The organism is Novipirellula herctigrandis (assembly GCA_007859835.1).
Taxonomy (GTDB): domain Bacteria; phylum Planctomycetota; class Planctomycetia; order Pirellulales; family Pirellulaceae; genus Novipirellula_A; species Novipirellula_A herctigrandis.
Genome location: SJPJ01000001.1, coordinates 6698065 through 6755735, shown reverse-complemented (window position 1 = coordinate 6755735; position 57671 = coordinate 6698065). Strand labels below are relative to the sequence as shown.

Genomic DNA, 57671 nt, shown 5'->3' with positions numbered 1-57671 from the left:
ATGGATCGCCGGATCCGCGATCGATTGCAGTATTTGAGGAACTAACACAAACTTATCCGCAATTCCGTTTTCTGTCGCATGAAAATCGGGGCCTGGGCGCGACGCGAAATCGAGGCATTGCCGAGGCGAAAGGGGAGTATGTCGTCCTGGTCGACTCGGACAACATCGCACGTCCTGAAATGGTCTCGCGAATGGTTCAGGCGATGCAGCGGAACCCGGACCTGAGTGCAGCGACCTGTTTCTTCACTGCGTTTGAGGAGACATCGGATATTGCCGAAGGGCGTTTTGGGTACGCCTATCGTCCTTGTGGCGGTCCGTTTGCGGTTTCAGGAATAAGAAACTTTTACGGGGATGCCAACGCGATCTACCGTACTGAAGCGATGCGACGCAGTGGCGGATTCGAACTCGATCGCGACACGAGCTATGAGGATTGGGAATACTTCGTAAAGTTGGCGTGCCAAGGGCATAAGCTAGGAGTGGTTCCGGAGTATTTGTTCTACTACCGACATCGCGCCGACAGTTTGATGCGAAGCACCGACATGTACCTGAACCAATACCGAGTCCTTCGGCAATACTTTCAAGCAACCAACTTACCTCATGCTGAGCGAATCAGCCTATGGTCGGTACTGATGGGACTGACCGAGGGTCGCCAACCTAAACCGAGGCGAAAAAAGAAGAGGGCAGCAAAACGGGTGATGGCTGAATTACATCGGGTGGCTCGCAAGTTGTCAGGTGGCAAGGTTCAAAGGAAACGTGCTGCTTAAGATCGTGCGGCTTTAGATAGTACTGGCTAGGATCGTTCGCGTTTCAGGATGGCGGTGAGGCTGCGGTTAGCCTCCTGCGCTACGATTGTTTGCGAATTCGGATTGGTCTGGCGGTCGAGCTTGAAGAATTGTTACCAGAGAGATTACAGGTCAAAACACTCCTATTGACGTGCAGGAACGAAAAGCTTGTCATTGTCTCGACGCAACGAACGATTTAGCAGACTTGCTAGCGAAGTAGCGGTTCACTCGCATTTGCGATCGCCCCATATCGCGGTGGTGCTATTGGGAACAGTGTTTTTAGCGATTTGCCAGTCGGGATGTGTTCGTCGACGGATGACCGTCCGGACGAGCCCGCCGGGGGCAACGATTTCGGTTGACAACCAAGTGATTGGCACGAGCCCAGCGGCGACCAGTTTTGTCTATTATGGGACGCGAGAGGTCAGGGTCGAAAAAGACGGTTTTCGTACCGAGACGATTCGTCGGCGTCTCAATCCGCCCTGGTACGAGTTTCCTGGCCTCGATTTTATCTCCGAGACGCTTTGGCCGGGGGAACTTCGTGACGAACGAATCATTGATGTCCAACTTGTTCCCAAAATGCTCGAACCGACACCCAATGTGCTCGAGCGCGCCGATGCGTTACGAAGCCAATCGCAAGCGGGAATCGTCACGGCACCTCGCTAACGCAAAACCGGCTTTGGATTGCCGCGTTTTGCTCCGTAAAAACCTGCTTTCAGGATCGCACTTTCGCGGAGCCAAAGGCGACATCAACGAGCGAGTGCTTTGCCAACCTTTCACATTAGGATCCGGCCGTAGCGGAAGTCGTCAAGACTTTCGGCGATTACGGGACCGGCCGATACTCTTGACGAGTTCCGCTACCCTAAAATCAAGAAGTGACGGAGCACTAGACCTGTGGCCGAAATCCAAAATATTCGGTGAGCAAGTTTGATGAATTGGCGTGATCGGCTTTCCGTCCTGGTGCTGCCCGCAATCATCGTGTTGCTATTTGCCACCGCGCTAATGGGTATCGATCGGTTGGCGTTTCGCGATGTGAGTCATTTCTACACGCCGCTGTACAACTACGTGGCGGAGCGGACGAGTCGCGATTGGTTCCCGATGTGGAATCCGCTTGATCAAACCGGCATTCCGTTGGTGGGTGAAACGACGACGGCAGTGTTTTACCCAATTCGCTATCTACTGTTTGCACTTCCGATTGCCAGTGACGTGGCGATGAGTCTGTACGTTGTCGTTCACTTCATTATTGCCGCGTTTTCAGCTCGGTACGCTGCACGGCGAGCTTGCATCGCTTTTTGCACTTCAAAAGTCGGGGATGTTGATTCCGCCAAACGCAATACGACACTGATAGAATCGCAACCTCAACGAGCGAAGGTGTCCGCCGTTGTGGCAACGATCGGGGGGATGACTTATGCATTATCGGGCAGCGTCCTGTTTCTGTATTCCAACCCCCCCTTCTTAGTCGGTGCTGCCTGGTTGCCGATTGTGCTTTCCACTTGGATTGATGGGAATTCGAAAGAAGGACGGAAGGCAAGGCTTCTCGACCGAATCCTGGTCAGCGGAACTGCGATGGCGATGATGATTTTGGGGGGTGATCCGCAAACCGCACTTCATGCTGTGATCGTTGGCATGGCAGTCGCAATGGTGAGGGGAGTTGCAGGTTGGAAAAAGGATGCGGGCGAAACCAAGCTATCGAGTCCGCCGGCCACTGAAACACGGCAACGCCGATTTCGCGACTCACTCGTTTCGATCATTCTTGGTTGTCTGCTTGCAGTCACGTTATCGCTGCCTCAGATTGCTGCGTCCGTATCGTGGAGCGGGCAGAGTGACCGAGTGATGCAGGACGACTCACACGATTGGCTCGCTCCGCCACCACGCGACTCCAAACGAGCGCGAGCGTTTCAGTTCTCCGTCGCTCCGTGGCATGCCATTGAATTGGTCACTCCCAACGCATCGGGATCAATGCTGCCGAACAACCATCGGTTTAGCTTGCTTATCCCGGGTGAAGGCCGAACATGGACACCGACGGTCTACATGAGTGCCTTGGTTGTGATCGCGTTGATCTGCCAACTTGCAAGCCAGACATTCTGGCGTCCGAGACCGAAATTGGACGTATGGATCGTGATCGCGATTACCGCGTGGTTTGTTGCCATGGGCCATTTCGGATTAGTATGGATTATTCAAAATGCAAGCGGAAAATTGCAGGGCGTCGACAGTGCCGTGGGCGGACTGTATTGGTGGCTGTATCAGTTCCTTCCTGGTTACGATTCTCTGCGTTATCCTGCAAAATGGTTGCCGATCGTCGCGTGTTCGCTATCGATCGTGATGGCCAAGTGGTTGGACCAAGTCGAACCAGAATCTTGGGTAACGATACGGCGAGTGATTGTCTTGCTGGTAACGACTGCAGCGGCACTTTTCGTGAGTGCCACTGTCGCTGCGATTTTCCCAGATTCCTTTGGACTTGACGAAACATCCACACCGGCGGATCGATTTTGGGGCCCGCTCAACATCCAATCGGCTCTGGTTGAAATCCAATATTCACTCGTCCATACGATCGTTGTATTGATTGGATTGGGCGGGATCTTTTTCGCATGGTCCAAAGGAAAATTGTCCAGGCCCGCTGCCACTCGATTATTGATCGTGATCGTTGCACTGGATTTGTCTATTTCGACTCTTGAATGTGGACTCATTGCGAAAGTACATCGTGAACAGGAACTTCAAATACTGACCACGATGAAAACGCTGCATCATGCACCGAAGGACGCGTCCTTTGCGATGCGGACACGATCTGGGAACGGATGGCCCGACCATTGGAAGACGAGCGAAAGCGACCAACGGCTTATCGAGACCGAAGCGAGCATGCGAGCGGCGTGGTTTGGCCGTTGGCATTTGCTGCACCGGCAAGCCGTCCTGAACAACATGACATCGATACAAAGCGAATCGATGGCGAGGTTTTGGGATGCAACGAGAGAGGTAACTGCATCAATGACTCCTTCGGAGCGAAGTCGTTTTTGGGATTCCATACGAGCTTGGCTGGCGATTACTTCCGTCGTTCAAGTCAGTGATGAATCCGAACTGATCACGGTCGACAAAGTTGACTATGCGATTGTGAAGGTCCGTCATTACGTTAGAGCGAGTCAAGCTTTGAAATCGATTGGTTTGGTACAAAGACAGGATGGACTGCAACAGGACGACGATTTCGAGCATCTTTTGCGATCCATTGCCTCGGGAACATCACGCCCCACGGTCGCCCAAGCAACGGTAGAGATTATTGAACGCGGGCCTGACTCGGAAACGCTATTGGCTAGCTGCGATGAGCCTTGCATGCTCGTTCGCAACGTCTACCAGGACGGCCACTGGAAGGCTCAACTAACGTCAACCGACGACGGCCAGGTTACCGTCGCGGCGGTCAAACCGGTCGAGTTCCTGAAGCAAGGTGTCGAGATTCCGGCAGGGGACTGGAAGATTGAATTTGATTATGCCCCATGGTGGCTCAAACCTTCGATGTTGGTTTGCTTGGGCGCATGGTTGAGTTGCCTGAAGATCGTTGTTTCTAAGCGGTGAATTTCGGCGATGGTTTCAAATCACAACGCCTTTTACAGGGCAAACGATGCGCCCACAGCACAACTCCTTCGCAAATCGAGATCCGACGGAACTTGCCAAATTTCAGGCTTTGGCTACAGTCCTTCTTTGTGACGGCAAACCGCTACTCTCGCGAAAAAGGCTGAAGCATCTCGAATGGACAATAAGCAATTCTTAGTAGTTGGTGGCAGTCACGGCATCGGGTTCGCTATCACCAAACGATTGCTCGATAGTGGTGCATCGGTAACGGTCGTCTCTCGCACTGTCGGACAACTCGGCGAGCTTGATGAGAGTTTGGCTTCGAGGATGAACTATATGGCTGCCGATGTCACGACCAACGAGATCGATTCGTTGGTGATTCCGGAACAGCTTGACGGGATGGTCTATTGCCCTGGCTCGATCAATTTGGTCCCGCTGCGGACGATGAAACCAGCGTTATTGCGGAGCGATTTTGAATTGAATGTGGTTGCCGCGGTACGAATGATGCAAAGAGCCACCGAGCCGCTAAAAGCATCGACGCCATCAAGCGTCGTGTTGTTTAGCACCGTGGCGGTTGGAACTGGACTAGCGATGCACACCTCGGTCGCGGCCGCGAAGGGTGCAGTCGAAGGTATCACCCGCACGTGGGCAGCGGAGTTTGCACCAAAAATCCGCATCAACTGTATCGCACCCGCTTTGACCGAAACACCGTTGAGTGAACGACTGCTGTCGAACGACGCGAAACGTAAGGCGATGGCTTCCGTTTATCCGCTCGGCCGATTCGGCGACGTTGACGATATCGCATCGATGGCTACGTTTCTTCTCGGGGACGAGAGCACCTGGATCACCGGCCAAGTATTCGGCATCGACGGCGGGATGTCTCGAGTGAAAACGTGATCAGAATTCGGTAACAGACAGAGTCACTTTAGGCTCTCGCAAACGCCGAGAAGCTGAAACGGGGCGTCGGCACAATTGAATGCCCCAAGGACACGCTTTCATGCCCGAAGGACACGCTCTCCACCGAATCGCCGACGACCACACGAAATGGTTCGCAGGAGAAACATTGGATATCGAATCGCCTCAAGGGCGTTTCGCAAAAGAAGCTGCAATTCTATCGGGGAGTCGATTGGTTGCAGCAGAGGCCTTTGGCAAGCATCTGTTCTATCATTGGTCGGTAGCCCGCAAGCAAGCACTAACAACGATGCATGTTCACCTTGGGCTCTACGGAAAATTCCATACAAAGCGTGTCCCGTTGGCCGAACCGAAAGGGGCCGTGCGAGTGCGTGTGGTGGGATCCAATCGAGGCTTTGATTTGAATGGGCCGAATTGTTGTGAATTGATTAACAAACCAAAGTTCAATGCCATCTGTGCACGCCTGGGGCCTGATCCATTACGTCGCGATGCCGATCCGTTGGTCGCATGGAACCGGATTCATCGTTCGCGGGCAGCGATTGGGACGTTGCTACTAAATCAATCGGTGATCGCGGGGATTGGCAACATCTTCCGAGCGGAAATCCTGTTCCAACTTGGCATCCATCCCGACCGACTTGGGAAAGAAATGAGCCAAGAGGATTTCGAGCGATTATGGAGTTTGACGGTCAAGTTAATGACGATCGGAAAGCAACATAACCGAATCATCACAGCCAAAAGCGAGGAAACGGGGAAAGAACGGAGCCGTTTGCGAGACAATGAGCGGTTACTAATCTACAAGAAACCGTATTGTTCTCGCTGTGCCGCGGAAGTCACTTTTTGGGACCAGGGAGCCCGAACGATCTACGCATGCGAGCGATGCCAAACATGAGAAATGGCAGAACGCATAGCTTTCGAGAGCATTTTTTTGCGAGACAGAGGCACCAAAGACGTGGAATCCCCATGTTAGCAATTCGTCTTTCGGCACTCTTATCAGCCTTCTGAAGAACGCCACAGTGGGCCGCACCAAGTGCCGCGTCGTCCCGGCATGCCCTGTTTTCAAAGGCAAAAACCACTATCGGGCCTGCGTCACTGAAGCTCCTTATTCCGGCCTACACGAAAAAAAACAGGCTGTTAGGCTATAGGGACTATTGATGCCCTTTTTAATTCTCGCACGCCTAGCCGACTTGCTTCATGAATCGTCCACTTGATTCTCATCCATTGGAACCGCTTTCGCGATTGATGCGAACGCTCGCCGAACGTGCTCAAACGCGTCCAGCGGACTCCTACACGACCAAGCTCCTTGATGGAGGACCAGAGAAAATCGGAAAGAAGATCCGCGAGGAGGCTGAGGAATTAATCGAAGCGGCTTCGGAAGAGGGCGACGCGGGCCGAGAACATTTTGTCTATGAAGCGGGCGACCTTGTCTACCACACGCTCGTTTTGCTGGCGTACAAAGGAGTCGACTTGAACGAAGTCGCCGATGAATTGGATCGTCGCGAAGGGACTTCGGGACTCGTCGAGAAAGCCAATCGAAAAAAATAACGGATCAGTAAAAACGCAATCATTTAGAAAGTAGAAACACCTTGGATACTCAAAATCACCTTCGAATCGGCTTGCCAAGTAAAGGCCGCTTGTGCGACGTGGCAACCGATTTATTGACTCAAGCGGGGCTGCAATTTCGTCGTCAATCACGCGGGCTATTTGCTCGTGTCAGCGGTTTACCAATTGACTTGATCTTCCTGCGAACCGATGACATCCCAACCCTGTGTGCCGAAGGAGCCATCGACATGGGGATCACCGGCAGCGACTTGGTCGAAGAAGCAGGTGCGGACATTCAATTGCGAATGAAGCTTGGCGTTGGACGTTGTCGATTGGCGGTGTGTGTGCCAGATGACTCGAGCGCGAAATCGGCAAGCGATTTAGATACGAAGCGAATCGCTACCAGCTTTCCTTCGATCACCGAACGATATCTTGCCGGCCATGATGCCGAGGCCCATTTGGTATCGCTTACGGGCAGCGTGGAAGTGATGATCCAACTCGGCGTTGCCGACGCAATCGTTGACTTGGTAGAAACCGGTAGCACCTTGGCCGCGAATCGGCTTCGAATCCTTGGCGAGATCGGTTCTTACGAAACGGTTTTGATTCAAAATGACCACTGCCGCGATCAAGTCACTGCCGACCGAGTCGTCCGCCGCCTCGAAGGTGTTGTGATCGCACGTGATTATTCGCTACTGGAATACAACATCCAGAGAACAAAGCTCTCGGAAGCCGAGAAAATCACACCCGGTTTCGATTCGCCGACCATCAACGCCCTTGAGGACCAAGCGTGGTGCAGCGTCCGCGTGATGGTAAAGCGAAAAGAAGTTATCGATGCCATGGAAAAGCTCGAAATCCTTGGTGCATCGGCCATCTTTGAAACGATGCTATCGAACTGCAGACTCTAAGATTCTCGAATGGTCTTGCCAGACAAATTCACAACACCTTTTCAAATTTTCATTTTGCCCCCCATGCCAAACACTAACGATTTACCTATTCAAATCGATGTTCACTCTGTCAATGAGATGCTCAAACGGGGCGAAGACTTCTTGTTACTTGACGTTCGCGAACCGAGTGAGTTCGCAATTGCAAAAATCGTGGGCAGCATGCTATTGCCGATGAGCGAATTGGCTGGGCGTGCCGCCGAACTCGATCCACACCAAGATCGATTGATCGTTGTCCATTGCCACCATGGCGGACGCAGTTTGCAAGTGACGCATGCACTGCAAGCTAGCGGATTCAAAAGAGTCCAAAACATGGATGGCGGCATTGACCAGTGGAGCCTACAAATCGATTCGTCGATATCGCGGTATTGAATATCGGCCGCCTATCGCGAGTCGTCTTTTGCGTTTAGCGGATTTGGCCAGCAGAAACCGCCCCTACCCACTTAGACGAGTTAATCCTCGACAAGCGAATGCCCGAACAGTTCGAGGATCCGAGTGTAAATCATGTAGAATACCGGGACCAGAACGAGCACCAAAAGCGTCGAAAGCATCAACCCGAACGCCAAGCTAGCAGCCATTGGTATCAGCAATTGAGCTTGAAACGATTTCTCCGTCAGCAGCGGCAAAAGCCCTGCGATCGTCGTCATACTAGTCAACATGATCGGCCGAAAACGACGCTCGCCCGCATCGATGAGCGCGTGCCGTGGGTTGAGTCCATCGCGAACACGAACATTAATAAAGTCGATCAATACGATCGAATCGTTCACAACGACTCCAGCCAAGGCGACTAATCCAAACATGCTGAATAGAGTCAGCGGCAATCCGAGTACTGCGTGTCCCCAAACCGCTCCGACCATCCCGAACGGGATGACCAACATGATCAGGATCGGCTGTGCGTAACTGCGGAATTGGAGCACCAGCAGAACGAACATACAGATCAACGCGATGCCGAAGCCGACTTTTAAACTGCCGACCGATTCGTTGCTCTGTTCACGTTGTCCTTCGAATCGAATCGCGATCGCAGGAAACTCTTCTTGCAGCTTCGGAATGAACTCGCTCTGCAATTTGCCGATAATCGATTCAGCGTTTGCCGTTGTCTCATCCAAGTCGGCCGAAATGGTGATGGACCGCATCTGATCGACTCGATTGATTTCAGAAAAGCCTCTTTTCAAATTCACATCCGCTAACTCCGTGATCGGCCGCTCGTTACCGTCATTGGTCCGCACGCGTATTTCGCGAAAATTCACTAAGCTGTTTCGCTCTTCTTCGGGATGCCGAACCATCAGCTTCACTTCATGCCGGCCTCGCTGCAATCGCATTACTTCGGCACCGAAGTAGGCGTTTCGGACCGTTTCGCCCAAATCGGTCGGCGTCACGCCGGTGGCCAAGGCACGGTCTTTGACGCGAAATTGGAATTCCCATTTTCCGGGAGTATTGTCGTCCGCGATGTCAAAAACTCCTTTGAACTTGCCCAGCCGATCTTTGACCGATTCGGTTGCCGCCAACAATTGATCCACGTCATCGCTCGGAGCTAACAGCTTGAACTCGATCGGCTTGCCGCCCGGGCCAACTCCAACAGTGCCATAAGTAACATTTTCAACACCCGCAAATTCGCCGGCTTCCTTTCGCCACATCGCCAACAACCGGTCGCTATGAATATCGCGAATTTCGGTATCAAACAACTCGACAAAGATTTGTCCCACGTTGCTACCGCCACCACGACTTCCACCCATCGGGCTGTCGGTGTTGGTGATTTTGCCAAGTTCGCGATACGTCAAACGGACGGGGCCTTTCCCTTCGGCAGCGGTTCCGGCGTAGACTTCACTCGTTTCCGCTTCGACCTGTTGACTGACGCGCCGGATCGCTTTTTCCATGATCCGAGTGGCATAGTCGGTTTCCGACGCCGGCGTTCCGTCCGGGAACGTGATCGAGGCATGCAGATAATTGTTATCCGATTTTGGAAACAAGACGCTCGTTACAACCCCACCGCGAATCATCCCGATCGTAACCAAGAACAATCCCGACGCGATGGCAAGCATAAAGGGAGGATGCCGCAACCCGAACTTCAATGTCGGCAAGTAAAGATTTTGGCAAACCCAATCCATGCCTCGACAAGCGTGGCCGCTGAGCCATTCGAGTAAAATCCCAAGTGGGCGAATCGGATAAGTGATAATCGACAAGAGGCGGAAGAACCCTTGATGGTGATGAGCCAAGTGACAAGGCAACACGAAACATCCCTCCCACAATGAAATGCACAACATCGCGATCACCGCGAACGGGATCACTGCCATGAATTTCCCCATCACCCCAGAAACAAAAAACATCGGAGCAAAGGCGATCACGGTTGTCGTAATCGATGCCGTCACACTCGGCAGCACTTCGGTAGCACCATCAATCGCCGCCTGTAACATCGGCTTTCCCATTTGTTGGTGCGAATAAATGTTTTCCCCGATCACAATCGCATCATCCACGACGATACCCAACGCGATCAGAAACGAAAAAAGGCTAAGCATATTGAGCGTCTGATCGCCCCAAGCCAACATCGCTCCGGCACCCAAGATTGAAATCGGAATGCCCATCGCCACCCAAAACGCCAAACGGGTTTCAAGGAACAACGCCAACACCAAAAAAACCAACGCCAAACCTTGGGCACCGTTTCGCATCAACAATGCCATCCGGTCACGCACATCGGTACTGGTGTCACCCCAAAGTTCAAACCGATATCCATCGGGCAATTCTTTTTGAGCGACGTACTTTCGAACCGCATCGACCAACGCCAGCAAATCTTCGGTCTTCGTTCGTTCCACATTCACCACCATCGCCGGTTGACCGTTGATTTCACCAACCGCCGTGACGTCAGCAAATTCGTCTCGAACTTCTCCCAAATCCGAAACCGTTAGGACGACCCCATTGGGCTGAGTTACCAGCGGTAACCGAGCAATTTCTTCGCCAATGCGTCCTTTGTTCTTCGCGCGAAGCAAAACTTCTTGCCCTTCGGATTTGAGTTGTCCGCCGGGCAATTCAACGTTTTGTGCACGCAGGATGCCAGCGACCCGCTGGAGAGACAATCCATAGCTACGAAGCGTCGTTTCGGGAATTTCGACGTCGATTTGGTAGTCGCGTGTCCCCATCATCGAGGCCGATGAAACCGCAGGAATTTGCAGCACGTCGTCGCGAACTTCTTCGGCGACTTCGCGAAGACGAAGCTCGCCTTCGCGGGAATGATCATTCGGCCCAACGATACCAATGCGAATGGCCGCTTCGCGGAACGTGATCTGCTGTACTTGCGGGTCTTCCGCCAACGCGGGAAAGCTTGGAATACGGTCGACTTCGCGGTCGATCTCGGCCATCACCTTTTGCACATCTTTGACGTCGCTGCGAAGTTCCGCCAAAACATATCCAGCACCTTCTTGGGCGATCGAGGTCACTTTCTTGATCCCGTCAATCGAACGAATCCCTTCTTCAATCTTTTGACAAATCGCCTCCTCGGTATCTTGAGGTGTCGCGCCCGGATAGGGGACGCTAACCATCACAATTTCAAGTTCAAATTGAGGAAACACCTCGCGGCGCATATTCCATAGCGACATCCCGCCGACCAACATCAGGGCCAACATCAGCACATTCATTCCAGGCGAGTTGGTAATCGCCCAAGCAATCAATCGCTTCATTGTGCCGACTCCTTGGCCAAAATGTTGCCTGTCGCTACGCCGTTGGTCTGCGATTGTGATTCCGCGAGCTCGGGCCGTTGGATCCGTGCCGGAATCAAGTCGCTATCGACACTTCCGACGGGCGAAACCACCACGAAAGCACCGCCCACCATTGATTGATCCTGCACCTCACAAACCCACCATTTTCGTTTACCAAAAACCACCGCCTCCTCCTCTGGTGCCGTCTCTTCTAATCCATCAATTCCATCAATCGATAATGAATCAACCGGAAAAATAGAAGTACGATTCACCACGCGACCTGCTTCCCATTGGCTTGGGTCAAAAGTCTCGGTGTCGGAAGCTTCAACGGGTTCTTTGACAGGTTCTTTGACAGGGGGAATGTCAAGATCGATATTCGTTTCGTCCGCCTGGGACTGCTGGGCATCTTCCGCTTTGCCGACATCTAGCACCGACGGATCGGGAATGAATTGCCAGGCACGATTTCCCGGCTTCAATCCCTCAGCGGGAATCACCACCAACGGAGTTTGCGGCTCAATTAGCAATTTCACGGTCACGAACATCCCACGAACCAAAGTCGTTGGTCCTGTCGGATCGGCTTTGAACACTCGCTTGTCGTTACTCTTAGAAGCGGCGATTTGGTGGAACTGTTGAGGATTGTCGACGACGATTCGCACAGGCACCGTTCGCGTGTTCGCATCCACACCGATGCCGTCATAACTCATTAAGCGAGCGTCCCACTGGTATGCGGTCTCGCCACGGCCTGAAATCTGAAACTCGACAATTGCAGGCGTCTCTGGCAAATCGTAGCCGCGCCGTTCCCCCGAATTTGACAATCCGGACTTCGAGCGATCTTTCTGGTCCAAAATCCAATAGAGTTGATCCATCCGCAAACTGGTGGCAACTTCAACCTTGGTCGTATCTTCAATCGTCACGATTGGATTGCCGCGGGCGACGAAGGAGTTCAGTTCGGCATCTTCGCTCACAATCACCCCGTCGATAGGTGAAACGATCTCGGTCCGCTTCAAATTCTGTTTTGCAAGTTCAAGCTGGGCTTGAGCGAGTCGCTCGGAAGCTTCCAATCGACTTCTTCGTTTGCGAAGCAAATCGAGTTGGTTTTCGCTCGTCACTCTCGACTGAGTCGCCTGCAACAAGGCCCGCTTTGCTTTGTCAATTTCTCCTTCGCTGGCATACCCACTGGGCATCGTTCGCAACCGTTCCACTTCGCGTTCCTGCAACACCTCGTCTTGTTTGACTACCTCTATCAATCGTTTTGTGTTGACCATTTCCTGGTCCACTTCGCCAAGCGCCTCGTATTCTTGTTCTTGCAGACGCGTCAATCGCTGGGCCTCCAACTCGTAATCGGTCGGGTCAATCTTCATCAGAAGCTCGCCTTTATTGACAATAGCACCTGCTTCGCAGTTGTCGGATTTGAACACAATCCGGCCTGCAACTTCCGTCGCAACTCTCACTTCGCGAAACGGGACCACCGTGCCATCAACTCTCAATTGCAGCTTTTGCTCAAACTCCGAAAGCGAACGAACTCGCTCCACTCGAACGGGCATCAGCGCCCGCATGCGGCCCGCCAAGGTCGCGTCTTCGGGCGGTCGCTGGGCTGGCTCGACCGAACCGAGCACAATAACGATCGCTATCGCACCAGCGACAATCCCAAGCGGAATCAAGATATTGAACAATAACCACTGTGACTTAGCCTCCGAACCATGCGCATGCTTACGACCATGCTTATGACCATGTGCAGGCTGGTTCTCGTGACGAGCCTCATGCGGCTCTGCCTTAACCGAAGGTTCCACGGGAAGCTCCGAGACCACTGGAGTCATTTTGTCTGTATCCATATAGAAATCTATTTTCAGTTTTCGTTGATTGACGGTTTGGCGTTTGAACCGAGAACAGTCAAATTCATATCGACCAATTCTGATTTATATTTGCGAAGCCCCGTTTGATCGGTTGTCGCCAACATCACGGCTGTCACATGTTGGCTGAGCGACTCAATATCGTAGTGCTCCTGACGTCGCTGCGCCGGGATCAGAATGCCAAGGACACTGCCGCTAACACGGTAGTACAAACATTGACCGACGGTGCTGAGGGCCAATTGTTCGACCTCGATCGTTGACGCATCCTGGTCCAATAAAGCGCCGATCACGGACTTCAAACGATCGAGCATTGGTTCGAAGTAATCACGAACCAATTCCGCCAAAACGGGCGTTGGGCTTTGCATCTCCCGCAACAGAAGATCCATTTCCCATCTATCGTTTCCAGTTTTAACGTCCGAAGAAAGCATGCGAGACAATAGCGTGCGAACGAGCCTGTACAATTCACGCCGAGGATCCGATTCGACTTGCTCGGGAACAGGAAACGCTGCCTCACGCTCCATGCGGATTTGGGCAATCACACCGCGATAGAGCCCCAGCTTGTCCCCAAAGTAATATCCCACCGAGGCAATATTGACGTCGGCCGCCGCGCATATCTCACGAACTGTCGCCCGAGTGAACCCATGGAGCGCGAAAATGGGCCCCGCTGCGTTCAGCAAGCGTGTTCGCGCGTCCATGTCTTTAGCAGTTGCCGAAGTTGGCAAATCTGAAGCAACCAAAAGTGACCTTTGACGAGAAGAGACAAGAACCAAACAGCTGTTTAAAACATTTGTTTAATCCCCAATAAAAGTCAAGGGTCCCTGACAAAACTTTTTTGTTAAGAAGAGCATTTGCCCTGAGATTTCAGAGCTTTTTATGCGTAGCAGAACTTTCACACCAAAGGCAGCAGTCTGCACCGAATCGGTGCAGGCAGGTGAAAATTCTTGGCTAACAACTTTGGCAACGTCCATACCAGCCGCTTCCGCCGCGTACGACATTCGCGGTAGACGAAATGGGACGATTGCCTACTTATTCCACCACCAACGTTCGCCTGCGGATGCGAGGGCGGTTTGCCGGGTATCGGCAACTTTGGCATCCACCGTCTGGTTTCTGACCACATCAAACGCATTCACGTCGACGCCGCCCGAAGCAGTAACCACCCAGCCGCTACGACCGCGAATGAAGCTGCACTGAGGATCAACCGATTGAGGAACCGCGTAGCTAGTTAGATTGACCACATCGGTTTGTTGCTGCAGGGTCGACATGTCGATCCCAGCCTTCACATCAAGTTGCTCTTGCGAGATCAACGTCGCGACCACGGTCATGTCCATGATGCTCTGCAGATCGCCGAAGACGGGCATTTGCTTCGCCAATTCGGTGTACTTATCGGTCATCGTTTCGGCCCATTTCGTTGCGATCTTGTCGCTACGTCCTGCGCCTTCAACGGTTCCGTCCGCAGCGATGACATCTTGCTCGGTAAGCGTTTTGACGCCTTGTCCGGTCAGTTTCCAAGCCAATGCGTCTTCGCTTTTGACCATGGCTTCGTAATTGCACGCCATCCACCAGCGTGGATTTTGGGTCGCCGAATGACGGCTGTTTTGAGACATTTCGAGGTAGCTTGGCAGTCCTCTGACGTTCGATGGGGTCAACGCCAAGGCAACACGTTTCATGTCATAGTCGGCTGCGACCAAGATACGAGCGTAGCGACAATCCTTGGGCACACCACTGAGCAAAATCATTTGCGGCCCAAACGCTTCTTTGAGCTGAGCTTCAAAGATCGCAGGGTTTTGGCCAGGACGAAGTTTGACGCGGCGAAGCATTTGTCGCAAATTCAGGCGACCTTCGGCGGTTGGCTCGATCGAGCAACTGATCCCTTCTCGGCGAGCATCTTCAACCGTTCGCAGGGCGACAATCAAGTCGGCCAATCGCATCGTCGATTTTCCGCTAACGGTACCAACGACGCTGCCATCTTGTTGCATTTCCCACGGTTCGGCAGGTCCGGCCAAAATGATGTCGTTGCGATCGGTATCGACAAAGACGTACTGAATGCGAGTCATGCCAGCCATGTAAACCAAATCGCTCGGGATGGGAGTTCCCGCATCGTGGCACTCTTGAAGTGCTTTCTGAATACCGACCAACGAGATCATTCGCATGTCCGTTGCTTCGGTCAGAGCACCGATCGGGTCCTGGTGAGCCGCTCGGGCTACATTGGCGAGTTCCCGTTGCTCGTCGATCGTGGCATTGCGAACGACCCCTTCCGGGTTGATCAAAACGCCACCGACCGCTTGGCCTCCGTTATTATTGAGTCCCGCGTGCAGAGACGTGCTCACACAGACAACTGCCAGCAGTGAAGTCAAGAACCGAAGAGTATGCGGCCGAGAGTTGTGAAGTTTGCCCGATTCCATCAAGAGGATCTCCGAGGTAACTCGCCAATTCCATCGTGGGATTGGTCGAGAGGGGGGAAGGTTTTCGCGTTTGTGTTTCGATACACTCAGTAAGTAGAATAACTACGGAAAAAACTTATCGCAACAGAAGCCTTGCCGGATCGTCGTGCTTAGGCCAAAACTGCGGTAAAGTTGTCCCTTTCAAACCCATCCGGTCCTTCTTTTCGGCTTATTCACCCGTTGGATACCCAAAAACCTACCGCTAACCACGATTCCGCAGCAAACCAAATTGACGGCGATGTGAGTGAGGCTGGTGAGCAATTGGGCAGCGGCGGGGCCTACCTCGTCTTACAGGCGGCGGGTCGTTGGAGCGACGTTTTTCGGCTTTCCCCCCCCTCGGAAGCCTTTATTGGCCGCGCCTCGTCGAATCAAATCGTCATCCGCAGTGACCAAGCCAGCCGCCAGCACGCCCGAATTCATTGGTCCCCGTCAGGTTGGATGATCGAAGATTTGGCCAGCCGAAACGGCACCTATGTCAACGGCTCGGCGATCAAACACCCCCGCTCGCTCGGCAATGGAGACAAGATCGAAGTCGCCGGCTTCGCGATCCATTTCACCCATAAAATTCAAAGCCGGCCTCTGGCGAGCCCAGCGACCGCTGGCCGCGACGCTGCTCAGGCGACTGAGGATCAAATCACTCTCGACCCCCTGACCACGGGGCAGGCAACGGGTGAACTCGACGCCGACGCCATCACCGATCGCCGCCGACACAGCGACTTGTTACACAGCGACTTGTTACACAGCGACTTGTTACACAGCGATGACGGGAAAGGGCGTCCCATTGAACAGCCAACGGGTACCCCACCAAGAACGGGTCCCCCACCAAGAACGGGTAGCCCACCTAGGCAGATAAACCATCGAGGTACGGGGCAGAGTGATTTGCGCACTGCGGATCTGCTTAAGGGTGACCTCTTAAACCTCGCCTTCACGTTAGCCCGGCTCGACGACCTCGACTCAGCCATTTCCGCCGTTTTTGACATCTTGGTCTCACACGTGAGTTTCGATACCGCGGGAATCTATGTTGGTGACAACCATGATCGCCAAACCGCAATGACTGAAATTCCGCTTGTGGCGACTCGGCAAAGTGGCGACCGAAGCTACCGTCGCCCCCCCGAAACGCTACTCGAACATTTGGCCCAAGACGGTGGGAACGCTCTTTTGGCACGGAACGTCCTCGGGGACAATCAACTAGCAACCGAGAACAGCCGCGGCCAAATCGATGTCGAGAGCATTATATTGGCGCCGATTCGCGATCACCGCGATCGAATCCTTGGGACAATCCATTTGACCACCGCTGGCGATATTCCTGCGTTTTGTGCGGATGATTTGCAAATCGTTGTTGCCGTGGCCGAAATCTTAGCAGAATCCGTCTCACGATTGGCCGACCACGACCGCCTCGCTCGTTCGCTAAGCAAAATCCGTCGCCGCGCCGAAGTGCTCCAACAACAACTCAGCGACAAAGTTCGCATCGTTGGGAAAAGCGAAGCGATCCATGACGTGATCGAAAAAATTTCTTTGGCCGCCCCTACCCACGCGACCGTATTGGTTCGCGGGGAATCAGGCGTCGGAAAAGAACTGGTCGCCGCAGCGATCCATCACACCAGTGGTCGAAAAGAGGGCCCCTTGGTTTGTTTGAATTGTGCTGCGCTGAGTGCGTCGCTTTTGGAAAGTGAACTGTTCGGTCACGAAAAGGGAGCGTTCACCGGTGCAACGGAGCGGAAACGCGGCAAATTCGAAATGGCGGACGGCGGCACATTGATGCTCGACGAAATCGGCGAAATGGATGCCGACCTTCAAGCGAAATTGCTTCGTGTCCTGGAAGGCCATCCGTTTGAACGAGTCGGCGGGCATGAGCCGATTCGTGTCGACGTGCGAGTGGTTGCCGCTACCAACCGTGACTTGCAGGCAATGGTCAGCGAAGGGAAATTCCGCCAAGATCTGTACTATCGATTGCATGTGGTCGAAATCCACGTCCCTCCGCTTCGAAAACGCCAACAAGATTGTCTGCTACTAGCCGATTTCTTTTTGAAGCGTTTCAACCTCGAAATGGGCCGGCGGATCGAGGGATTCACGACGGCGGCACAAAAACGGATGCTGGCATACCATTGGCCAGGAAACATACGTGAATTGAGAAACGTCGTGGAGCGGGCGGTAGTACTGAACCAGAAAAACACCATCGACGAAAACGACTTGGCACTCTCACCAGCCGAATCAGCCGAAGCGGCGCGCATGCGAACCAAGGACATTCCGGTCGAAATTTCACTCGCCGAATTAGAGCAACAACATATTGAACGTGTCCTACGACATACGAACGGAAACAAGAGTCGAGCGGCGTCCATTCTTGGGATTGAACGCAGCACTCTCGACCGAAAACTCAAAAAATTTGCAGCGGAAGCATAACTTTTAAGGATAAACATGATTCAACGAATACTTGTCACGGGCGGCGCGGGCTTTCTCGGGTCGCATCTGTGCGAACGGCTAGTCGAGCAAGGGCACGATGTAATTTGCCTCGACAACTTTTTCACCAGCCAGAAATCGAATGTCGTCCACCTGCTCTCGAAACCCAATTTTGAATTGATTCGCCACGATGTCACATTGCCGATCCATTTGGAGGTGGACCAGATCTACAACCTGGCTTGCCCCGCCGCTCCGGGCCACTACCAATACAACCCGATCAAGACGATCAAAACCAGTGTGATGGGATCAATTAACCTGCTCGGCATGGCCAAGCGATGCGGCGCAAAGGTCTTGCAGGCCAGTACAAGCGAAGTTTACGGCGACCCCGAAGTCCATCCTCAAACCGAGGATTATCGCGGCAGCGTGAATCCCATTGGCATTCGAGCATGCTACGACGAAGGCAAACGCGTCGCCGAAACGATCTTTATGGATTACCACCGAGCGAACAAAGTCGACATTCGGATTGTGCGAATTTTCAACACGTACGGCCCTCGGATGCATCCGTACGACGGCCGCGTCGTATCGAACTTTATCCGCCAAACGCTGGCGGGCGAGGACCTCACGATTTTCGGCGACGGCTCGCAAACCCGTTCGTTTTGCTACCGCGACGATTTAGTCAACGCGATCATCGCCATGATGAATAACGAAGATGGCTTCATTGGACCGGTAAACATTGGCAATCCCGATGAGTTCACCATCCGCCAACTTGCCGAAAAGGTGATCGAGTTGTGTGGCAAAAACAATAAACTCGTCACTCGGCCTCTGCCATCGGACGACCCAACACGGCGCAGGCCCGACATTACGCTCGCCAAAGAAAAACTTGGCTGGCAGCCGAAGGTTAAATTGGACGAAGGACTCCAGCACACGATCGATTGGTTCAAATCAATCGACCTGACCGACTATCGCCCGCCAACGCCGAACTACTTGTAGACGGCGCTAATCCAAAGTGCAGCCAAACAGGCGAAGTGACTTTTCTACCGCTACACTAGTCTTTCTTGATGCCGACCGTGCGTAGGTGCAACTCCGTAAGTTGGTCGGTGTCGACATCGCCCGGGGCTTCGGTCATCAGGTCGGCTGCTTTTTGCGTCTTGGGGAACGCGATCACTTCGCGAATGTTATCCAATCCCGCCAACAGCATGACCCAGCGGTCGACGCCAAGCGCGATTCCGCCGTGAGGTGGCGCACCGTAGCGAAGTGCGTTGAGCAAGAAACCAAAGCGGTCTTCGGCGGTCGCTTCGTCGATCCCCAATAACTCAAACACTTTCGATTGCGTGGTCGAATCGTGAATTCGGATAGTACCGCCCCCCGCTTCGCTGCCGTTGATGACAAGGTCATACGCCTGAGCACGACACGCTGCGGGGTCCTCGTCAAGCTTATTCAAATCACGAGCCAGCGGTGCGGTAAAAGGATGGTGCATTGCTGACCAATTGCCGGTTTCCTCGTCTTTTTCGAACATCGGGAATTCGGTGATCCAACTGCAATCGAGTTGATCGGGGCTGTAAAGTTTAAGCTCGGCCCCGAGACGTTTGCGAAGTGCGTAGAGTCCCTTGCAGGTGACTTCCCAGGTATCGGCCAAGAACATCAACAAGTCGCCTGGTTCACCCTTCATCAATTCCTTGATCTCGGCGAGGTGAGCTTCATCAAGGTTTTTGCTGATCGGACTCCAAAGCGTCCCATCCTCTTCGACGCGGAACCACGCTAGCCCCTTCGCCCCGAATTCTTTGACATAGTTGGTCAAGTCGTCGATTTGCCGTCGCGAGTATTTCGTCGCGGCATCTTTCACGTTTAATCCACGAACAAAGTTGCCTGCATCCGCTGTCCCACGGAAAACACGAAATTCGGTCTTTGCGGCGACCGACGTCACATTGACAATTTCCATATCAAAACGCAAATCGGGGGCGTCGTGCCCATAGCGGCACATCGCTTCGTCGTACGTCATTCGCGGCAACGGTGTCTTGACTTCTTTGCCGAGCACTTCTTTTGCCGTTCGTGCGACCAGCCCGTCAATCAAACCCATCACGTCGTCGGCATCGACAAACGACATTTCGAGGTCCAATTGAGTGAACTCCGGTTGGCGGTCGGCTCGCAAATCTTCGTCGCGGAAGCACTTGGCGAGCTGAACGTAGCGGTCAAAACCGGCGACCATCAAAATTTGTTTGTAAAGCTGTGGCGATTGCGGCAACGCATAGAACTTGCCCGCATGCACACGGCTAGGAACCAGGTAGTCGCGAGCTCCTTCGGGAGTGCTGCGGCCGAGGATCGGTGTTTCCACGTCGATAAAATCGTGCTCTGCGAAAAAATCTCGCATCGTCTTGATAATCTTGCTACGCATCATCAAACCTTGCTGCATCTCTTTGCGGCGCAGGTCCAAGAATCGATACTTCAACCGCAAATCTTCCCCGGGAAGGTCACTTTGGCTTGGCGTGAACGGCGGAGTGGCACAGGTATTGAGAATTTCGAGGTGCTCGGTACGCACTTCGATATCGCCGGTGTCCAATTTATCGTTCGTTTTGCCTTCGAGCCGATCGGCGACCTTGCCTTTGATCAGGATCACGCTTTCGGTCGGGATTCGCCCCGCTTCATCGATCAAGCTTGCTTCCGCTTCGGGGGGCCCGACGACGACTTGCGTCAAACCGTAACGGTCGCGAAGGTCGATAAAGACCGCTCCACCATGGTCCCGTTTGCTTTCGACCCATCCGCATAGGGTCACTTCATGTCCGACATCTGATTTACGGAGTTGGCCGCAGGTATGGGTGCGTAACAAAATTCGATCGTGGGTTGGAGGGCTAGAGTTTCTGCAATTGACTCAGATTCTAGCCACAAATCGATCGGTTGCTCAGAGGGGTGGGAAACTGAAAAAAAGCCGCCTCACGATAGCGAGGCGGCTAATCAATTTTCATCGAATGACACAGTCGACTTCACCGCGACCGTTGGACGACACTCCTTTATGCAGCGGCTTCTGCCTCCGCTTCAGGCATCGACAAGACGCGGCTGGTCAAACCGGCCTTGGCCAAAATCATGTAAAGCACAAAGCCGACGATGATCGCGGCAACCGGCGGACAAGGGATTGTGAAATCGACTCCCAACATTGGCCCGAGGGTACCCCAAGCACCGACGACGAAACCAACCGCCCAAGAAATCCAACCCGCTGGGTTAAAGCCCGATCGTGGTCCAGGCCATTGCTTACCTGAGAGCAAGTAATCCGCTGTCATCGCACCACAAATCGGGCCAAACGATGCACCGATGAACACGAACACGCCGACTGCGTCGCCTGCTTTGCCAGACAAAACCAAGCCAATCGCACAAACCGCACCAATGCCGCATGAGACGAATGGATTGACTTTTGGAAGAGTGTTTTTGAAGCTTTCCGCTGCAATAAACGAACTGAAGCAGGCGGGTGGGAACGCCGCGACGGCGAGCAGGAGCATAAAGACTTTGCCCGTTCCTGTGCCCATGATCGTTTCCATCAATTGTGTTGGGTTCAAGATCGACTGGCCGCCTTCAACAAGCCCTGATCCATAGGTTCCTGCGACGATCAATAGCGAAAGAGCGCCTGTGAAAATGGTCACGCCAGCAACGCCAACCAAACCGCCCATATGCACGTCTTTACAAGTTCCGTTGCTCGATGCGATATCGACACCTGCCGCACCGGCTGTGGCAAAGAAGCCAACCGTGTAGGCGATGATCAACAAAATCAAACTCAATGACGAGGCAGGTGCTTCCGGAACTGCACCCATTTGGCTTGGTTCAAAACTACCAACCCCACCGATCGTTTTAGCGATCAAAACAAGCAAAATCACTAGTGGAATCAAAGGCAAATAGGTCGCGACCTTGGCGACGTAAGCGATCCCCTTCAAGCCGACCACGACGGCTAAGATCGCCCAAATGATTGCAATCACCATATGGATGGTGGATCCTTGGTCCGAACCGAGGAACTGAGCAACCAGCAGAGCGGAGAAGTAGGAGTTGACTGCCAACCAACCAAATTGCAACACCCCCATAAAGAAACCAGGCATCAAAAAGCCACCCTTTACCCCGTAGGTGCTCGTTCCGACCACTGCCAAAGAACGCCCCGTTTTCATTCCCATCAAACCGGGTGCCAAGTAGCAGGCAAAGTGGCAAATGAATGCAGCAATGATGACGCCCAAGATGGCGACACCTAAACCATTCGCCAACACACCCGCTGCACTCGACGCACCACTCGACGGTATGTCTTGCCAAAATACAAACCACAACATGATGCCTGCGTACGTTTGTGCCGTACTCTTAAACCAAGGCATTCGGGCGTCTTTGGGCACCGGTTTGGATGACGCGACATAATCAGGGAGGTTGGTTTCCATGGGGGTCTCTGAGGTAGGTAGGTGAATGTTGGTGCATTTGCCCCGTCGATGCTTCTTGCATCCGATTTCGCAACGCAAAATGCGACAGTGCTAGCATGTCAAGCTCGAAGTATAGCCGCTGCAAAACGCCAGTAAACTAGCCCAACGGCGACTTTCCATGCCCGAAACACCTCTTTCGGTCGGCAAAGTCCACCTAGTCCATAAAGGCTAGCAGCCGACAACCCGCTAATCCTAGCTACGGTCGGCAAACGGCCATTGCCTTGCTCGGTATAATCTTCGCGAGTTGGGCTTTGCGTCCAACGACCATCCAGCAAGCTGCCTAACCGGGCGGCATGGTGCAACCTTTCCTTACCCCCCGGAGCCAATCACTCGCGATGCGTTACCTACTCTCCCTCACTCTTGCTTTTGGATTCTTGACCACGATGAGCACCGCTGACGAAGGTCATGACCATGACCATGAATGCGCCTTGGACTACAGAGTCAAAAATATCGACGGAGAAACCGTTGACCTCGAAGACCACGAAGGGAACGTCGTTCTGATTGTCAATGTGGCCAGCAAGTGCGGCTACACCAAACAGTACGCCGGTCTTGAAGAGATATACAAGAAGTACGCTGACAAGGGCTTCGTTGTGCTTGGATTTCCCTGCAACCAATTTGGTGGACAAGAACCAGGTACCGAAGCGGATATCAAACAATTCTGTTCGACCAAGTTCAACGTCACCTTCCCCATGCTTAGCAAAGTGGAAGTCAACGGGGACGGCGCGACGGACATCTATAAATACCTAACTTCGAAAGACGTCAAACCAGCCGGCACTGGAAAAGTAAAATGGAACTTTGAAAAGTTCCTCATTGACCGCGAAGGCCAACTCGTGAACCGCTTCCGATCAAGCACCGCTCCTGGCGATGACGAATTGGTCCAAGCGATCGAGAGCGAGTTGGCTAAGAAGGAATAGCCCCCTCATTCCGCTGGTCGCTTGCGGCCTACTTTTCGACCACTTCGGTGAGGATCCCCAAGACTCGACGAGCTTTGGCTTCCCAACCGAAGTAGTTCGATTGCACCCGCTGGGCAGCTCCTTCACCGAGCCGGTGCCTTAACTCATCGTCATTTGCAATCCGCACCATTGCTTCCGAGAGCCCATCAACAAACGCTTGCTCGGAGGAAACGTCGACGCGAATGCCACACGTATCGTCGACGTATTCTCCTGGTGCCATCCAATTGCATGCGATCACGGGCGTCCCGGTCCCCATCGCTTCCAAAAGTGCCAACCCACCACATTCGCGTAGCCCCGTCGCCATATAGGCATCGGACTTTTTGACGATGTCGATTCCCTCTTCCAATGGCAAACGCCCATAGAACTTCACGTGGCCGCTGATGCCAAGTCTTTTGACTTGTTCCTTGGTCGCGTCGAATAAGTCGCCGTCACCAATCAAATCGAGCACCGCGTTGGTCTGGTCGAGGACCTTTGGAAAGGCGTCAACCAGGAACTTAACGCCCTTCCAATCGACAAACCGAGCAAAGTAAACGAAGCGTGCGGGCTCCGATGGATCACGCCGTGGAAAGGGAGCGGGACGGACCGTCGTTAGATCGACACCGCTTTCGACGACGGTGTACCGTTTGCCATTCACTCCTTTTGGCAATGCTGCGGCAGTTCGGTCGTTTCCCACGATCAACGCTTTGGCCTGCAATTTTCCTGGAAAAAACCGGTTCACCCACTGCGAGAAGAAACGTCCGACGGTCACACTGATCTTCGACCAACGCGAATCCATAAACTGAAACGCAAGCGGAAACGTCAAACCGCCACACATCGGGCCGACGACGTTTGGCACGCCGGTTGAATAAAGACAACTGACCGCTTTGGGCGAAATCGGCGTTGGCTCAAATGTAACGTCGATCAAGTTGTTTTGGGCCATCTTCTTGACCACACGGCGAGCTTGTAGTCCCGTAAGCCAATGGATCAATTGGGCACCAATCAGGCTTCGGATCCGATCGGGCGTGAGGCGAAAGATACCGTGAACGAGTTTCATCATTCGCGTGTCTTTTAGAAACGTGAATGTCGCTAGTTCCTCGGTGGATAGCGTCTCTCGTAGCTCTTGCTCGCACCGACTATGGACGACCATGCGCGTTTCAACACCCCACTTCATGAAGAATCGCATATAGTAGAGCGGCAATGCCGTCTCGCCACTCATTCGCATCGACGCATTGTCGGCAACGATCGCGACGCGAGGTTTATTGGCCGCATCCACTTCCATGCCTTGTTCGGATGCCATATCTATTCCCAATCGTCAAAAGCTTTGACGGCATCAACGATCCGTGACGCTTGCTCCATCGACAATCCCGTGTAGAACGGCAAACGAACCATTCGCGAAGCGACCGATTCGGTCACCGGCAAATCTCCCTTTTTGTATCCCCAGCGGTGCCCCATCGTCGAATCATGAAGTGGCTGATAATGGAATGTCGCTTCGATTTGTTGACCACGAAGCCAAGCGAGCATCCGGCGTTGAAGATCAACCGTGGGAGCCAGCATCCAGAACAAATGATAGGCCGACTCACAATCATCGGGGATCGCCGGCATTTGAAAGTCGTGCTGCTCGGCCCAGAGCGACAATTCGGCAACGTAGAAATCGTACAACTCACGTCGACGGCTCTGGATGAACTCAAAGTTTTCGAGCTGGATGATCAAATTCGCCACCAAAATTTCCGAAGGAAGGTAGCTCGATCCTTTGTCACACCAAGTGTAGCGATCGACTTGGCCGCGAATGAATTGAGACCGATTGGTCCCTTTTTCGCGAATGATCTCGGCACGCTCTTCGTAAGCGGGATCGTTGATCAGTAGCGCGCCGCCTTCGCCACTAGTGAAATTTTTGGTGTGATGAAAGCTGGCAGTTCCGAGTTGACTGATCGCTCCAAGCGGTCTGCCTTTGTATTTGCCGAAGATCGCATGAGCGGTATCTTCGATGACGGGCAAGTTGTGCTTCTTGCCAATTGCCATGATTTTATCCATCTCACAACCCACCCCTGCGTAGTGGACCACGGCGATCGCCCGCGTTTTCGACGTGACCGCCTGCTCGATCGCCGATTCGTCGATGTTCAGCGTATCGGGACGAATGTCGACAAATACCGGATTCGCTCCGAGATTCGTATAAGCGTTTGCGGTCGAGACAAACGTGAAGGAAGGCAAAATCACTTCATCTCCTGGCTGCAAATCCAGCAGCATCGCCGTCATTTCGAGGGCGTGAGTGCAAGAGGTCGTCAGTAGCGCCTTACCACATTGGAGCCGATCCTTGATCATTTCATGGCACTTTTTTGTGAACGGCCCATCACCGCACAAGTAGCCTGATTGCAGTACCTCGCCGATCAAATCCAACTCATTGCCGAATAAATAAGGTTCGCAAAGGGGGATCCGGTCAGCCATGGAGGTGCGAGTCCAACACATTGAAATGAGAGGGGATAATTTTGGATTGCATACACTACTCGATCTTGCACAAATGTCCATAAACCTCGGTGGAAAGGAAAAATCAGCCGAAAACAAAAAATCCCTGGCCGAACCCCGTTGGCTCGGTTTCGTCCTTCAAGAAGCTTTGCTAAATTTTTGCAACGCTCGATTTTGCAATCTCTGCATTGATGCGTCCGGATGGGTGACCGAGTGGACGAAGGTACCAGTCTTGAAAACTGGCGTAGGGGTGACTCTACCGTGGGTTCGAATCCCACCCCATCCGCTCACGAAGGCACTTTGGTTTTCCAGGTGCCTTTTTTCGTAGAGCTTGGGCCCCGTTTTCGTAAAGCTTGGGCCCAGACAGCTCGTTTGATCTGGTAACATAGCGGCGAAAAAGACCTCTTCTACTTTGCCCAAACAGCTCGCAGGTCGACCATGTCCACGGCAGATCACTACGACTGGAAGCGAACGTATGCCCAATACGTGAACTTCCCCGATAGCGAAAACCTTCCCGGCGTCGATTCCGTAGATCCTTCTCTATCCCCGGCTCCACGCACCTTTCCGCATTTTGGGGCCGAGCACTTCCAACACCCGATTCACTCAGAAACCGAGTCCGCAGGACTTGGCGAGGATGGCACATGAGCGAGCTTCACGAGATTGAACATCCACTGATTGAGCATCATTTATGCACGGTTCGCGACAAGTCGACTCGGCCGAGCGAGTTTCGAGCTGCGATTGGCCGCCTGTCGGTTTTGGTTGGCGTCTATGCGACCGAAGACTTGGCAACACGAACCTGCAAAATTCAAACGCCAATCACCGACGCCGACTGCGAAACGCTAGCCGTTCGCGTTGGACTAGTGCCAATTCTGCGTGCGGGCTTGGGGATGGTCGAACCGTTGCAACAACTCTTGCCCGACTCCGCAGTTTGGCATTTGGGGCTCTATCGAAACGAAGAAACCGCCGAACCCGTCGGCTATTACGACAAATTGCCTCATTCGGGTGCGCCGAATGTCGCCTTGGTGCTGGATCCAATGCTGGCGACTGGCGGAAGTGTCGATCTGGTCATTCGCAGGCTGTTAAGCTGGGGCGTCGACGAGATCCGCATTCTCAGCATCATCGCAGCTCGGCCCGGCATCGAACGAGTGCTCCGGGATTTTCCGCAAGTGAAACTGTATGTAGCGGTGGTCGACCCCGAATTGAACGAGCAAGCATTTATCGTCCCTGGTCTGGGTGACGCCGGAGACCGAATTTTCGACACTCCTCAGAACGAATAACTCTCTCTTTCTCGTCCCACAAAGGCCAAATTCGCCATGCAGGCTCGACTCACTTGTGTTTTCGGACTTGCGGTCTTCGTGGGGATCGCCTGGGCAGTCAGCTCCAACCGCAAAGCGTTTCCCGTACGCGTTGTCTTAGGCGGCCTGTTTCTGCAGATCACGCTCGGTTTTCTGGTACTGCGAACGCCTTGGGGACAGCTACTTTTTGAGCAAATCGGGGCCGGCGTCACCACCTTGCTTAGCTTTGTTGATGAAGGCTCGTCGTTCGTATTCGACGTCCATCCACGACAAACCGATCCAGCCGATGACGTCATTCCGGCCCAATACACACTGCTGCGAACCTTTGCATTTGGCGTATTGCCGACGGTGATCTTTTTTTCATCGCTGATGTCGGTGCTCTATCACATCGGCGTGATGCAGTGGGTCGTCTACGCGATGGCGTGGGTAATGCAGCGAACACTTGGAACCAGCGGTCCCGAAACGCTATCGGCCGCAGCAAACGTTTTTGTTGGTCATACGGAAGCGCCATTAGTGGTCAAACCGTATTTGGCGACGATGACCCGCAGCGAACTCAACGCGCTGATGACCGGCGGCTTTGCCACGGTGACCGGGGGACTGCTAGGGGCCTACGTTGACATGGGCATCAATGCAACCCACTTGATCACAGCATCCGTCATCAGTGCGCCGGCTGCGTTACTGATTGCCAAAGTCATGCTTCCAGAAACAGCACGCCCAAAATCCGCAGACGAATTGCGGCTACCGACCGATAAAGCAAGCGTCAATGTGATCGGGGCTGCGGTGCAAGGAGCTTCGGATGGATTGAAATTGGCATTAAATGTCGGTGCCATGCTGATTGCCTTCTTAGCGTTGATTGCGCTCTGCAACGCCGTTTTGATAGGGCTGACCGGAATCTCGCTCGAAACCGTACTTGGCTACGCCTTTTCACCCTTAGCGTGGTGTATGGGAATCCCAGCAGAGGAGTCCGTCGCGGCGGGGCGGTTTATTGGTATCAAAACGGTCGCGAACGAATTTATCGCTTACCTTCAACTGGGTGAAATGCCGATCGGAGAAGCAGGGTGTCCAATCAGTGAGCGGACAAAGACGATTTTGACGTACGCATTGGCTGGTTTTTCCAACTTCGGTGCAATCGGCATTCAAGTTGGCGGCATTGGTGGCCTAGAGCCAAGTCGTAAAGACGACCTGGCGAAATTGGGTCTGAAAGCAATGTTCGGCGGACTGCTGGCATGCTGTATGACCGGAGCGATCGCAGGAATGATGCTTTAGTTCGATTTGAACGGCAAAAACCTAGCGAGCTTCCAGCCACAAAAGGCCGTGTCCAAGTCACCATATGTCCGTTTTATGGAGCCATTGAAAAGAATTTTTGAGAAAACGCCAAAAGGCTATTGCCAACCTCGGCAATCGCCCGTATCTTTCCGCCTCACTTGATGAGTGACACGCAGCAACGCGAGTCGCGAAGCCTGTTAGCTTACTAAGCAACAGCTTCAATTAAGTGAACCGCGAACAAAGCTTTCAAAAACTTTTTTCGCAACAGCGGTTGACTGACAGCCGCGAGACTCTAAGATTACGAGCCTCAAACGAAAGCAACAAACGCTTCGGCCTTCAAACGTTGAAGGCATACAAGTGAGTTGCTTTCTCTCAGAGTTTTGTTCAAACAAAACAAAACTGCCCCTGGCGAACGAGACACAACTGTGTTAACTTCCCGGGACGCAAGGCCTGCAAGTCAGGCACATAGATCTTTGACAATTTGGTGATGAATCTTCTGTTGAGTTCAGCAGTGCGAGGTTGCTATTTGGCTGTATGATTGAGAGCTTTCGAGCTTTCGCATGCAGCACAAAACTAAATGGCGAATCGCTGGGGTCTTTTACCGAGGACCCCCGCTAGTATCAACTTTCGGTTTAAATTTGCTTTCTCCCGGTTAGCTTGCTAACTGGTGAATCAATACAAAATTGAAGGGTTTGATCCTGGCTCAGAATGAACGTTGGCGGCGTGGATTAGGCATGCAAGTCGCACGAGAACCTCAATTAGCTTGCTATGAGAGGGGACAGTGGCGAAAGGGAGAGTAACGCGTGGTTACGTGCCCTCGAGTTCGGGATAGTAACGGGAAACTGTTAGTAATACCGAATAATATCTTTGGATCAAAGGTGTGATTCCGCTCGAGGATCGGACCGCGTACTATTAGCTTGTTGGCGGGGTAATGGCCCACCAAGGCATTGATGGTTACCGGGTGTGAGAGCATGGCCCGGCTCACTGGGACTGAGACACTGCCCAGACATCTACGGATGGCTGCAGTCGAGAATCTTTGGCAATGGACGAAAGTCTGACCAAGCGACGCCGCGTGCGGGATGAAGGCCCTCGGGTTGTAAACCGCTGTCATAAGGGAGGAAATGTTAGAGGGTACTCTCTCTAATTTGACCGATCTTAAGAGGAAGGACGGGCTAAGTTCGTGCCAGCAGCCGCGGTAAGACGAACCGTCCAAACGTTATTCGGTATCACTGGGCTTAAAGCGTTCGTAGGCGGCCTAGAAGGTGAGATGTGAAAGCCCACGGCCCAACCGTGGAACTGCGTTTCAAACCACTAGGCTCGAGGAAGACAGGGGTGATGGGAACTTATGGTGGAGCGGTGAAATGCGTTGATATCATAGGGAACACCGGTGGCGAAGGCGCATCACTGGGTCTTTTCTGACGCTGAGGAACGAAAGCTAGGGTAGCGAACGGGATTAGATACCCCGGTAGTCCTAGCCGTAAACGATGAACACTGGGTTGAGGGAACTTCCACATTCTCTCGGCCGTAGCGAAAGCGTTAAGTGTTCCGCCTGGGGAGTATGGTCGCAAGGCTGAAACTCAAAGGAATTGACGGGGGCTCACACAAGCGGTGGAGGATGTGGCTTAATTCGAGGCTACGCGAAGAACCTTATCCTGGTCTTGACATGCTTGAGAATCCCTATGAAAGTAGAGAGTGCCCTTCGGGGAGCTCTTGCACAGGTGCTGCATGGCTGTCGTCAGCTCGTGTCGTGAGATGTCGGGTTAAGTCCCTTAACGAGCGAAACCCTTGTCTCTAGTTGCCAGCGGGTAATGCCGGGGACTCTAGAGAGACTGCCGGTGTCAAACCGGAGGAAGGTGGGGATGACGTCAAGTCCTCATGGCCTTTATGACCAGGGCTGCACACGTCCTACAATGGTACGGACAAATGGATGCAATACCGCGAGGTGGAGCAAATCCCAAAAACCGTGCCCTAGTTCGGATTGCAGGCTGCAACTCGCCTGCATGAAGCCGGAATCGCTAGTAATCGTAGGTCAGCATACTACGGTGAATGTGTTCCTGAGCCTTGTACACACCGCCCGTCAAGCCACGAAAGTTGGGAGGGCCCGAAGCCGCTAAGCTAACTCGCAAGAGAGGCAGGCGTCTAAGGTCAGCTCGACAATTGGGACTAAGTCGTAACAAGGTAGCCGTAGGGGAACCTGCGGCTGGATCACCTCCTTTCTAAGGATTCTTAGAATAGGGTATAGTTTGGTGACAAACTTACCGGATCCGTGGAAGCGACTCTCGCACAGCACTCAACAGATTTTCAGTCTTCGGACTGTTGTTCATCACCATACATCAACGAAAAGCCCGCTTCGGACTGTCGCCAGCCGAAGCGGGTTTTTTCGTGCGCGCACCCAAACACGCGCGGCAAAACAAGGCTTCTACCATTGCTTCACTCGGTCACGCTGATCGATCATAGAACTCCGCCGGTTTCTTCTCGGACGACTCGTTGCGACACATTCTCTCGATGGTCGCTCCTGTTACTCGGCGTAATTTCTGTTTATAGCCAACAACCAAGGCATTCATCGCTAGTTCGGCGATCGTTCCAATTCGCCCAGAACTTGCGTCATGGATAGCAACATAGGCTGACTCATCAAATGACTCGCCCTTGGCTCCGGCTCTCATCATCGATTGCTGAATAAATTGACGCGTGTCCTCGAGTGCAAAACGTTGCAATGTCAAAAGCGAAGTGGCCTGGCCGAGAAGCTCGCATGAACGCTCGGCATATTGGTCGATAGTTGAAATCACCGCGGTGAATTTGCAATTTCGGCGCAGACGTTTCAAAAGACGCGTAACGCCTGCGCTATATCCATCGGACAACCAAACCGGATGAATCCCCGCTTCGTGAATTTGATTCATCGCCGATTCAATCTGCTCAAAGGTCGCATGGTTGCTGCAAGGAAGCTGCAAACCATTAGCCAGTTGGTTTTGAATTGGCTGTGGATCAATCCGACCACGCGATTTGGTGAACAGGAACTGTGTCGCCATGTCTCCGATACCATGGTAAGTCGATAGGTGACGGAGCAATGTTGTCATGCCACCATAGCGTGCAGCGGTGATCGCCACACCCTGCGGTTGGGTTGGCAAAACTGCGGACAATTCTGCTAATGCCGTTTTCTGTGGTGTGCCTGCAAAAAACCATGTTGCCGTGCGGTTGGAAAACGGGTCCTCTGAGAGCCGCCAATACCGATTTGACTGGGTCAAGGTGGTTCGCCCAAATAAGTGAATAGAAAAATCGTTCCCATTGAACCCGTTTCTTGGGCTGCCCTTCATTTATGGGGGAGCCCGCAGCGGGTATCATCGGCATTGTTTTGTAGAAAGCTATAGCCGCCAGCCTCCCTCAAAGCCCTCATTCACTCCAAAGCAATCTTATCCAAATGACTCGTCGGTATTATTGTCCTAGATTACCACCCAGTGGCGGTGAAACCTCACTTGCCGACGCCGAAGCCCAACATGCCATCCGGGTAATGCGAGTCCAAATCGGTGATAGCGTGACGCTGTTTGATGGACAAGGAAACGAATCCGAAGCAAAAATTGTCGACATTAACCGTCGCACATGTTTTTGCATGGCTGAAAAAACTCAATCCATTTCACGTGAATCAAGTGTTTCGATGCACTTGGCCATTGCATTGCCTAAACCTGACCGCTGTCGAGAGTTAATCGAGCGTTTAACGGAAATTGGGGTTCAATCAATCACACCAATCGTAGCGGCGCGGACTCAACGAGGACCGTCTGCTTCGTTGATCGAAAAACTCTATCGCTTCGTGATTGAATCCTGTAAACAATGTGGCCGCAATCAACTAATGTCGATTGAGCCAGTAACCGAATCACGCGACTACTTTGGGACCCCCGCCCCTGCTATCACTCGGCGGCTGATCGCGCATCCAATCGACGCAATGCCCTTAGATTCGCAAATACCCGCCAACCCGATTCTTGCAGCGATCGGTCCCGAAGGCGGATGGACGAATGAGGAAGTGGAATTGGCGGTTGCAAACGGCTTTTCTCCAATTTCTCTCGGTAAACGAATTTATCGGATCGAAACCGCAGCAGTTGTCGTCGCCGCTCGTTTGTTAGACTAATCTACATCAACGAGCAGGCGAATTCTTATTCTTCTGCGACTATTTAGAGTCCGATTGGAAGCTCTTGAATCTCAGCTAGGCCGCGATACCACGCATGCGAATCGCTTTTGTTATTACTGAACTGAATCCGGGTGGTGCCGAACGGTGCCTAACCGAAGTCGCGATTGGATTAGCCGAAAACGGCGATGACGTCCGTGTCTATTCAATCGATGCTCGTCCCAGCCCCGATCGCTCGGTGTTAGTTGATCGTTTGACTCAACATGGCATCACCGTTGAGTTTTGTGATGCCATTTCTGTATGGCAAGCTTTCAAAGCACGCCAAAGACTACGTCATTTACTCAAATCGTTTGCTCCCGATATCGTGCAAACTTTTCTCTATCATGCCAATGTCATCGGCACATTCGCTGCGAAAGAGGCCTGTGAAGCGGTCCGAGTCGGAGGCATCCGCGTTGCAGAAGCGAAACCAATTCGATGCCAATTGGAGCGTCTTGCGATCAAGCAAATGCAACATGTCGTTTGTGTTAGCGAGGATGTCAAAGCCTTTGCCCAAAAAAGGCTCGACGCGAGTCCTTCCAATACATCCGTTATTCCGAACGGTGTCGACACTGTTCGATTTTCGACAGCCACTCCTTTGAATTGGTCGTCCCTCGATTGGCCAAGCGACTGCGTCGTTAGCCTATTCGTCGGCCGAATGCACTCGCAAAAGGGCCTTGAGTTGATCCAAGCACAAATGGATCGACTCGCTCCCGCGGGTTCAAATCGACGAGTACTCCTAGTCGGCGATGGCCCACTTTCCAAATCGATCGACGCTTGGTGCAACGGATTTGCCGATCGCAGAGTTAAGCGATTGCCGTATCAAGCCGATGTCGCTCCGTTCATGACAGCTTCGCGTGTATTCCTGTTGCCAAGTCGATACGAGGGAATGCCTAACGTTATCATGGAGGCGATGGCAGCGGGCCGACCTGTGGTTAGCAGCAATGTCGAAGGAACCCATGAGTTGCTGGCTCATTCGCCAGAGCTACAACTATTTCCCTCAGGCGACGGCGAGGCTATGTCAGCCGCCGCTGAGCATTTCCTATCGAATCGCGAACTCAGCGATGAAATTGGCATGCAAAATCAAACGCGAGTCCGCAACGATTTTTCGATTCCCACCATGATCGACCGCTATCGAGCGTTATACCGCTTGCTTAGGGCTTGATTGGTTTCAAGGTAAAGCCAAGGCGATAGGTTTCGTTACCCGGCAGCGTGTATTGGGAATGCGTTCTTGCGCCCCAACTATTGTCGCCACCAACGCCATGCAATTTCCAATCCACGTAGACCGTATTGGAATCTTGACGAGTCAAATCGTAAGGGTGCGATGCCGATTCGACATCGGTAAGGGAATAAGGCAAAACACTCATGCTGAGCGGTTGATCCCCATTGATCGTCACACCATAGCCCGCATCGTCGACAACGGTTAAAAACCGCACATCACATCGATTTCCGGAATCTTGCGTCCGACAATAGGGAAAGAACATTTGCTCGGGTGTCGATTCATAAATCCCAATTTCGCCACCGGTCTTTCGGTCGCAATAGGTCTCATGAGGCCCTCGACCGTACCAAGTGACTTTGCCCATTTCCTTTGCCACAGCGAATTGCATTCCAAAGCGAGGCATCTGAGGCAACTTCCGTCCACCTGGCTCGTAGTTGGCCTGCACGTGGACTTCGCCGCCCGCTAGCACGGTGTAGGTCAAACTGTATGGCGATTTGCCTACCGGCAACTCACCTTTAACCGAAACTTCAACACGATCCTTTTGGGGATTGGTCGCGAACTCATTCACCACCATTTTTGCCCCAGCAACACGCCACGCTCCGAGTCGATTCACATAGCCATTTCGGAACTGGTTATCGTTAGGCGTTTTCCAGAAATTCGGTGCCAAAGGACTCGATAGCACCTCTTTTCCATCGACTTGCATTGACGCCAATAGCCCCGTTTTCGCGTCAAATGTCACTTGTACATCAGCGGTCGTGACAACGAAATTCCCATCATCATCACTGGAACTTGTGATGGTTTCATCCGCGACCGGCTTGAGTTCGGGTGCCTGCGCAGCGCGGATTTCGAATTGGTCCCACGCGATTCGATGACCTTTGGGAGCCCACGTGGTTTCGTCAGGAAGTTCAAACGAAACCGTCAACAAACATTCGCCCTTCATCGTGTCGTTTATCATCGTGGGGATGATCACCGTCTTTTCGCTTAGCGGTGGAATGTCCAAACTTTTCAGCGTCACACGCTGTGCAAATTTCCCATCGCAGGTCAGCGTCAAAACCGGAGTGAAATCACTCAAGTTCGTAAACAGAAACTTGTTTTGAATCTGAAGTCGGCCTGCGGTCGAATCGACCATGCTTACCTTAATATTTTGGTGAACCTTCTTCACTTCCCAAAGGTGCGGATTCGGTTTGCGGTCGGGTTGGATCAATCCGTTCATACAGAAATTCCCGTCGTTGGGTTGATCGCCAAAGTCGCCACCATATGCGAAGAAATTTTCAGGCTCTTGGCTAGTCGCATCACTGCTAGAAACTTTGCGAAGATCCATATGCAATACCAAGCCATCGTCTGTTCGCGTCGCGGGATCGGCCACTTCGGATTCCGAAAGAGCCCGGCTGTAGACGCGGGCATCTTGGATTGGAACGGACGAAGTTCGGTTTGTCACTTCGGAATTCCGACCGATGTTCAACGGATAAATACTTGGTGAAATTGGCTTAGCAAGCGATTCCTGTTTAAGCGGCTTCCCATTCACAAACACTCGCATCAGAGCACCGTCAAAGGTGGCTGTGATGCGGTTTTCACCGTCAACCAATCCAGCTTCGTCATAGCCGACGTTAACGCCTTTCCACTCGTCGCTAAAGAGCGTGAAATTGATTCCGCCATTGTCGAGGCGAAGCAAGTACTGATGATCGCCTTTGGAAATTAGAGGGCAATAACCGGTCGCTCGATTACCGTGTATGACCACTTCGAGCGTCAAATTTTCGGTCAACTGCAAGCGATCGTTGGGTGGCAGAACAACGGCCCCCGTGACGCCCAATTCGGGATCAACATTGCCAAAAACACGTGCAATTTGATTCGAATCTTGTTGATCGGCAACCGTCACTACCGGTGGCACCTCTTTGCGAATTCCTTGGTCGACCCAGTCCCAAATGAACCCACCTTGCAACACATCATGCGACTCCATGGCATCCCAGTAATCTTGAAAATTGCCAACACTGTTACCCATCGCATGAGCATATTCGCAGAGAATCAAAGGACGATCGGGGTTGCCTTCAGCATAGTCAACGATCCTATCGATCGTGGCATACATCGGGCAGCGGATGTCCGTGTTTGCACCGTTGAATCCAGCTTGCTCATACTGAACCGGACGTGATGGATCGCGTGCTTTTGCCCATTCATAGTTCTTGAAAAAATTCACGCCGTTGCCCGCTTCGTTACCGAGCGACCAGATGATGACGGATGGATGATTTTTATCCCGTTCCACCATGCGTTGAAGCCGATCCAAATGGGCTTTCCCCCAATTCGGATCTTTGGCCAACGATGCGTCGCCATACCCCATACCGTGCGATTCAATGTTTGTTTCATCAATCACATACAACCCATATTGATCACACAACGCATACCACAAAGGCGTATCGGGATAGTGGCAAGTTCGGACCGCATTGACATTGAATTGCTTCATCAGTTTGATGTCTTCGATCATCGAATCGATCGAAATGGTGTGTCCCGTATCGGGATGATGTTCGTGCCGATTCACACCTTTCAAGTAGACCGGTTTGCCGTTGACATGCAGCATAGCGTCCTTGATCTCGACTTCGCGAAATCCCACCCGCGAGGTCGTCGTTTCGATGATTGTGCCATCGCTGTCTTTTAGCGTCAGAAGCAAACGATACAAATTCGGTTTTTCAGCAGACCATTGTTTTGGCGCTGAGACTTTTTGGGTTAACACAAGATTCGCTGACGCGTTCGCAGCGACCTTTTGCGTTTCGGTGAGCGTCGAAACCACCGTCGCCAAGTCGTCGATCAATTCGGCTTCAATCGAAAACTCCTGCTCGGAATCGTTTGCGTTTGCAACTTCGACATCCACATCCAATGCAGCGTCTTTGTAGTCATCATCAAAATTGGTATGGACGAAATAGTCGCGGATATGAAGTTTGTCGGTAGACCACAGCGAGACATCACGAAAAATACCGCTGAGTCGCCAGAAGTCTTGGTCTTCCAGGTAACTGCCATCGCTGTAACGGTAGACTTCCGCCGCGACCGTGTTCGCTCCCTGTCTAATAAACTGCGTCACGTCAAAGATTGCTGGCGTGCGACTTCCTTGGCTGTAGCCGACCTTTTCGCCGTTGATCCACAAATAGAACGCTGAATCGACACCGTCAAATTGGATATAAACTTGGCGTCCGTCCCACGCTTTTTTGATGGTAAAGTCACGTCGATAGGATCCAACCGGATTCCGCTGCGACGAATTTGTAAAATGTGCCGGTGGCTCCCCCATCACTCTTGGTGGATCGACTTTGAAGGGATAAGTCATGTTGGTGTAAACCGGAACACCGTACCCATGCATTTGCCAATTGCTAGGGACTTCTAAGTCATCCCAACCACTGACATCAAAGTCATCGCGGTAAAAATCAGCTGGACGCTCGTTTGGTTGTTTCGCCCAGTTGAATTTCCATGGTCCATTGAGGCTTTGAAAAAACGGAGTTGCTTCCGCAGCACCATCCATGGCGCTTTCGCGATTTGGAAAAGGCAACGATGTCGCAATAGGAGCGAGCTTATTGATGCTGATGACTTGTTCGTTTTCCCAATCGGGCGTTTCGCCATGACTCAAAGATGGCATACACGCTACAAGCAATAGCACCGTGGAGGTAATCAAGTTTGACGTGACTGAAGAAAACGACGGGATACCGAATTTGCGTTTCATGACGTTCTTGAAGGAGAGTGGTTTGGGGAGGGAGAACATTCCCCAGATCATAGCGAAAGGGGACGCATTCTGCCCACCACGTTGGCAGCAAAAAATGGCGAGTGACAATAATTGCCACACCTAAAAGTATTTTCCTACCGTAAGAAGTGAGCTGAGTTAGCCCGCCAGTGGCTCCATGAGATCCATCATCCAGAGACAACCAATCGGCAGACCATCGATATCGAAAAAATGGGGTCTGCGACTGGCCTTAGCGGTACTGCTCGTGACAGGCGTCACAACTTTGCGTCACCGCGCCGATTTCGGAGCCAATGTCATAGCTGCCTCGTTCGATCGCGGCAGCCACTGCGGATGCGGCTTTGGTCATACTTAGACTCAGCGCCGCGTAGTCTTCGTCATCGGCCTCATCGAGTCCCTCGCGAGTCAGGACCTGGCCGATCATCGCCAGCAGCTGTGCATCACGCTGAATCTGTTCATTGTTTTCTTCCGCTGTTTTGGCATCACGGCTGGCGGCTTTTAGCTTTCCGGCCAGCTGTTCGGCATATTGCATCAGAGGCGACCGATCGACGACCATGGACCAATCGGTCTCCGGTTCAGCGTCTCGATTGGCCAACCCGCTGCCGGACGCCAAGTCTTGCAAATCCGCTTTTCGCATTTTGGCTTCGTTAAAGACTTGCGACGAACCTGCTTTGCAATTGAATGCCGTTCGAGCGATCAAATCACGAGCTGCCGCCGCTTGGTCTTTCCACCGCACATCCCCTGGGTGTTCATTGACGACCGCAAATAGGGTCGCCAGGATGGACAAGTCCAACCGTGCGTCCTGGAAACCGCCTCCGTTGAACGCTCCCGGAGTCGTAATCACCGAATCGAAATGCAATTTGACCCGTTTGATCTCATCTTCAAGCGATTCCGGTGCAATTAGTTTTGCCCATCCCCCGGCAGCATCCGCTTTTTCACTCGTCGATTCGGTGGAACCGTTGGTCGCAGCGACCGCTTTATCCGCTCCGGCTTTTTGAATTTTCGATAGACTCGGCCGCTCACCACGAAACGCGTCGTCGAGCGAATCAAAGAAGATCCCTTGCGTATCACGCTGATTGAACGTCGGCGCGGGCGCACGACGTTCTTGAGCCGCCGCGCCATCACAATTCAACACGGTCACGAAGAGCCCGAAGCTAGCCAGACAAAGCAAGCGAGAATCCATTTCCAAGCCTAACAAACTGATCTTACGAATTTGCCCATCTTACTTCTTACTTCGTGTCAAAATCGAGGACGCGAACTTTATCGAGCACTGGCCCGAGAACCTTAACGAATGCACTGTGATCAGGGTGCGGCAAGTATTTCTGGCGTCCCGCATCGTCAGCAAACGTAACCATAAAGCAATGCGTGAATCCGTCGTCATGCGTTTCCGGACTGTTGTTGGTTCCCCATTCAAAGTCCGTAATCGTATCGATCTTCGCAGGTAACGCAGCGAATGCCTGCTCGACGGCTGCGATTCCTTCCGCCGATGCATCATCCTTGAATTTGAAGAACACCGCGTGTTTCAATTCTTTCCCGTCGTTGTGGTCACCTGATTGTTGCCCCCAATAGTCAACGACAAAAACATCTTTCATTACCGGCCCAAGAGTCTTGCCGAACGCTTTGTGCGCCGGATGCGGCAAATACTTCGCTCGGCCTTCCTCATCTTTAAAGGTCAACAAAAAGCAATGAGTAAATCCATCGTTGAGACCTTCGGGACTGTTGTTCGCCCCGCAGGCAAAATCGATAATCGAATCAATTTTGGAGGGCAACGCTTTGAATGCGTCGACCACTTTCTGAATATCTTCGGCAGCAGCATTCTCTTTGAACGAGAAGAAAACAGCATGACGTAACACAGCGGTCCCCTTGGAAGATGCGGCTTTTGCCGGAGCATTGGTTTGTTCGTCCGCGTTCGCGAAGGAAGCACAAAATGCGACCAAGACCAGCGTCAGGATTCGAGATAAGTTTCGGCTCAACATGAGGGGCTCTTTTTCGGGGGAGGACATTAGAGAGGAAGGGGTTGACTGCGCCATGATAACAAATATGTCGATCGCATAGTCTCCTTGACGCTTGGGCGTTAAGAAAAGAGAACGTGGAGGAACCGAGTAATCATGACCATCTCTATGCTGACCCAATTTCATGCCCCATTCTGAATCTTCATCGTTTGCTGATCGTCTCGCTACGGCCGTTAGCCGCACAAACTCAGTCACGTGTGTCGGACTAGATCCTCGCTTGGAACAGTTGCCAGCCTCGATTCGGCAAATGGCCGACAGCGGTGCCCCCGATGCGAAAGCAGCCGCCTACTCTCAATTTTGCCGAGAAATCATCGACGTGGTCAAAGATCGCGTGCCGATCGTGAAACCTCAAGCAGCTTTTTTTGAACAACTCGGTCCTGCCGGTATGATCTCATTAGGTGAGGTCATTCGCTATGCCCACCAAAGTGGACTGATGGTCATCACCGATGCCAAGCGAAACGACATTGGCAGCACGGCGACCGCCTACGCCCAAGCCTATCTCGGCGTGGAAGACGCCAGTCCTTGGGGGAGTGATTCGTTGACGGTAAGTCCCTATTTGGGTCGCGACAGCCTGGAACCATTTGTGGATGTTTGCGACCAGCGAGCAGCAGGGGTTTTCGTGCTTGTCAAAACGTCCAACCCAGGTGGTGGTCTATTGCAGGACCGTGTGACAGATGAACAAACGGTCTATGAGCGAGTTGCTGATCTGGTAAGCGAGCTGAATCAGGACCGCATTGGAGCGAGCGGATATGGGCCGGTTGGAGCGGTCGTTGGCGCGACTTATCCCGAACAATTGGCACAAATGCGAGCAGCAATGCCACACAGTTGGATATTGATTCCAGGGTTTGGGGCTCAAGGTGGCAGTGCCGACGACGTCCTTGCCGGCTTTGACCCCAAGGGCAGCGGTGCGATCGTGAATAATTCACGGAATCTGATTTTCGCCTATCAACGTGAGCCATTTGCGGAAAAATATGGCGAAAGTCGCTGGCAAGACGCCGTTTCGGACGCCACCGACCAAATGAACCAAGTCCTTTTGCAGCGTTTTTCACGGTAAAACGACGTAAGGACTTTCGCAAATCGAGACGATTCGCTATCCTTCGCGATTCTCGTTCCGCAAAAAGAATTCCAGCGAAAGAGTTCTGTGGCGGCCGATAGACAAAAACGAAGCATTTTTTCCAAACACAACGAACCAACACGCTAGCGGATATTTTTCATGGGTACGAAAATCAAAACCCACAAGGGAACGAAAAAGCGATTTCGCTTGTCAGCGAAAGGCAAGGCGATGCATCGTTCGGCGGGGACAAGCCACTTGGCGAAAGGGCTAAGCAAGAAACGCCGTCGCAACCTTCGCGGTACCACCGCAGTGGCCGCGTGCGATGAGAAAAATATCCATGCTGCCCTAAACGGCCATAGCAACTAAGCAATTCGTAGCCTTTCAAACATATGAATGGCGGCAATTTTTACCATATCTGAAAGACATTCCCATTCGGCTGGGCAGAAACATCAGTGGCTTCGACCACTGGGGCCTGAACCGATGGATCCTTCCAGCTAGTCGATCCAAACCCTTTTTAAGAAACATCGGAAGCATCTCCAATGCGTACCACCAAAGGTGCCGCTCGTCGGCAATCCAAAAAGCGTCTTTTTAAACGAGCCAAAGGTTTTCGCGGCGGTCGCAGTAAGCTGACCCGTACCGTTAAAGAAACCCTGCTTCGCAGTGGCGTGTACGCATTTCGTGACCGACGCGTCCGCAAGCGTGACTTCCGTCGTCTTTGGATTACCCGTATCAACGCGGCTACTCGCGAACACGGCATCCGCTACAGCGAATTTATCTTTGGCTTGAACAAAGCGGGAATTGAATTGGATCGCAAAACCCTTTCGGAAATGGCGATCCATGACAAGGAAGGCTTCAAGCAGATTTGCGAAAAGGTGAAGGAAGTTTTGGCTGCGTAACACGCAACGAAACCTGCAAATCATGTCGCTTGAGTCCTTTCTAACAACCCTCGATCAGCTCGAGCGTGAATCGCTCGTTGCATTCGATGCTGCTGACGATGCTGATTCGCTCGAAGAAGTGCGAGTCCGATACCTCGGTGCGAAAAAGGGTGCGCTCAAAGACGTTCAAAAGCAAATGGGCAGCATCGATCCGTCGGATCGAAAAGCGGCTGGTATGCGGCTGAATGAATTTAAGTCGAAAATCCAAAGCGTCTTCGAGGCGTCTCAAGATCGGCTCGGTGGTGGCGGCGAAGCGGGTGTCGACCCTACCTTTGACCCGTCTCTTCCCGGCATTCGCCCCAATCTCGGCCACATTCATCCGATCACCCAAACCGTCAACCATTTGATGGAAATCATGGGTCGCATGGGTTTCGAGGCAGCCGAAGGACCGGAAGTCGAAGACCCATGGCACAACTTCGTGGCATTGAACATCCCCGAAGATCACCCGGCTCGCGATCCGCTAGACAATTTTTATCTGGCGACCGCGTCGGCCAATTCCGATCGCTCGGTCGAAGGCGAACAGCTGCTGCGGAGCCAAACGAGCACGGTGCAAATCCGTGTAATGGAAAACCGCAAGCCGCCGATCCGAGTTATCTCGCTCGGTCGCGTGTACCGCCCAGATGACCCTGACGCGACCCACTTCCCGATGTTCCATCAAATGGAAGGGCTGTACGTCGACGAACACGTGACGATGGCAAACTTAAAAACCGTTTTGCGAGTCTTCGCGACAAATTACCTCGGCGGAGATGTTCAAATCCGCTTCCGCCCATCGTTCTTTCCGTTCACAGAACCGAGCGTCGAAGTCGACTTTTTGTGGAACGGCAATTGGATCGAATTCGGTGGCGCGGGAATGGTCGACCCAGCGGTCTTTGAAGCGGTTGGTTACGACCCCGAAAAAGTCAGCGGATTCGCCTTCGGTCTTGGTGTGGAACGGCTCTGCATGCGACGACACGGCATCACCGACATTCGGGACCTCTACAGCGGCGACCTTCGGTTCCTGCGGCAGTTCTAAACTCAGACGTTGGAACTCCCAACGCAAGGGATGATGCGGAAAACATGCTCCATCAAGTTGCCGTTTTCCCCGACAGATTCGGTGGGAGTATTGCTTTCCTTGAGCATGTTGAAGCTCAACAGAATGGTTGCGTCGACCACCTTGGTTTTCCCTGTCCCACTAGTCAGCAGGACGTTAGAAGACAAACGTGTCGAAGTATCGCCGTTTCGCGTCGCGTGAAGGCAGCTCGCGAAGTACCCTCGTTTCGGTGAACCGCCTGCCTCTTTGAGGACATCCCCTCCTGAGGAGCTCGTTCAGCTTACTCGTCAAGCAGCTGGCCCAAACGGCAATTCCCCTTTGACGAGAAAATTGCGTTGCCCAGGAATTCGAGAATAGCGAACCGAATTTTTCGGGCTGCCAAAACCGCTCCACCTGCCCAGCGGTGTTTTTCGACGGACGCCTATTGCCTGCGTGTGGCGCCCAACCAATGGATGCTCGCCGTATGCCAGACACCTATTTTGATTTCATCAATTCGGTTGTCTCCGATGCCTTCTGCTCCAATTGATCCAGCAATTTGAAAAGCGGATCGGTAATCGTATGAAACTGGCTCAGAGCTTCGCTTGCTTGCTCTTTGTCGCCACGATGGAAGGATTCGACAATCTTTGCTGCAAACCCGTGAACCTCGGCGTGTTTACTCTCGATCGCTGCGAATAGATCAAGCTGCCCGAACCGCTCTTTTCCTTCCGACTGCAGCCATTTCCCAAAGGCACATCCAGCAGCGTTCGCGGCCTCACTCGTTCGAATCTCTAGTTTTCCCGCAATCATGTCGGCAAGCTTGACTCTCCATTTCGTATGAGCTGTCTTAATGGGGGTAGCATGGAATGGCAAACGGTCGATGCGAAACTCGTTCAAGATGCCTTGAACTTGTTCAGCGATGTCGGTCAGTTGGCGGCTCTCCGATTGTGAAACAGAAATGCCGTGGCCAGCGTGCTCGATCGAGCAATTCATCTTCGAGATGCTCTCTGTGATCGCCTGGCAAACCGCAGCGGATTCTCCAATGCTACTGGAGATCGATTCCGATGCAGCAGCGGTCTGTGCTGTGTTACTTGCAATCTCGTTTGTCGCCGTGCTCTGCTGTTCCACCGCGGAGGCAATACACTGTGACGCCTTTCCAACCTCCTGGATCCCCGTATTGATCGCTTGAATCGATTCAACAGTGTCCTGTGTATGCAACTGAATCGACTCGACGCGGTTTCGGATGTCGAGGGTTGCATCGGCCGTTTGCCGGGCAAGTGCTTTGACTTCGCTGGCGACGACCGAAAAACCTTTCCCGGCGTCTCCCGCCCGAGCTGCCTCAATGGTCGCGTTGAGGGCCAATAGATTGGTTTGTTCCGCGATTTCTTGGATCACATCAATCACTTTCCCAATCTGATCAGCTGCAGACTTTAGGGATTGAATGTTCTCATTACTGGCTTCCGCCAATGCCTGAGTGCTTTTCGCCGAATCGGATCCGACGCTTGCATTTCGCGTGATTTCCTCGATGGAGACCGACATCTCCTCGATTGCAGACGAAATGGTCAGCATGTTTGCCGACATCTGTGTACTCGATGCACTCATACCTTGCATGGTGCTCGACAGTTGCTCGGTCGAAGCGGAAACCGAGGATGCTTCCGCCAGCAAGACGTTGGTTTCACATGACACGCCAGAGGTGGTCGATGTCAATTCCATCGTGGCTCCGAAAACCGCGGTCGCGTTATGCCCCATCGCGGCAATAATCTGCTGCAAGCGGGCCATCCATTGATCTAACGTCTTCGCAAGCTCCGATGATTGATTGCTGCCCGTCGAGACGAAGCGATGCGTTAGGTCGAGTTCGCCTTCCACCATCTGCTGCATACGGGAATTGATTTCCCTAAACGGACGCAGTGCTCGCCTTGTTAGGTAGAATGTCACGAGGCCCGCCAATCCACTCAATATTGCAAGACTGGCGAACCAGCTAATTCGAGTGCCTCCCTGAACAAGCGATGGGGGGAGTAGGCAGAAACCCGAAAGGAGTAGGCAGCACCCCGCGGTCAGCGCCGCATTTTTTTGCTCGAAACGCATAGAGCTTTTCTCTGGTAATAGTTAATCGTTGGTGTCATGTTCGTGTCGTGATCTAACGTTGCGAACGTGACAGTGAATGCCCCTAGATTTAACTAGGTCATTCGAACGCAGAAAACGGAACAGAATCTAAACAAAGTCCAAATCGTGCGGGTTCCAGGGCAAGCAGCCCCTTTTCACCCCACCGTCCCACAATTCCCACATTAGGGGACACACCGAAACGGCAGTTCGCGAACCGCAACTTGGGTGTGGCAGATGACCGCAGCGGTTACCTTGCCAAAGTCAATCTTGTGTTGGTTTAGTAACCGCCAGCCTGGAATTACAGCCCCAAAAAAGAGAAAGGCACAAAACACGAAAAGGGACACCCAAAACTTGCCGCGAGTACACAAAAGGAGGGAAGGTCACAAAACGGGGGCACCCAAAACTTATCCAAGAATTGCGAGTTTACGAACGTCTTGTAATTGGGAATCTGTAGCCATTCGATGCGATCAGAGTTGCAAATGACGGTTGTGTAGAAGTCGATGCTAATTCGGAAACTGACGGTCCAATCCCCACCGGCGCAACTACCTTTCGGAGAAACACAGCGCCGTGGATCAGTGGTAGAGCTCCGTAAAACTTTTGGTCACCATCTCTGCGAGTGTTTTTGTTTCGCCAAAGGGCAGGCTAGCAGCCTGCAGCATGTTAACAATATGGCTAGACAGCCACTTGTGACTTCCGATGCACAAGTGAGTAGATACATGGAACCAGGACGAGCGTTAGCACCGTTGAGGCAATCATTCCGCCCAGCAAGGCACGGGCCAGCGGGATCATGGCTTCGTTGCCGGGGGTAAGTTGAAACGAAAGTGGTAACATCGACGCGACAAGTGTGAGCGAAGTCATCAGAATCGGTCGCAAACGCACTTGCGCGGCTGACAACGCGGCGTCATGCGGTGAGAGGCCATCGGCACGACGCTGGTTGGCAAATTCGACCAAAAGAATCGAGTTGTTGACGACGACACCAATCATCATCAACGTTCCCATCAAAGATTGAATGTTGATGTAGGTGTCTGTCAGATACAAAACAACCAACACTCCACCAATCCCAAGCGGTACGGCGAGCATGATGATCAATGGATCGACAAACGAGCGAAACTGAGCCATCAGCACTAGGTAGACCAACAGTGTTGCCACGGCTAAGCCGATGCCTAACAAGCTCATGCCAGATCGCATCTTTTCAACCGGGCCACGCAAAGTGACGGTTACGCCGTTTTCGAATTCCATCCCAGCAAGTACCGTATCGATGTCGGCGGCGACGCTCCCTAGGTCTCGCCCTGAAACATTGACATGCACGTCGTTGACGCGTGCGATGTTGTAACGAGCAATTTCGCCAGGAATGTTGACGCGGCTAACGGTTGCAATATTGGAAAGTGGAATGGTGATCGGACCATCAGCAGTATCCAAAGACAACGGGATATTGCGGACCTCGTCGAGTGATTTGAATTGATTCGATTCGTACTGGACCCCCATAAAAAAGTCAGTGCCTGATTTTGGGTCGATCCAAATCGTGGGTGCGTAACCGACACTTGAACCCAAGGCGGTGAGCACGGTTTGAGCGACTTGCTCTTGATCCACTCCAAGATACTTTGCTCGCGTTCGATCGACTTGCACGTCGAATTGCGGATAGTCAAGCGATTGTGCAATTTGCACGTCGCGCGTCCCGGCAATGGGATTAACCGCTTCGACGATTCGTTCCGCCGTAGCGCGGCACTGCGTCAACGACCCGGCGGAGACTTGCACGCTGATCGGTGTCGGCACACCTTCGTTGAGCGCCATATTAACGATCCCACCGGAAACGAACAGGAACGCTTCGAGTGGGTACTCATCCGCAAGTTTCTCTCGAAGCGTCTCGACATACGACTGGGTGCTTACGGTTCGATCGTCCTGCTTCAAATTGACAATGACATACGCCGTATCGGGACCCGAGTTTGAACTCAATACGGTCGAGAAACCGGCTCCCTTTCCAACGGGCAGTCCAATATTGGAAATCAATGTATCGATCTGGTTTTCAGGAATGACTTCCTTGATTGTATCTTCAATCCTGGCGACCAACTTTTCGGTTTCCAGAAGCGATGTCCCCGGTAATGTTTTGAGGCGCAGTTCAAAAGTCCCCGCGTCGACTTCAGGGAAAAGTTCGGTCCCGATCCGAGGATAAAGGACGAACGACGCGCCCACGCCCACGACGATAACCAACGCGGTCAGTGCGGGAACCTTCATGGCTGTGGCAAGCAATCGACCGTATAGTCCACGAGGCTTTGCGTCGTCGAACGATTCGGTATCGCGTTGGCCTTCACGGATTTTTTCGCGAACGAACGTGGCACAAAACGCTGGCACGACGGTCAGCGCCAGAATGTACGAGGCACCAATGGTTAATGTTGCCGCCAACGACAGCGGCGTGAACAGATACTTAATCATGCCAGTCAGAAAGATTGCTGGTAAGAACACAGCCAGCGTGGTGATTGTCCCTGCTAAAATTGCACCCGCAACTTCCTGAGTGCCATCACGGGCGGCATCCAGGGGCGTTTTGCCCATCCGTCCATGACGAATTACGTTCTCGACTACCACGATTCCAGCATCAACAACGGTTCCGATCGCCAACGCGATCCCGCCCAGCGTCATCACATTGATGGTTTGACCCGAGAAGGCAAACCCAAGTGCTCCGATCAAGATTGCCAACACAATTGTCGAAACGATCACAATCGTCGGCAGTAGTCGTCTTAGAAAAATAATCACGACGATGCCGACCAGCAGCGCCCCCAGCCCAACCTGTGTAAACAGATTCGACATCGCATTACGAATGTAACCCGATTGATCGGACACGAGGGTGACCTCGGTCGCTTCGGGAATGCTGCCTCGCGATTTCATCTTTGGGATTTTCTCGGCGAGCGCTTCGCCAATTCGGTCGACGACAGCAATGGTGTTTTCACCAGGTTCACGCAACAGTGGACAATAGACGCTACGCTTGCCGTTCACGCGAACGATGTTGTATTGAATCGCGGCATCGTCGACGACGCGAGCCACGTCGCGGATGAATATTGGCCGGTCGTCACGAACCGCGATTGGAATCGCACCGATCTCGTCAACATTAGGCAGTGTATTGCGGGGGTGAATTTGATAATCGGTGCCACCCATCGAGGCCGTACCGGCAGCAAGTACCAAGTTCGCCTTCTGCATCGCTTCGACAACGTCGGTCGCGCTGACGTGATATGCCCGTAGCTTGGCCGGATCGACGTAGACCATCATTTGGCGAAACTTCCCGCCGAACGGGTGAGGGATCTGCACGCCCTTGAGTCCGCCCATCTCGTTTCGTACCGCGTAATAGCCGATCGTGTAGAGTTCCGATTCACTTAGTCCCTCGCCTGAAATCGCGGCGAGCACGACAGGCAAATTCGATGGTTCACTTCGTAACGTGAACGGCCATTCGATCCCTGGCGGCAAGTGGAACATGTCGCTTGCTTCCAAGTTCACGATGTCGTTCATGGCGGAACTGGCATCGGCACCCGGTTGGAAAAAGACCTTGATCACAGCCGCTCCAGGGACGGTGCGAGATTCTTGATGCTCAATCTTTCCGGCCAGGGTCAAGGCTCGCTCGACGCGCGCGGTAACTGACTTTTCCATATCCATCGTCGGCAGCCCCGGATACGAAAAGAAGCTGACAACGACCGGTTTCTTAAAGTCCGGCAGAATATCGATGGTGATTCCAGGAATCACCGCCGCACCAAGGACGCATAACGCGATCGCAACTGCCAAGACGGCGAAGCGATTACGGAGAGAGAAGTTGATGAGGCCCATGGCGGAATTAGCAATTGGGAGTAGAGGGTTGGGAGCAAGGAGCAGGGAGTATAGGAGCGGGGATAAACCTGCACTCCTAAAGAGGCTTCACCTTTTGGCCGTCGACAAAACGCTTTAGGTGCGAGCCGACGACACGTTGTCCTGGCAAAACACCGGAAAGCACTTCGATTGAATTTCCATCGTCGATGCCGGTCGTGACGTCCGCACGCACAATGGTTGCATCGTCGCCGACAATGTATACGTAGCCCTTGCCGACTTCGTCAAAGCGAATCGCTTGGGCGGGCAACATGTTGGCAGCTATCTTGGTGGAAAGATTGATCGACGCTTGGCCGAACATCCCGGGAAGCAACTTACCATCGCTGTTGTCCAAATCCGCTTCGACCATCATTGTCCGCGTGCTCGGGTCGAGGCTGCCGCTGCGACGGCTGACAGTACCCACGATCGGAGGCTCCGACGCAAACGATGGAAATGTCAACGTCACTTCATCGCCTGGATTGACTAGTGGAGCGTCTGTCTCGGGAACGGGGATGCGAACACGGACCTTGTCGACTTGGCTGATGACAAACAACGGCCGACCGTTGCCAACTTCGCTGGACTGGCGAACCAAGTTGCCGGGTTCGATGGATCGTGCGGTGATGATTCCTGCAAACGGAGCTTTGATGGTTGCGTAGGCGACCAGCACCTCTAATTCTTCCAACTGGGTCCGGGTGATTTCGGTTTCCGCCTTTGCCGCATCAAAGTCAGCCCGCGCCGATTCGACTTGAGCTTCCGAGACCACGACTTCTGCTTCCGCCGATTTGATTGAGGATGCCATCGCTTCTTTACGGGCCGATTCCGAATCTCGCTTCATGCGTTTTTCATCGAGCATGCGGCTCTGCAGCGAACCGCGTTGGACGAGGTCTTGGGTACGATCGAATTCGGCTTGCGATGCGGCCAACGATGCCTCGACACCGGCCATCTGCGATTTGGCTTCCGACAACAGCGCCTGCGAAGAGCGGACGCGCGCGTCGGCTAAATTTATTCCCGCCAAAGATCGTCGTTCCTCTGCCACCAAACGAAGGATTCGCTTTTCAATAATCTCGCGTTGCTTGAACAATTCCGGCACCTCAATCGTTGCCAGTTCCGCCCCAGCTTCGACGTAATCGCCGATGTCAGCGTTTAGTGTTTTTACGAACCCCGATGCTTTCGCTCGAATTTCGGCTCGATAGAACGCATGGACGGTCGCCGGTTGCAGCGTCGTTCGCTGGACTTTTGTCGTTGTCACAGCAACGGTCTTGACGGGCACGGTGCGGACCGCCTCAGACTTCATTACAACGGGCTGATCGGACGTGCAACCGACGGTGAGCATCAAACATGCTCCAAGCGTGCAAATCGCGTATGGTTGAATTCTTGTGTCGTAGTATCGTTTCATTGATTCTCTTGACCTTGCAGTTCCTCATAGCAGGTGGCGGTCGCCTGCACAGCCCGAACAATCGTTACGGGCGAAACAGCTTCACCACGCAGGGGACTTAGTTTAGTTCGCACAACAGGCGATTTCGATAAGCTTAGACCAGTAGTTGCCAACTTTAGCGTTTCATCCATCACCATCACCTCCTTCGTTTGCCGAAGCCTATTCCGTGGAACCGGTGCGTTCTGAGCAACGCACGTAATCGTATGGACACGTCAGCGAAAAAGGAGGGCAGGATGCCCCGTTTAGTACTCGCATTGGGGCTGTTGGGCCTCGTTGGATGCGCGAGCAACTCACATTTGGCCCTGGAATCGGCACCACCAGTATTGCCAGTGCTGCCGGTCGAGTCGAGCGCCGTATTGGATATTGTCGAAGATCACGAGTCGTCAAAATCTCAGTCAACGGGAGCTTTGCCCCGCTCCACAGCCGACAACTCTGTCCAGCCCGTCGGTCACAATGATGCGGTTCAAACGGTGCCCCCTGTCGGTCCGGCGCCGAGCGGCACGCTCATGATTGACGGCCACGAGTACCAGTTACAGCGTGTCAAGCCGCAGTCCGAGCCGGCTCACGTCGTGACGGCGTCGCATTCGCTGGCTGCGTTCCAAAACGAAGGTTCTTTTAACTCCCCGATCGAGCAAATATTGCCGGTACCGCTGTCTGATGAAGACGGCGCTGTCGTCATCGATGATCCCTACACGACCGTTGATTCAACCGATTTTGCGTCCAATACGATCGACCTGAACTTGCCATCGGCACTGGCGATGGTCGGTGGCGACCACCCAGCCGTCGGATTTGCCCAGTGGCGAGTACGGGAAGCCTATGCACAACTTGAGCGGGCCGAAGTCTTGTGGCTGCCTTCGATCCAGACCGGCTTTAGCTTCCATCGTCACGACGGGAATTATCAGGCAAGTGATGGTACCATCGTCGATGTCAATCGAAATTCATTCCAGTACGGTCTCGGTACCGGAGCGACCGGTGCTGGCACGACGCCGCGTCCAGGGCTGGTCGCGCAATTCCATCTTGCCGATACGCTCTTTCAGCCAAAAATCGCAAAAAAGACAGCTTGGGCACGCGGACACGCTGCCAAAGCAGTGCTGAACACACAGATGCTGCATGCCGCTCTCGCCTACAACGAATTGCTCGATGCTCATCAAGACGCTCGCATCATCGAAGAGTCACGCAGTCGCACGGCGGACCTGTCAAAAATCACCAGCGACTTTGCACAAGCCGGTGAAGGATTGCAAGCGGACGCCGATCGAATGCGAACCGAACTGACGTTGATTGACAATCGTATGATCGCTGCCAGTGAACGTATCGCGTTGGCGTCGGCACGGTTGGCCCAAGCGATCAGCATCGACGCCAGTAGCCAAATTTTGCCTATGGATGTAGCAGCAGTTCCGATTGAACTGATCACCGCGCAGTCCGACAAATCGTCATTGATAGGCACGGGGCTCGCGATGCGACCCGAACTGAAGGAATCGCAAGCACTTGTCGCTGCTGCATGCGAAGCGTTCAAGCGAGAAAAATACTCCCCGTTTGTGCCGAGCGTCCTACTCGGTTACAGCACAGGTGGGTTTGGCGGCGGCCTTGGCAACAATCTTGACAATGTTGATGGACGCTACGATTTCGATGCGTTAATGTCATGGGAAGTTCGCAACCTCGGCTTTGGCGAGCGGGCTGCCCGTCGCGAATCCTTCGCCCAAGTCCAACAAGCTAAGTTTGAAAAGCTGCGTGTGATGGATCAGGTGGCATTGGAGATATCGGAAGCCTACAGCCGAGTCGAATTCCGTCGCCAGCAAATGGAGATCACTCAACAAGCGATACAGACCGCCGAGAAATCGTATCAGGCCAATTCCGAACGTATCCACGACGGAGAAGGTTTGCCGATCGAGGTCTTGCAGGCCGTTCAAGCCTTGGAGTCTGCCCAACGTGCCTATTTGCGAGCCGTCATTGAGCACAACCAAGGCCAATTCCGACTCCAATGGGCTCTCGGCTGGCCAGTGTCCGCACCGGCCAATGGGGTTTCGGCGATGTGAGCCTGGGGCGTGTTCCCCCCGTCGCATGGACTTTCGCAACAGGGACATGAGGGGAAGAGGGCAACACTGTTCGGCACACCATCAGATGGCATCTTGTTTTGGCGACAAATCGATCGATTTGCGTATTCATTCTGATTGGAACGCGGTTCGTCTGGACACGAAGTCAATGACCGCGCAGCATTCACGACAGGTCGAGCATTTGTGCATTGCTCCCTGACGCTTTCTACTGATTTTTTGATTTCGCTTCGTCATGCTGCTTGAGTTTGTCAAGATGCGCGACCAGTTCCCCTTCGCTAGCGAGTCCCATGAAATCGTAGCTGATCCTCTCAAAGGTTCGCTTCGTCAGTCTTCTGCCTGTCCAGAGATTGATTAACAAGCAGGCGATAATCGCGCAGTAAACCTGAATTTCAATTCCGTTTTGGCTGTGGCGGATCAGGTGCGAACAACCCAAGAATTGCTTGAGGAACCTGAAGAAAATTTCAATTGCCACCGCTGGGAATAGAACAGAGCAATGATCTCGGCGGGCACGTCCAGTAGGTTCGTGGCAATCCGTAAGACTCCATCACTGCTCGGAGCGGTGGAGCCTTTGGCTTTTCCACCGGTTCGGTTTTTATGCGGCGTGCAGCGAATTCGAATCAGCCGAATCGCGTGATCAGGCTTGTCCGAGTTCTTGCTTATCTTGCCAAGCAGAACGACTTAATTGCTCAGCACATCTGCCGCGATGGCGGTCTCGGACAACGCGTGATCTTGGGCCACTTCCTTAACCCTTTTATCACGAAGTCGGCTAACACAACTGCTTTGCTTTTTCACGATTGAATTGAACAACGCGAACTTGGCATGGCCGCGATCCATGACATACAAACGATCTTTCTCGATGTTTTTTTCGGCAACCGCTCGCTCGTCGTCCTGGCCGCCTCCACTGGGAGTCACGTCCATGTGAGTGGGCACATAACGATCAACTTCAAAATGCGTGTGCAGTCGCTACTGCACCAATCCGCTGCCTTCGGTCCGCTTTAGCAGCGAGGCTTTCATGAGGCTCGGAAGCGCAGAAACGATCGAACCGTCGACGCGAGTGAGCGTTTGATTGATTTGCGATAGTCGGGCAGCTTTGCTGATCGGTGACACTTGCTCCCCAAGTTCCCGGATGATTTCTTTGAGAGGTTCCGCATCAAACACTCTTGAAGCTTCGCTGAGCGAACCGAGCGAAATTCTGCGACAGCCTAGCTTTTTCCAGACCTTTTCAAGCTCACTTGCTTGGGCAATCGCACGCAGGCTGGTGACCATTGGGTTAAACATGTAGAGCAACAGGAGCATGCAAGACTTGTCAAAGAAAAGTTCGCGATTGCCCGCTTTGTCTCGGCCGCCTTTTTCGCCATGCAGACGCTCCCGCAGTGGAAGCAGCCTTTCGAAGTACTTCAGTCCTTGAACGTCTTTGCTCTGGACTCTCGGTGCTTGAGAATCGGTGTCAGCTTCGTTGTCGACATCCAATGGAACGACTGCGACGTCATCCTGATCCTGATCCTGATCCTGATCCTGTCTGGCAATCGGCCCCATGTCGGTTGGGTAGCGTTTTTTGTTTTGATGGTTTATTGGGCACGGTCGAACGAAGCGTGAACGATAACTTAGCAGAAAGAAAAGTCGTCTACGCCCATGCGCAATCAGCGTACCAAAGTTCGCCAAATGTTTGGTAATAACAGAATGAAATCGGGTGCCGCCACCGGCAAGTCTTGTGCCGAGCAGTATTTCCCCCTTCCCCTTTTTCTTCGCTTCCCCTTTTTCTTCGCAGTAACCGTTGACGGCTAAATCCCAGGGGCCACGAATGCGTTGTTTTCGATACTCGTTGATCAAGCTTCAGAACTTGCGGTTGAATCAGCCGGTCGGTTCACGATTGCACGTTTTGGCAAGTGGCCTTGGTCAACATACCAACGGACGGTTTGGTTCAATCTTTCAGCCAAGGGCAACTCCGTACGAAACCCAACCTCCGCATGAAGACGCTGTGCCGAGCAAGCCCAAGATCCGGCAAGTGCTTCACGTGTTTTGTCCCAACACATAATTTGCGCTCGGCCGCTAACGCGGGCGTACAACTCGCTGCAAGCACCTACCAACCATATCGTCGTTGGAAGGTTCGGCCAGGGGACCACCCGTTTGATACCCATTGCCCTACCGATCATATGGCCGTATTCGCCAAAGGTTGGATTCTCTTCTGCAGCGGCAAGGAAGAATCCCTTGTCCGACTGCAACTGCGAAATGCGATTCCCTTTCTGGGCAACCAGCATCATCGCGTTGCTCAAATCCATTGCATGAATAAACGAAAACCGATAGTTGCGCATCGTTGGCAACATATGCAATCGGCAACTCGAAATGCTCTTGAACAGCGTCAGTCCATCGAGATCGCCTTCACCGAAGACGATCGGCGCTCGCACAATGCTTATCGGCACACGCTCTGCGAATTCAAACGCGGCAATCTCACCTTTCCGCTTGCTCATGCCGTATTTGGAAACGGGCTTCGCAGGATCGGATTCGGTTAGTGGCCTTTCCCGCGGTGCAGGCCCCATCGCCGCAACGGAAGACAGTACAACCAACACAGGGGGAGTTTCTTGGTTCGCACACGCTTGGGCGATATTGCGGACCCCAATCTCATTGACTCGCCACATGACTTCCGCAGGAACGCTTTTCGTCAGCCCAGCAACATGGTAAACGACATCACACCCTAAGGTTGCTGGCGTTAGCGACGCTGGGTCCATGAGGTCGCCGTAAATAATTTCTGGGTTGAGTTGCTTCAGCGCACTCAAATCCGAAGTCGTTCTGACAAGACAACGGACGTGAATGCCCTGGCGTTTGAGTTGCCTAACGAGATGCGGCCCGATGAAACCGCTGGCCCCTGTCACGAGCGCACGCATGGTAAATTCTCTTAAAACATGAAACGATAGGGTGTGAGGTGTTCCTCGATTCTTCGAGTCGTTTGACGGCTCAGCACAATATCGAACGAGCTCCCGAAAAACACCAAAGATCATCGCTCTTCGGAGCATGTAAACCTTAACCCGACTCGCATCCGAGCTGTGTATGGCAGAGATTTTAGCTGGTCGGAATGAAAGCCGCGATAACCGATGTGCCTTCTCAAATCGATTTTTTTTGCAGAAATCGCCTCGTTTTCCTAGCGGATACTACCGCTAGGAATCGCTCTCAATTACTGACCTTTGATCGATTTATCCCTGGCAAAAGGACCGTAAGTTGTTATCGTAACGGACCTTATCTGCGGAGAATTCGGCCTTCGCTGGGACGAAATTGAGTACTTATCTTTGAGGGCACGGCTTTGAGGCAAACAAGAAAAGAGAGCGTGATGACCAAACCCACATCGCTTGAAATCATTGAAAAAATCGTACGCGAATGGTTTCGGCGTGAAATGTCGATGGACCTTCAGACGATCGATTACGACATGCCCTTCTTAGATCTAGCGATCGATTCACTCGGTGCCATATCGATCACCGCTGAGATTGAGGATGCATTCGGAAAACGGATCAACCCCGAACTCCTCTACGAACTCGATTCCATTCGTGATCTTGCTGCACACCTCGATTCCTTGCCAAAGTTCTTAGCATCGGGCTCAGTGGCCAGCGATGACTTGGCCAGCGACAACTCGGCCAGCGATGACTTAGCCAGTGTGTCGGCCTCTGAACTAGATAGCTCCACGGATCCAAGTGAGGGTGATCGGATCGCGGAGGATCCGATTAGCTATTTCACGCGGTTGAACCGCAAAGTCAACACCGCGAAGGAGCAGGGCGTTTACCCATTCGAGCCGGAAATCAGCGCCCATGATGGCGTATGGGTGCAGTGCGAAGGAAAACGCATGCTAATGCTGGCTTCCTATGAGTATCTTGGATTGCTTGGCCACGACGAACTCGATCGTGCCGCCGAAGCCGCAATCCTCGATTTCGGAACGGGGCATCACGGTTCACGTCTGTTGACCGGCACCACGTCGAATCATTGTGATCTCGAATTCCGACTTGCCCACTGGATGCGTGCCGACGACGCAATTGTCTTCAGTAGCGGTTATGTCGCCAACCTCGCTACCATCTCAGCGTTAGTAGGCCCCGGTGACTACATCGTCGGCGACAACCTAAATCACGCAAGTATTGTCGATGGGTGCCGCATGTCTGGCGCTGAATTCAAAGAGTTCAAGCACAATGACATGGATGAGTTGGTGAGTCTGTTGCTCGAGAGCGGAGGCCGCCGCACGTTGGTGGTTGTGGACGCCATCTTCAGCATGGAAGGAGACATCGTCGACTTGCCAAGTGTGATTGAGATCTGCAAAAAGAACAAAGCACTTTTGATGGTGGATGAAGCCCACAGCATGGGGGTGCTGGGAAAAACCGGCGCCGGGATTCAGGAGCATTTCGGGCTCGCTGCCGACGACATCGACATCAAAATGGGTACCCTTTCCAAGTCGCTGGCTGGTAGTGGTGGTTTCGTCGCAGCCAACAGCCAGATCATCACCTATTTACGGCACCATGCCCGTGGCTACATCTTCAGCGGTGCTTTGCCGTCTGTCTATGCAAATGTCGCGATCGCGGCGCTCGAGGTGCTGCGGCGTGAGCCGTCCCGTGTGGAACAAATTTGGAAGAACGTTGAGTATTATCACGCTGGGCTGAAACGCCTAGGATTCGATACTGGCGCCAGCGAAACACCGATCGTACCCATCATGACTCGAACGAACGACGTCACGATGGCGTTTACACAACTTTGCCGGAGCGAAGGATTGCTGGTCGTCCCCGTCTGTTACCCGGCCGTTCCAATGGACTCCCCTCGCTTACGGACCTGTATCACCTCAACTCATCAGCAGTCGGATCTCGACTTCGCGCTGGATGTTCTCGCCCGCGCAGGACGCCAATGCGGCATCATCCATTGATGCAGCGGAGAGATTGCAAGAGTGTCGTGGGAAACGAAAACGATGGATGTGGCCAACTTCGATTGCTCTGCCATAGGAAAGAAAAGGGGAAGGGAAAGAAAAGGGGAAGGGGGTCATTTTTGCGATTCCTGTGTTGATTCGATTTGTGGCTTCTTTCTCGGGCGGCCTCGCGGACGGGTTGTTGCCCACAGCCCGGTTCGTTCGCAGGTTTCCTCGGTCCATGCTTCGCTGCCGAAAGGACGATTGCGAACAACGGACTCTCGAACCGATTGCAGTTCTCGTTGGGTCAGTGCTTCGTTGACCCGTTTCGTCCAACCTCGGGGACGGGCAATCGGCCATGACGTGAGCAGAGGAGGGTTGCGATCTCTTTTGTGATGCCATCGATGAAGGGAGCAATACTCCCAGTCCTCTGCCACTGCGACCAATTTCCCGCTCAATGCATTGCGTTCAACATAGCGACAAACAACCAGGAAATGTTCGTCGTCCTGGCAAGGAAAGCTCTTAAACGGTCCTTGATACAAATGACCTGTTCCGCTGGTGTGATTGTGGGCGTGATAGCGAAGCGTGTGGGTCGCGGTGACCCAGCCAAGTAATTTGCCCATGCCACCGTCCTTTTTTGGCCGCAAGACAAGATGCCAATGATTTGGCATGAGGCAGAAAGCCAGCAAGTCTACCGGGTATTTCTGGATTCCTTGATACAGAGTTCGCAAAAACGCTTGGTAGTCTTCTGGCTTGTGAAAGAGTTCGCGTCTCGCATTGCCCCGGTTAAGGGAATGATAGATGCAGCCC

Annotated in this window: 39 protein-coding genes, 1 tRNA gene, 1 rRNA gene and 1 pseudogene (1 of these 42 running past the window's edge); 24 read left to right on the top strand and 18 right to left on the bottom strand. The window is 52.9% G+C overall.

What is annotated here, in order from left to right:
* From CA13_RS24810 to CA13_RS24775, 8 genes are all read left to right on the top strand, one after another.
* A protein-coding gene (locus CA13_RS24810; protein ID WP_419194774.1) for a glycosyltransferase family 2 protein crosses the window boundary here: on the top strand, nt 1-764 show its end. The gene continues 928 nt to the left of window position 1, outside the view; 764 of the gene's 1692 nt are visible here — the last part of the coding sequence; its start codon lies beyond the left edge, outside the window; its stop codon occupies nt 762-764.
* Nucleotides 765-950: 186 nt separating this feature from the next.
* The gene (locus CA13_RS24805) at nt 951-1445 is read left to right on the top strand and encodes a PEGA domain-containing protein (RefSeq protein ID WP_419194773.1); all 495 of its coding nucleotides are present in this window, start codon (nt 951-953) and stop codon (nt 1443-1445) included.
* A 264-nt stretch (nt 1446-1709) separates the two neighbouring features.
* The gene (locus tag CA13_RS24800; protein ID WP_146401271.1) at nt 1710-4340 is read left to right on the top strand and encodes a hypothetical protein; all 2631 of its coding nucleotides are present in this window, start codon (nt 1710-1712) and stop codon (nt 4338-4340) included.
* A 174-nt stretch (nt 4341-4514) separates the two neighbouring features.
* On the top strand, nt 4515-5234 hold the full coding sequence (locus CA13_RS24795; RefSeq protein WP_146401269.1) for an SDR family NAD(P)-dependent oxidoreductase: 720 nt from the start codon (nt 4515-4517) through the stop codon (nt 5232-5234).
* Nucleotides 5235-5313: 79 nt separating this feature from the next.
* Nucleotides 5314-6138, top strand: a complete 825-nt coding sequence (locus CA13_RS24790) for an Fpg/Nei family DNA glycosylase (protein WP_146401267.1) — start codon at nt 5314-5316, stop codon at nt 6136-6138.
* Nucleotides 6139-6440: 302 nt separating this feature from the next.
* Entirely contained in the window at nt 6441-6791 is a 351-nt protein-coding gene (locus CA13_RS24785) for a phosphoribosyl-ATP diphosphatase (RefSeq protein ID WP_146401265.1), read from the top strand.
* Nucleotides 6792-6832: 41 nt separating this feature from the next.
* The gene (hisG, locus tag CA13_RS24780; RefSeq protein WP_146401263.1) at nt 6833-7693 is read left to right on the top strand and encodes an ATP phosphoribosyltransferase; all 861 of its coding nucleotides are present in this window, start codon (nt 6833-6835) and stop codon (nt 7691-7693) included.
* Between the two features lie 63 nt (nt 7694-7756).
* A complete protein-coding gene (locus CA13_RS24775) occupies nt 7757-8101 on the top strand; it encodes a rhodanese-like domain-containing protein (RefSeq protein ID WP_146401261.1) in 345 nt (114 codons plus the stop codon).
* Nucleotides 8102-8181: 80 nt separating this feature from the next.
* Here the strand turns inward: CA13_RS24775 and CA13_RS24770 are convergent, their stop codons facing one another.
* From CA13_RS24770 to CA13_RS24755, 4 genes are all read right to left on the bottom strand, one after another.
* Nucleotides 8182-11397, bottom strand: coding sequence for an efflux RND transporter permease subunit (locus tag CA13_RS24770; protein ID WP_146401259.1), 3216 nt, complete (start codon nt 11395-11397; stop codon nt 8182-8184).
* Nucleotides 11394-13247, bottom strand: a complete 1854-nt coding sequence (locus tag CA13_RS24765) for an efflux RND transporter periplasmic adaptor subunit (protein WP_146401257.1) — start codon at nt 13245-13247, stop codon at nt 11394-11396. The genes CA13_RS24770 and CA13_RS24765 overlap by 4 nt, the downstream gene beginning before the upstream one ends.
* 14 nt (nt 13248-13261) lie before the next feature.
* Entirely contained in the window at nt 13262-13960 is a 699-nt protein-coding gene (locus CA13_RS24760) for a CerR family C-terminal domain-containing protein (protein WP_146401255.1), read from the bottom strand.
* A 327-nt stretch (nt 13961-14287) separates the two neighbouring features.
* Nucleotides 14288-15667, bottom strand: coding sequence for a DUF1598 domain-containing protein (locus tag CA13_RS24755; RefSeq protein ID WP_146401253.1), 1380 nt, complete (start codon nt 15665-15667; stop codon nt 14288-14290).
* A 219-nt stretch (nt 15668-15886) separates the two neighbouring features.
* On the opposite strand from CA13_RS24755, the gene CA13_RS24750 reads away from it, so the two are divergent.
* Nucleotides 15887-18106 carry a sigma 54-interacting transcriptional regulator gene (locus CA13_RS24750; protein WP_419194772.1) on the top strand — a complete coding sequence of 740 codons (2220 nt, stop codon included), beginning with the start codon at nt 15887-15889 and terminating at the stop codon, nt 18104-18106.
* A gap of 15 nt (nt 18107-18121) precedes the next feature.
* Complete coding sequence (locus CA13_RS24745; protein WP_146401251.1) at nt 18122-19093, top strand: UDP-glucuronic acid decarboxylase family protein; 972 nt, start codon at nt 18122-18124, stop codon at nt 19091-19093.
* Between the two features lie 55 nt (nt 19094-19148).
* Here the strand turns inward: CA13_RS24745 and aspS are convergent, their stop codons facing one another.
* Together aspS and CA13_RS24735 are read right to left on the bottom strand one after the other, a co-directional pair.
* On the bottom strand, nt 19149-20927 hold the full coding sequence (gene aspS, locus CA13_RS24740) for an aspartate--tRNA ligase (RefSeq protein WP_146401249.1): 1779 nt from the start codon (nt 20925-20927) through the stop codon (nt 19149-19151).
* Between the two features lie 181 nt (nt 20928-21108).
* Nucleotides 21109-22503 (bottom strand): SLC5/6 family protein, encoded by a 1395-nt coding sequence (locus CA13_RS24735; RefSeq protein ID WP_146401246.1) that lies wholly within the window; start codon nt 22501-22503, stop codon nt 21109-21111.
* A gap of 422 nt (nt 22504-22925) precedes the next feature.
* On the opposite strand from CA13_RS24735, the gene CA13_RS24730 reads away from it, so the two are divergent.
* Nucleotides 22926-23456, top strand: coding sequence for a glutathione peroxidase (locus CA13_RS24730; RefSeq protein WP_419194771.1), 531 nt, complete (start codon nt 22926-22928; stop codon nt 23454-23456).
* A gap of 28 nt (nt 23457-23484) precedes the next feature.
* On the opposite strand, the gene CA13_RS24725 is transcribed toward CA13_RS24730, so the two are convergent.
* Both CA13_RS24725 and rffA read right to left on the bottom strand, forming a co-directional pair.
* A complete protein-coding gene (locus tag CA13_RS24725) occupies nt 23485-24771 on the bottom strand; it encodes a glycosyltransferase family 4 protein (protein WP_146401242.1) in 1287 nt (428 codons plus the stop codon).
* Nucleotides 24772-24773: 2 nt separating this feature from the next.
* Nucleotides 24774-25916 carry a dTDP-4-amino-4,6-dideoxygalactose transaminase gene (gene rffA, locus CA13_RS24720; protein WP_146401241.1) on the bottom strand — a complete coding sequence of 381 codons (1143 nt, stop codon included), beginning with the start codon at nt 25914-25916 and terminating at the stop codon, nt 24774-24776.
* Between the two features lie 217 nt (nt 25917-26133).
* Here rffA and CA13_RS24715 point away from each other — a divergent pair.
* The 5 genes from CA13_RS24715 to CA13_RS24695 all read left to right on the top strand — a co-directional run bounded on the left by CA13_RS24715 (nt 26134) and on the right by CA13_RS24695 (nt 30711).
* Nucleotides 26134-26220: transfer RNA gene (locus CA13_RS24715), tRNA-Ser, on the top strand.
* 152 nt (nt 26221-26372) lie between these two features.
* Nucleotides 26373-26579, top strand: coding sequence for a hypothetical protein (locus CA13_RS24710; RefSeq protein WP_146401239.1), 207 nt, complete (start codon nt 26373-26375; stop codon nt 26577-26579).
* Nucleotides 26576-27211, top strand: a complete 636-nt coding sequence (gene upp, locus CA13_RS24705; RefSeq protein ID WP_146401237.1) for a uracil phosphoribosyltransferase — start codon at nt 26576-26578, stop codon at nt 27209-27211. Before CA13_RS24710 ends, upp begins: the two co-directional genes overlap by 4 nt.
* Before the next feature lie 36 nt (nt 27212-27247).
* Complete coding sequence (locus tag CA13_RS24700) at nt 27248-28495, top strand: NupC/NupG family nucleoside CNT transporter (protein ID WP_146401235.1); 1248 nt, start codon at nt 27248-27250, stop codon at nt 28493-28495.
* Nucleotides 28496-29175: 680 nt separating this feature from the next.
* Nucleotides 29176-30711 (top strand): 16S ribosomal RNA (locus CA13_RS24695).
* 222 nt (nt 30712-30933) lie between these two features.
* On the opposite strand, the gene CA13_RS24690 is transcribed toward CA13_RS24695, so the two are convergent.
* On the bottom strand, nt 30934-31737 hold the full coding sequence (locus CA13_RS24690; RefSeq protein WP_146401234.1) for a hypothetical protein: 804 nt from the start codon (nt 31735-31737) through the stop codon (nt 30934-30936).
* 173 nt (nt 31738-31910) lie between these two features.
* Between CA13_RS24690 and CA13_RS24685 the strand changes: the two genes are divergently transcribed.
* The gene (locus CA13_RS24685; protein WP_146401232.1) at nt 31911-32612 is read left to right on the top strand and encodes an RsmE family RNA methyltransferase; all 702 of its coding nucleotides are present in this window, start codon (nt 31911-31913) and stop codon (nt 32610-32612) included.
* Between the two features lie 94 nt (nt 32613-32706).
* Nucleotides 32707-33810 carry a glycosyltransferase gene (locus CA13_RS24680; protein ID WP_146401230.1) on the top strand — a complete coding sequence of 368 codons (1104 nt, stop codon included), beginning with the start codon at nt 32707-32709 and terminating at the stop codon, nt 33808-33810.
* Here the strand turns inward: CA13_RS24680 and CA13_RS24675 are convergent.
* The 3 genes from CA13_RS24675 to CA13_RS36165 all read right to left on the bottom strand — a co-directional run bounded on the left by CA13_RS24675 (nt 33800) and on the right by CA13_RS36165 (nt 39552).
* Nucleotides 33800-37561, bottom strand: a complete 3762-nt coding sequence (locus CA13_RS24675; RefSeq protein WP_146401228.1) for a glycoside hydrolase family 2 TIM barrel-domain containing protein — start codon at nt 37559-37561, stop codon at nt 33800-33802. The two genes, CA13_RS24680 and CA13_RS24675, sit on opposite strands and share 11 nt — an antisense overlap.
* Before the next feature lie 247 nt (nt 37562-37808).
* Nucleotides 37809-38759, bottom strand: coding sequence for a cytochrome c (locus CA13_RS24670; protein ID WP_146401227.1), 951 nt, complete (start codon nt 38757-38759; stop codon nt 37809-37811).
* 46 nt (nt 38760-38805) lie between these two features.
* Complete coding sequence (locus CA13_RS36165; protein WP_473087485.1) at nt 38806-39552, bottom strand: Dabb family protein; 747 nt, start codon at nt 39550-39552, stop codon at nt 38806-38808.
* Nucleotides 39553-39712: 160 nt separating this feature from the next.
* Between CA13_RS36165 and pyrF the strand changes: the two genes are divergently transcribed.
* From pyrF to pheS, 4 genes are all read left to right on the top strand, one after another.
* On the top strand, nt 39713-40642 hold the full coding sequence (gene pyrF / locus CA13_RS24660) for an orotidine-5'-phosphate decarboxylase (RefSeq protein ID WP_146401225.1): 930 nt from the start codon (nt 39713-39715) through the stop codon (nt 40640-40642).
* Between the two features lie 159 nt (nt 40643-40801).
* A complete protein-coding gene (gene rpmI, locus CA13_RS24655; RefSeq protein ID WP_146401223.1) occupies nt 40802-41008 on the top strand; it encodes a 50S ribosomal protein L35 in 207 nt (68 codons plus the stop codon).
* 173 nt (nt 41009-41181) lie between these two features.
* Nucleotides 41182-41538 carry a 50S ribosomal protein L20 gene (gene rplT / locus CA13_RS24650; RefSeq protein WP_146401222.1) on the top strand — a complete coding sequence of 119 codons (357 nt, stop codon included), beginning with the start codon at nt 41182-41184 and terminating at the stop codon, nt 41536-41538.
* A 22-nt stretch (nt 41539-41560) separates the two neighbouring features.
* Complete coding sequence (pheS, locus tag CA13_RS24645; protein WP_146401220.1) at nt 41561-42589, top strand: phenylalanine--tRNA ligase subunit alpha; 1029 nt, start codon at nt 41561-41563, stop codon at nt 42587-42589.
* A gap of 492 nt (nt 42590-43081) precedes the next feature.
* On the opposite strand, the gene CA13_RS24640 is transcribed toward pheS, so the two are convergent.
* The 3 genes from CA13_RS24640 to CA13_RS24630 all read right to left on the bottom strand — a co-directional run bounded on the left by CA13_RS24640 (nt 43082) and on the right by CA13_RS24630 (nt 49904).
* Complete coding sequence (locus tag CA13_RS24640) at nt 43082-44668, bottom strand: methyl-accepting chemotaxis protein (RefSeq protein WP_146401218.1); 1587 nt, start codon at nt 44666-44668, stop codon at nt 43082-43084.
* A 690-nt stretch (nt 44669-45358) separates the two neighbouring features.
* Entirely contained in the window at nt 45359-48493 is a 3135-nt protein-coding gene (locus CA13_RS24635) for an efflux RND transporter permease subunit (protein WP_146401216.1), read from the bottom strand.
* A 76-nt stretch (nt 48494-48569) separates the two neighbouring features.
* Complete coding sequence (locus CA13_RS24630; protein ID WP_146401214.1) at nt 48570-49904, bottom strand: efflux RND transporter periplasmic adaptor subunit; 1335 nt, start codon at nt 49902-49904, stop codon at nt 48570-48572.
* 272 nt (nt 49905-50176) lie between these two features.
* Between CA13_RS24630 and CA13_RS24625 the strand changes: the two genes are divergently transcribed.
* Entirely contained in the window at nt 50177-51976 is a 1800-nt protein-coding gene (locus CA13_RS24625; RefSeq protein WP_146401212.1) for a TolC family protein, read from the top strand.
* A 223-nt stretch (nt 51977-52199) separates the two neighbouring features.
* On the opposite strand, the pseudogene CA13_RS35610 reads toward CA13_RS24625, so the two are convergent.
* Nucleotides 52200-53464 (bottom strand): annotated as a pseudogene (locus tag CA13_RS35610) (IS4 family transposase).
* 356 nt (nt 53465-53820) lie between these two features.
* Nucleotides 53821-54876 (bottom strand): NAD-dependent epimerase/dehydratase family protein, encoded by a 1056-nt coding sequence (locus tag CA13_RS24610; protein WP_419194770.1) that lies wholly within the window; start codon nt 54874-54876, stop codon nt 53821-53823.
* Nucleotides 54877-55316: 440 nt separating this feature from the next.
* Between CA13_RS24610 and CA13_RS24605 the strand changes: the two genes are divergently transcribed.
* Entirely contained in the window at nt 55317-56882 is a 1566-nt protein-coding gene (locus tag CA13_RS24605) for an aminotransferase class I/II-fold pyridoxal phosphate-dependent enzyme (protein ID WP_146401205.1), read from the top strand.
* Nucleotides 56883-56995: 113 nt separating this feature from the next.
* Here the strand turns inward: CA13_RS24605 and CA13_RS24600 are convergent.
* The coding region (locus tag CA13_RS24600) for a transposase (RefSeq protein ID WP_146403870.1) at nt 56996-57671 on the bottom strand (676 nt) is incomplete at its 5' end.

Coding starts and splice junctions, on each gene's coding strand:
- CA13_RS24800 (WP_146401271.1), top strand. CDS start 1,710: ATGAATTGGCGTGATCGGCTTTCCGTCCTGGTGCTGCCCGCAATCATC.
- CA13_RS24795 (WP_146401269.1), top strand. CDS start 4,515: ATGGACAATAAGCAATTCTTAGTAGTTGGTGGCAGTCACGGCATCGGG.
- CA13_RS24790 (WP_146401267.1), top strand. CDS start 5,314: ATGCCCCAAGGACACGCTTTCATGCCCGAAGGACACGCTCTCCACCGA.
- CA13_RS24785 (WP_146401265.1), top strand. CDS start 6,441: ATGAATCGTCCACTTGATTCTCATCCATTGGAACCGCTTTCGCGATTG.
- CA13_RS24775 (WP_146401261.1), top strand. CDS start 7,757: ATGCCAAACACTAACGATTTACCTATTCAAATCGATGTTCACTCTGTC.
- CA13_RS24770 (WP_146401259.1), bottom strand. CDS start 11,397: ATGAAGCGATTGATTGCTTGGGCGATTACCAACTCGCCTGGAATGAAT.
- CA13_RS24765 (WP_146401257.1), bottom strand. CDS start 13,247: ATGGATACAGACAAAATGACTCCAGTGGTCTCGGAGCTTCCCGTGGAA.
- CA13_RS24760 (WP_146401255.1), bottom strand. CDS start 13,960: ATGGACGCGCGAACACGCTTGCTGAACGCAGCGGGGCCCATTTTCGCG.
- CA13_RS24755 (WP_146401253.1), bottom strand. CDS start 15,667: ATGGAATCGGGCAAACTTCACAACTCTCGGCCGCATACTCTTCGGTTC.
- CA13_RS24745 (WP_146401251.1), top strand. CDS start 18,122: ATGATTCAACGAATACTTGTCACGGGCGGCGCGGGCTTTCTCGGGTCG.
- CA13_RS24735 (WP_146401246.1), bottom strand. CDS start 22,503: ATGGAAACCAACCTCCCTGATTATGTCGCGTCATCCAAACCGGTGCCC.
- CA13_RS24730 (WP_419194771.1), top strand. CDS start 22,926: ATGAGCACCGCTGACGAAGGTCATGACCATGACCATGAATGCGCCTTG.
- CA13_RS24725 (WP_146401242.1), bottom strand. CDS start 24,771: ATGGCATCCGAACAAGGCATGGAAGTGGATGCGGCCAATAAACCTCGC.
- rffA (WP_146401241.1), bottom strand. CDS start 25,916: ATGGCTGACCGGATCCCCCTTTGCGAACCTTATTTATTCGGCAATGAG.
- CA13_RS24710 (WP_146401239.1), top strand. CDS start 26,373: ATGTCCACGGCAGATCACTACGACTGGAAGCGAACGTATGCCCAATAC.
- upp (WP_146401237.1), top strand. CDS start 26,576: ATGAGCGAGCTTCACGAGATTGAACATCCACTGATTGAGCATCATTTA.
- CA13_RS24700 (WP_146401235.1), top strand. CDS start 27,248: ATGCAGGCTCGACTCACTTGTGTTTTCGGACTTGCGGTCTTCGTGGGG.
- CA13_RS24685 (WP_146401232.1), top strand. CDS start 31,911: ATGACTCGTCGGTATTATTGTCCTAGATTACCACCCAGTGGCGGTGAA.
- CA13_RS24680 (WP_146401230.1), top strand. CDS start 32,707: ATGCGAATCGCTTTTGTTATTACTGAACTGAATCCGGGTGGTGCCGAA.
- CA13_RS24675 (WP_146401228.1), bottom strand. CDS start 37,561: ATGAAACGCAAATTCGGTATCCCGTCGTTTTCTTCAGTCACGTCAAAC.
- CA13_RS24670 (WP_146401227.1), bottom strand. CDS start 38,759: ATGGATTCTCGCTTGCTTTGTCTGGCTAGCTTCGGGCTCTTCGTGACC.
- CA13_RS36165 (WP_473087485.1), bottom strand. CDS start 39,552: ATGTTGAGCCGAAACTTATCTCGAATCCTGACGCTGGTCTTGGTCGCA.
- pyrF (WP_146401225.1), top strand. CDS start 39,713: ATGCCCCATTCTGAATCTTCATCGTTTGCTGATCGTCTCGCTACGGCC.
- rpmI (WP_146401223.1), top strand. CDS start 40,802: ATGGGTACGAAAATCAAAACCCACAAGGGAACGAAAAAGCGATTTCGC.
- rplT (WP_146401222.1), top strand. CDS start 41,182: ATGCGTACCACCAAAGGTGCCGCTCGTCGGCAATCCAAAAAGCGTCTT.
- pheS (WP_146401220.1), top strand. CDS start 41,561: ATGTCGCTTGAGTCCTTTCTAACAACCCTCGATCAGCTCGAGCGTGAA.
- CA13_RS24640 (WP_146401218.1), bottom strand. CDS start 44,668: ATGCGTTTCGAGCAAAAAAATGCGGCGCTGACCGCGGGGTGCTGCCTA.
- CA13_RS24635 (WP_146401216.1), bottom strand. CDS start 48,493: ATGGGCCTCATCAACTTCTCTCTCCGTAATCGCTTCGCCGTCTTGGCA.
- CA13_RS24630 (WP_146401214.1), bottom strand. CDS start 49,904: ATGAAACGATACTACGACACAAGAATTCAACCATACGCGATTTGCACG.
- CA13_RS24625 (WP_146401212.1), top strand. CDS start 50,177: ATGCCCCGTTTAGTACTCGCATTGGGGCTGTTGGGCCTCGTTGGATGC.
- CA13_RS24610 (WP_419194770.1), bottom strand. CDS start 54,876: ATGCGTGCGCTCGTGACAGGGGCCAGCGGTTTCATCGGGCCGCATCTC.
- CA13_RS24605 (WP_146401205.1), top strand. CDS start 55,317: ATGACCAAACCCACATCGCTTGAAATCATTGAAAAAATCGTACGCGAA.